47 protein-coding genes, 1 tRNA gene and 1 pseudogene are annotated in these 44111 nt (G+C 70.8%); 38 read left to right on the forward strand and 11 right to left on the reverse strand.

Annotated elements, in window-relative coordinates; all coding sequences use genetic code 11:
• From EPD83_RS11270 to EPD83_RS11285, 4 genes are all read left to right on the forward strand, one after another.
• A partial coding sequence (locus tag EPD83_RS11270) for an FAD-binding oxidoreductase (protein WP_165566597.1) occupies window positions 1-699 on the forward strand: 699 nt, incomplete at its 5' end.
• The gene (locus EPD83_RS11275) at window positions 696-2129 is read left to right on the forward strand and encodes an FGGY-family carbohydrate kinase (protein WP_235950535.1); all 1434 of its coding nucleotides are present in this window, start codon (window positions 696-698) and stop codon (window positions 2127-2129) included. The genes EPD83_RS11270 and EPD83_RS11275, both read left to right, overlap by 4 nt.
• A gap of 17 nt (window positions 2130-2146) precedes the next feature.
• Window positions 2147-2470, forward strand: a complete 324-nt coding sequence (locus EPD83_RS11280; RefSeq protein ID WP_165566598.1) for a hypothetical protein — start codon at window positions 2147-2149, stop codon at window positions 2468-2470.
• 9 nt (window positions 2471-2479) lie between these two features.
• Window positions 2480-3160 (forward strand): alpha/beta hydrolase, encoded by a 681-nt coding sequence (locus EPD83_RS11285; protein ID WP_128365674.1) that lies wholly within the window; start codon window positions 2480-2482, stop codon window positions 3158-3160.
• 30 nt (window positions 3161-3190) lie between these two features.
• Here EPD83_RS11285 and EPD83_RS11290 read toward each other — a convergent pair whose 3' ends face one another.
• On the reverse strand, window positions 3191-3580 hold the full coding sequence (locus tag EPD83_RS11290) for a hypothetical protein (RefSeq protein ID WP_128365675.1): 390 nt from the start codon (window positions 3578-3580) through the stop codon (window positions 3191-3193).
• Window positions 3577-4458: an FHA domain-containing protein gene (locus tag EPD83_RS11295; RefSeq protein WP_165566599.1), complete on the reverse strand. Its 882-nt coding sequence runs from the start codon at window positions 4456-4458 to the stop codon at window positions 3577-3579. The genes EPD83_RS11290 and EPD83_RS11295 overlap by 4 nt, the downstream gene beginning before the upstream one ends.
• Window positions 4459-4856: 398 nt before the next feature.
• Between EPD83_RS11295 and EPD83_RS11300 the strand changes: the two genes are divergently transcribed.
• The 6 genes from EPD83_RS11300 to EPD83_RS11325 all read left to right on the forward strand — a co-directional run bounded on the left by EPD83_RS11300 (window position 4857) and on the right by EPD83_RS11325 (window position 11540).
• Window positions 4857-6014: a tyrosine-type recombinase/integrase gene (locus EPD83_RS11300; RefSeq protein WP_128365677.1), complete on the forward strand. Its 1158-nt coding sequence runs from the start codon at window positions 4857-4859 to the stop codon at window positions 6012-6014.
• An 82-nt stretch (window positions 6015-6096) separates the two neighbouring features.
• Entirely contained in the window at window positions 6097-6312 is a 216-nt protein-coding gene (locus tag EPD83_RS11305; protein ID WP_235950537.1) for an excisionase family DNA-binding protein, read from the forward strand.
• A gap of 351 nt (window positions 6313-6663) precedes the next feature.
• Window positions 6664-7146 carry a GNAT family N-acetyltransferase gene (locus tag EPD83_RS11310; protein ID WP_128365678.1) on the forward strand — a complete coding sequence of 161 codons (483 nt, stop codon included), beginning with the start codon at window positions 6664-6666 and terminating at the stop codon, window positions 7144-7146.
• Window positions 7147-8848: 1702 nt separating this feature from the next.
• Window positions 8849-9805 (forward strand): thymidylate synthase, encoded by a 957-nt coding sequence (locus EPD83_RS11315; protein ID WP_128365679.1) that lies wholly within the window; start codon window positions 8849-8851, stop codon window positions 9803-9805.
• Between the two features lie 89 nt (window positions 9806-9894).
• Window positions 9895-10608 carry a hypothetical protein gene (locus tag EPD83_RS11320; protein WP_205859504.1) on the forward strand — a complete coding sequence of 238 codons (714 nt, stop codon included), beginning with the start codon at window positions 9895-9897 and terminating at the stop codon, window positions 10606-10608.
• Window positions 10605-11540 carry an alpha-glutamyl/putrescinyl thymine pyrophosphorylase clade 3 protein gene (locus tag EPD83_RS11325; protein WP_128365680.1) on the forward strand — a complete coding sequence of 312 codons (936 nt, stop codon included), beginning with the start codon at window positions 10605-10607 and terminating at the stop codon, window positions 11538-11540. The genes EPD83_RS11320 and EPD83_RS11325 overlap by 4 nt, the downstream gene beginning before the upstream one ends.
• On the opposite strand, the gene EPD83_RS11330 is transcribed toward EPD83_RS11325, so the two are convergent.
• Together EPD83_RS11330 and EPD83_RS11335 are read right to left on the reverse strand one after the other, a co-directional pair.
• On the reverse strand, window positions 11521-12489 hold the full coding sequence (locus EPD83_RS11330; RefSeq protein ID WP_164896151.1) for an ImmA/IrrE family metallo-endopeptidase: 969 nt from the start codon (window positions 12487-12489) through the stop codon (window positions 11521-11523). The two genes, EPD83_RS11325 and EPD83_RS11330, sit on opposite strands and share 20 nt — an antisense overlap.
• Before the next feature lie 112 nt (window positions 12490-12601).
• On the reverse strand, window positions 12602-12943 hold the full coding sequence (locus EPD83_RS11335; RefSeq protein WP_128365682.1) for a hypothetical protein: 342 nt from the start codon (window positions 12941-12943) through the stop codon (window positions 12602-12604).
• Between the two features lie 896 nt (window positions 12944-13839).
• Between EPD83_RS11335 and EPD83_RS11340 the strand changes: the two genes are divergently transcribed.
• Window positions 13840-14430: a hypothetical protein gene (locus EPD83_RS11340; RefSeq protein ID WP_128365684.1), complete on the forward strand. Its 591-nt coding sequence runs from the start codon at window positions 13840-13842 to the stop codon at window positions 14428-14430.
• Here the strand turns inward: EPD83_RS11340 and EPD83_RS11345 are convergent.
• Together EPD83_RS11345 and EPD83_RS11350 are read right to left on the reverse strand one after the other, a co-directional pair.
• The gene (locus EPD83_RS11345; protein ID WP_128365685.1) at window positions 14425-14772 is read right to left on the reverse strand and encodes a hypothetical protein; all 348 of its coding nucleotides are present in this window, start codon (window positions 14770-14772) and stop codon (window positions 14425-14427) included. The genes EPD83_RS11340 and EPD83_RS11345 overlap by 6 nt on opposite strands.
• Before the next feature lie 180 nt (window positions 14773-14952).
• A tRNA-Arg gene (locus EPD83_RS11350) sits at window positions 14953-15027 on the reverse strand.
• Window positions 15028-15093: 66 nt separating this feature from the next.
• Here EPD83_RS11350 and EPD83_RS11355 point away from each other — a divergent pair.
• The 11 genes from EPD83_RS11355 to prmC all read left to right on the forward strand — a co-directional run bounded on the left by EPD83_RS11355 (window position 15094) and on the right by prmC (window position 27524).
• Window positions 15094-15522: a response regulator gene (locus EPD83_RS11355; protein WP_128365686.1), complete on the forward strand. Its 429-nt coding sequence runs from the start codon at window positions 15094-15096 to the stop codon at window positions 15520-15522.
• A 10-nt stretch (window positions 15523-15532) separates the two neighbouring features.
• Window positions 15533-17176, forward strand: coding sequence for an arginine--tRNA ligase (locus EPD83_RS11360; protein ID WP_165566600.1), 1644 nt, complete (start codon window positions 15533-15535; stop codon window positions 17174-17176).
• 11 nt (window positions 17177-17187) lie between these two features.
• The gene (gene lysA / locus EPD83_RS11365) at window positions 17188-18627 is read left to right on the forward strand and encodes a diaminopimelate decarboxylase (RefSeq protein ID WP_165566601.1); all 1440 of its coding nucleotides are present in this window, start codon (window positions 17188-17190) and stop codon (window positions 18625-18627) included.
• Between the two features lie 29 nt (window positions 18628-18656).
• Window positions 18657-19970 carry a homoserine dehydrogenase gene (locus tag EPD83_RS11370; protein WP_165566602.1) on the forward strand — a complete coding sequence of 438 codons (1314 nt, stop codon included), beginning with the start codon at window positions 18657-18659 and terminating at the stop codon, window positions 19968-19970.
• Between the two features lie 3 nt (window positions 19971-19973).
• Entirely contained in the window at window positions 19974-21077 is a 1104-nt protein-coding gene (gene thrC / locus EPD83_RS11375) for a threonine synthase (protein WP_128367680.1), read from the forward strand.
• Window positions 21074-21994 carry a homoserine kinase gene (gene thrB / locus EPD83_RS11380; protein WP_128367679.1) on the forward strand — a complete coding sequence of 307 codons (921 nt, stop codon included), beginning with the start codon at window positions 21074-21076 and terminating at the stop codon, window positions 21992-21994. The genes thrC and thrB overlap by 4 nt, the downstream gene beginning before the upstream one ends.
• 235 nt (window positions 21995-22229) lie before the next feature.
• A complete protein-coding gene (rho, locus tag EPD83_RS11385) occupies window positions 22230-24173 on the forward strand; it encodes a transcription termination factor Rho (RefSeq protein ID WP_235950538.1) in 1944 nt (647 codons plus the stop codon).
• Window positions 24174-24464: 291 nt separating this feature from the next.
• Entirely contained in the window at window positions 24465-24920 is a 456-nt protein-coding gene (locus EPD83_RS11390; protein WP_128367406.1) for an ATP-binding protein, read from the forward strand.
• A 233-nt stretch (window positions 24921-25153) separates the two neighbouring features.
• Window positions 25154-25369: a 50S ribosomal protein L31 gene (gene rpmE, locus EPD83_RS11395; RefSeq protein WP_128367407.1), complete on the forward strand. Its 216-nt coding sequence runs from the start codon at window positions 25154-25156 to the stop codon at window positions 25367-25369.
• 191 nt (window positions 25370-25560) lie between these two features.
• On the forward strand, window positions 25561-26637 hold the full coding sequence (prfA, locus tag EPD83_RS11400) for a peptide chain release factor 1 (protein WP_128367408.1): 1077 nt from the start codon (window positions 25561-25563) through the stop codon (window positions 26635-26637).
• Window positions 26634-27524 carry a peptide chain release factor N(5)-glutamine methyltransferase gene (prmC, locus tag EPD83_RS11405; protein ID WP_164896556.1) on the forward strand — a complete coding sequence of 297 codons (891 nt, stop codon included), beginning with the start codon at window positions 26634-26636 and terminating at the stop codon, window positions 27522-27524. Before prfA ends, prmC begins: the two co-directional genes overlap by 4 nt.
• Window positions 27525-27626: 102 nt before the next feature.
• Here the strand turns inward: prmC and EPD83_RS20885 are convergent, their stop codons facing one another.
• The gene (locus tag EPD83_RS20885) at window positions 27627-27752 is read right to left on the reverse strand and encodes a hypothetical protein (protein WP_268951202.1); all 126 of its coding nucleotides are present in this window, start codon (window positions 27750-27752) and stop codon (window positions 27627-27629) included.
• A 161-nt stretch (window positions 27753-27913) separates the two neighbouring features.
• On the opposite strand from EPD83_RS20885, the gene EPD83_RS11410 reads away from it, so the two are divergent.
• From EPD83_RS11410 to EPD83_RS11470, 14 genes are all read left to right on the forward strand, one after another.
• The gene (locus EPD83_RS11410) at window positions 27914-28738 is read left to right on the forward strand and encodes an L-threonylcarbamoyladenylate synthase (protein WP_128368030.1); all 825 of its coding nucleotides are present in this window, start codon (window positions 27914-27916) and stop codon (window positions 28736-28738) included.
• The gene (locus tag EPD83_RS11415) at window positions 28731-30017 is read left to right on the forward strand and encodes a serine hydroxymethyltransferase (RefSeq protein WP_128368031.1); all 1287 of its coding nucleotides are present in this window, start codon (window positions 28731-28733) and stop codon (window positions 30015-30017) included. Before EPD83_RS11410 ends, EPD83_RS11415 begins: the two co-directional genes overlap by 8 nt.
• Before the next feature lie 19 nt (window positions 30018-30036).
• Window positions 30037-31428, forward strand: a complete 1392-nt coding sequence (locus tag EPD83_RS11420) for a sugar transferase (RefSeq protein ID WP_165566603.1) — start codon at window positions 30037-30039, stop codon at window positions 31426-31428.
• A gap of 100 nt (window positions 31429-31528) precedes the next feature.
• Window positions 31529-31990 carry a hypothetical protein gene (locus tag EPD83_RS11425; protein ID WP_128366429.1) on the forward strand — a complete coding sequence of 154 codons (462 nt, stop codon included), beginning with the start codon at window positions 31529-31531 and terminating at the stop codon, window positions 31988-31990.
• Window positions 31987-32109 carry a hypothetical protein gene (locus tag EPD83_RS20890; RefSeq protein WP_268951203.1) on the forward strand — a complete coding sequence of 41 codons (123 nt, stop codon included), beginning with the start codon at window positions 31987-31989 and terminating at the stop codon, window positions 32107-32109. Before EPD83_RS11425 ends, EPD83_RS20890 begins: the two co-directional genes overlap by 4 nt.
• The gene (gene atpB, locus EPD83_RS11430; RefSeq protein ID WP_128366428.1) at window positions 32106-32945 is read left to right on the forward strand and encodes a F0F1 ATP synthase subunit A; all 840 of its coding nucleotides are present in this window, start codon (window positions 32106-32108) and stop codon (window positions 32943-32945) included. The genes EPD83_RS20890 and atpB overlap by 4 nt, the downstream gene beginning before the upstream one ends.
• A gap of 80 nt (window positions 32946-33025) precedes the next feature.
• Window positions 33026-33235: an ATP synthase F0 subunit C gene (atpE, locus tag EPD83_RS11435; RefSeq protein ID WP_056140202.1), complete on the forward strand. Its 210-nt coding sequence runs from the start codon at window positions 33026-33028 to the stop codon at window positions 33233-33235.
• Between the two features lie 47 nt (window positions 33236-33282).
• On the forward strand, window positions 33283-33867 hold the full coding sequence (locus tag EPD83_RS11440) for a F0F1 ATP synthase subunit B (RefSeq protein WP_128366427.1): 585 nt from the start codon (window positions 33283-33285) through the stop codon (window positions 33865-33867).
• Complete coding sequence (locus EPD83_RS11445) at window positions 33867-34682, forward strand: F0F1 ATP synthase subunit delta (RefSeq protein ID WP_128366426.1); 816 nt, start codon at window positions 33867-33869, stop codon at window positions 34680-34682. Before EPD83_RS11440 ends, EPD83_RS11445 begins: the two co-directional genes overlap by 1 nt.
• An 85-nt stretch (window positions 34683-34767) precedes the next feature.
• Complete coding sequence (gene atpA, locus EPD83_RS11450) at window positions 34768-36408, forward strand: F0F1 ATP synthase subunit alpha (protein ID WP_128366425.1); 1641 nt, start codon at window positions 34768-34770, stop codon at window positions 36406-36408.
• Window positions 36409-36450: 42 nt separating this feature from the next.
• Window positions 36451-37350 carry a F0F1 ATP synthase subunit gamma gene (locus EPD83_RS11455; RefSeq protein ID WP_128366424.1) on the forward strand — a complete coding sequence of 300 codons (900 nt, stop codon included), beginning with the start codon at window positions 36451-36453 and terminating at the stop codon, window positions 37348-37350.
• 14 nt (window positions 37351-37364) lie between these two features.
• A complete protein-coding gene (gene atpD / locus EPD83_RS11460; protein WP_128366423.1) occupies window positions 37365-38822 on the forward strand; it encodes a F0F1 ATP synthase subunit beta in 1458 nt (485 codons plus the stop codon).
• Complete coding sequence (locus EPD83_RS11465) at window positions 38819-39085, forward strand: F0F1 ATP synthase subunit epsilon (protein WP_165566607.1); 267 nt, start codon at window positions 38819-38821, stop codon at window positions 39083-39085. The genes atpD and EPD83_RS11465 overlap by 4 nt, the downstream gene beginning before the upstream one ends.
• 23 nt (window positions 39086-39108) lie before the next feature.
• Entirely contained in the window at window positions 39109-39540 is a 432-nt protein-coding gene (locus tag EPD83_RS11470) for a DUF2550 family protein (RefSeq protein WP_128367047.1), read from the forward strand.
• A gap of 3 nt (window positions 39541-39543) precedes the next feature.
• Here the strand turns inward: EPD83_RS11470 and EPD83_RS11475 are convergent, their stop codons facing one another.
• Entirely contained in the window at window positions 39544-40164 is a 621-nt protein-coding gene (locus EPD83_RS11475) for a cob(I)yrinic acid a,c-diamide adenosyltransferase (protein WP_165566604.1), read from the reverse strand.
• 156 nt (window positions 40165-40320) lie between these two features.
• Between EPD83_RS11475 and EPD83_RS11480 the strand changes: the two genes are divergently transcribed.
• Together EPD83_RS11480 and EPD83_RS11485 are read left to right on the forward strand one after the other, a co-directional pair.
• Entirely contained in the window at window positions 40321-40677 is a 357-nt protein-coding gene (locus EPD83_RS11480; RefSeq protein ID WP_128367045.1) for an STAS domain-containing protein, read from the forward strand.
• A 174-nt stretch (window positions 40678-40851) separates the two neighbouring features.
• Window positions 40852-42873, forward strand: coding sequence for a protein meaA (locus tag EPD83_RS11485; RefSeq protein ID WP_407676027.1), 2022 nt, complete (start codon window positions 40852-40854; stop codon window positions 42871-42873).
• Between the two features lie 51 nt (window positions 42874-42924).
• Here the strand turns inward: EPD83_RS11485 and EPD83_RS11490 are convergent, their stop codons facing one another.
• The 3 genes and pseudogenes from EPD83_RS11490 to EPD83_RS20695 all read right to left on the reverse strand — a co-directional run.
• Entirely contained in the window at window positions 42925-43470 is a 546-nt protein-coding gene (locus tag EPD83_RS11490) for a type 1 glutamine amidotransferase domain-containing protein (RefSeq protein ID WP_128367043.1), read from the reverse strand.
• Between the two features lie 95 nt (window positions 43471-43565).
• Window positions 43566-43817 (reverse strand): hypothetical protein, encoded by a 252-nt coding sequence (locus EPD83_RS11495; protein ID WP_165566605.1) that lies wholly within the window; start codon window positions 43815-43817, stop codon window positions 43566-43568.
• A 206-nt stretch (window positions 43818-44023) separates the two neighbouring features.
• Window positions 44024-44111 (reverse strand): annotated as a pseudogene (locus tag EPD83_RS20695) (endonuclease NucS); the annotation flags it as partial.

Below are 44111 nucleotides of genomic sequence, written 5' to 3' on the forward strand. Positions count from 1 at the left end.
TGCCGGGCCTACTCGCAGGAGGACGCCGCCCAGCACTTCGCGCACTTCGCGGGCGGCCGGTGCGTCGTCGTCCTCGTCGCCGAGGGCCCGCGGCTGCTCGCCGAGGCGACGGCCACCGCGATCGAGGAGGTCTTCGCCGCGCGGCCGTGCACCCGGGTCGAGGACCACCACGTCCGGACGTGGTTCGAGCGGCTCAACTGGGGCCAGGAGCAGATCGACGCCGAGCGCGAGGCGATGCGCGAGAACGCCCACCTCGGGTACACCACCGAGGTGTCGGTGGGGTGGTCGAAGGTCGGCGAGCTGTTCGACGCGGTGATGCACCGGGTCCGCACCGAGTTCCCGCGGGCCGGCGACCTGACGATGCTCGGGGCGCACTCCTCGCACAGCTACCAGACCGGGACGAACCTGTACTTCGTCTACGACTACGACATCCGCTGCGAGCCGCGCGAGGAGATCACCGAGTACCACGTGCCGCTCAACGCGATCGTCGTCGAGGAGGCGCTGCGCGTCGGCGGGTCGATGGCCCACCACCACGGCATCGGCAAGTACCGCACGCCGTGGGTGCACGAGGAGCACGGCAGCGCGTGGTGGCTGCTCGAGGGGCTGAAGCGCGCCTTCGACCCCGAGGGCGTGATGAACGCGGGGACGATCTGGCCACTGGAGGGGTTCGACCCGCTCACCGGCCGGTCCGACCCGTGAGCCGGGGCGTCGTCCTCGCCGTCGACAACGGGTCGCAGTCGACGAAGGTCTCGGTGGTCAACGCCGAGGGGCGGGTGCTGGCGCAGGCCTCGCGGCCGCTGCACGCCTACGACGTGTCGGTGCCGGGGCGGGTGGTCCACCCCGGCGACGACCTCTGGGACTCGGTCGTCGCGGCGTGCGGGGCGGCGGTGGCGGCGTACGGGCGGCCGGAGGAGATCGTCGCCGTGGGGCTGTGCACGATCCGCTACTGCCGGGCGCTGCTGGACGAGCGCGGCGGGCTGGTCGAGCCGGTGATGAGCTGGATGGACCCGCGCGTCGCCGGTCCTTTCGACGCTGCCGCCGACCCGCGGGTGCGGTGGGTGACGACGTCGTCGGGCTACGTCACGCACCGGTTCACCGGGCGGTTCGTCGACACCCGCGCCAACTACGCCGGCGCGTGGCCGGTCGACCAGGAGACCGCCGACTGGTCCGAGGACCCCGCCGACTACGTCCGGACCGGGCTGCCCCGGGAGATGCTGTTCGACCTCGTCTCGCCGGGGGAGCGGCTAGGGGTGGTGACCGAGGCCGCGTCGGCCGCCACCGGGGTCCCCGCCGGGGTACCGGTCGTCGCGACCGCGAACGACAAGGCGGTCGAGGCGCTGGGGTGCGGGCTGCGCTCCCCGGACACGGTGCTGCTGTCGCTCGGGACGTACATCGCGTCGATGACCGTCGGCACCTCGCCGTTCCCGCGGGACGACAGCCACTGGGTGAACTTCGGGTCGGCGCCGGGGGAGTACCTGTACGAGAGCGGCGGCATCCGGCGCGGGATGTGGACGGTCAGCTGGTTCCGCGACCTCGTCGCCGGGGGCCTGCCGCCCGGGGTGCGGCCCGAGGCGGTGCTCGACGACGAGGCGGCGGCCGTCCCGGCCGGCTGCGGCGGGCTGGTCGCGCTGCTCGACTGGCTGGCGCCGCCGGACGCGCCGTGGCGGCGGGGGGCGCTCCTCGGCTTCGACGGCTCGCAGGGCCGGGGGGCGATCCACCGGGCGATCCTCGAGGGCATCGCGATGACGATGGCGCGCCACGTCGAGGCCATGGAGCGCGGCCTCGGCCGGTCGTTCTCGACGGTGCTCGTCTCCGGCGGCGGGGCGCGCTCGGACGTGATGACGCAGGTCGTCGCCGACGTCCTGCGCCGTCCCGCCCGGCGCACCGCGTTCACCGACGCCGCCGGGCTCGGCGCGGCCGTGTGCGCCGCGGTCGGCGTCGGGCTGCACCCGGGCTTCGACGCCGCCGTCGACGCGATGGTCCGCGAGGGCTCGGAGGTCGCCCCGGGCCCGGACGCGGCCGTGTACCGCGACCTCCGGCCCCGCTACGACGCGCTCCTGGCCCACACCGACCCGCTGCTCCGCGCGCTCCAGGGCCTGGACCCGTCGGCCGAGGCCCGCGTCCCGTGACGGCGCTGACCCCGCGGGTGAGGCGTCGACTCGAGGAGGACTTCGGGGGCGACGCGGCGCTGCTCGCCGAGGAGCTGGAGCGGCTCCCCGACGAGGTGGGCAGCCGCCAGGACCCCGAGCGCCTCCAGGCTGCTGTCGTCCTCGCCGCACGCGGGTCGGTGGACACCTTCGTCGCCGTGCTCGACCTCGCGCGGCGGGACGGCGCGACCTGCTCGTCAGCGGAGGCGTCGCGCACGCCGACCACCCCCAGGTGCTCGACCGCGAGCTCGGCCCATAGCCCACGGAGCCCAAGACGAGCCCGGGGTTCGACGGGACGGGAGACCGGGCCGGTCACGGGGTAGGGGAAAGGCATGGACGACGTGCGTACCCGGCTCATCCGGACCCACACGCCGCGCGACCCGGAGGCGGTCGCCGTCGCGCTGCACGGCGGCGGCAGCCGGGGCGACCGGGTCCCGGTCAGCCCGGCCCAGCTGTCGGTGCTGCGCATGGTGCCGGTGGCCGCGCGGCTGGCCCGCACCGGCGGACGACGGCTCGCGGTCCGCCGGCTGCTCAACTCCGCCCGTGGGTGGAGCGGTCGGCCGACGCCCGTCGACGACGCCCGCTGGGCCCTCGACCAGGTGACCGACGAGCTCGGTGACGTGCCCGTGGCGCTCGTCGGGCACAGCCTCGGCGGGCGCGCGGCCCTGCTGGCGGCGGACGACGAGCGGGTCCGCTCGGTCGTCGGTCTCGCCACCTGGCTCGCGCCCGACGACCCGGTCGGCGCGCTCCGCGGGCGTGACGTCCTCCTCGTCCACGGCGACGCCGACCGCGTGGCCCGGATCGGACCGGCGGAGGCCGTGGCTTCGCGGCTGTCGACGACGACCCGCGCCGGCCTCGTGCGGGTGCGCGGCGGCAGCCACTCGATGCTGCGCCATCACGACGACTTCGACGGCCTCGCCGCGCGCTGGGTGGCGTCCACCATGCTCGGCGACCCGCCCGGGCCGACCCTCGGCCGGATCCTCGAGGCCGGCGAGCGGTCCGTCGAGGTCTGACCCCGCACTCCGCCCTCATCCCGGGTGCGGCTACGTCAGCAGCGCGAGCGCGGGAACGCCCAGCGCCCCGAGCCACAGGGCCAGCGCCTTGAGCGGACCGAGCAGTGCGGCGCCCGAGGTGGCGACCGCGCCGGCTCCCTTGAGCAGCCGGGCGAGCCGCTCCAGCGCGCCGGCGACCCGGGCCTTGTCGGGTTCCGGGGCGGAGTGCAGCTCGGCGTCGATCTCGTCGACGTCCTGCCGGGCCCGGGCTGCCGTCTGTGGCTCGAGGGCGGCTTCGTCCAGCGCCGCTCGTAGCTCCGCGGCGGTCCGCACCGCGTCCGCCGTCGTCACGAGCGTGCCCTGCTGCCCGCCCGTGACGTGCTGGTCCCCGTCGACGTTGTTGACGACGCCGGCGTTCTGGCTGCCGATGGTGAAGGTCATGGCGTTCCTCTCTGAAGCGAGTACGGATGGGGGAGGTCGCGGCCCAGGCGTCGACGGCGGGAGGACGCCACGACGTGCAGGACGATCCCGAACGTCAGGAGCACCGACCCGAGCGCGCAGACGGCGAACCCAAGCAGCCCGGAGGGCACACCGAGGACCGGCGTGCCGTAGAAGTCGCCGAAGTCCGGCGGCCCCGCCGAAGGCGACCCCAGCCGGTCGCCGATCCGCGCCATCGTCCGCAGGATGGCGTAGGCGAACATCCCGAACCCGACGGCGCTGATGACGAGACCGGCCCACACCAGGGATCGCGCCCTGGTCCGGGTGGCGGCGATCTCGCGGAGGAGGCTCTCGCGCTCCTGCCGGACGTGGGCGACGTAGCTGATGTGCTGGTCCCGACCGACGTTGCTGATGACCCCGGCGCTCTGCTCCCGCAGGTCAAACCGGGCACCGCCACCGGGCGCGCGCCCCGGTGGACGGATTCTTGCTGCGGGCGCTGCAGCCGCTGCGGACGCGGCGACGGCCGGGAACGTCCGGGTATGCGCGGAGGACCCGACCTGGAACACCATCTGCACCTCTCCGAACTGCACGACGTCGCCGGCGGTGAGCGGAGTCGCGGCGTCTGCCGGGTCGCCGTTGACGGTCGTGCCCGTCGTCGAGCCGAGGTCCTCGACGACCACTCCGGACGTCATCCGCCGGATCCTCGCGTGCGTGCGGCTGACGTACGGGTCGTCGAGCCGCAGGTCGGCGGAGTCGCCCCGTCCCACGAGCAGCCCGGCACTTGACACGACGACCCGGCGCCCGCGCAGCCGCTCCGGCGTACGGAAGACCAGGCACGGGTCGTCCAGATCCGTCCCTCGGACAGATGTCGGGTGGTCCACGACGATCACGTCCCTCGACGACGACCGGGAGGGCACCGAGTGTGCCCTGTTCACCGCAGGAGGGTCGACATCGTCCCGCTGATACCGACGTCGCGTCCATGGCTCGATCGGGCCGTGGAGGGGACCGCCTCGTCAGGATCGTGACTTTCGAGATCTCTGCCGGTTGCCACGTTCTTCTCGACCGCGACGTCCTGTGCCGCGACGCTCCTGTGGACGTTGCGGACGGAGAGCACAGGATTCGAACTGTCTGCTGCGGCGTGTCGAGGGCGTGTCTGGCAGAGCCGGATTCGCGCGAGTATCCTTGCAGCACAGCGTGGTTGGTGGTGGACAGACGTGGACACAGATGGTCACGGATGCCCTCCGCTATTGCACGTATGTTGCACGGAAGGGAACGCAGCATGGTCACGAGACGTCCTGGGCGGCGCGGTTTCGGCGCCATCCGGAAGCTGCCGTCCAAGCGGTTCCAGGCCAGCTACCTCGGCCCGGACCTCGACCGGCACGTCGCCCTGAAGACCTTCGAGACGCGGATCGACGCCGAGGGCTGGCTTGCCGGCGAGCGCCGGCTCGTCGACTCCGGCGAGTGGCTCAGCCCGCTCGCACGGGAGGCTCGGAAGCGGTCGGCGCCGACGCTCGAGGACTACGCCCCGGAGGCGCTCCTCAGCCGGCGGGTGCGGGGTGAGCCGCTCCGGCCGCTCACGCTGAAGCTCTACAACGGACTGCTCGAGCGGCTCATCTACCCGACGTTCGGGGACGTGCAACTGCGGGCGGTCAAGCCGGTCGACGTCGTGCGCTGGCACTCCAACATCGACCCACAGCTGCGCACCAGCCGTGCGCAGGCCTATGCCCTGCTCCGGTCGTTGTTCGCGCAGGCGATCCAGGAGGGTGTCCTCGTCGGGGACAACCCGTGCCGGATCCGCGGCGCCAGTGCCACGCGGCGCGAGCGGGCCATCGAACCGCTCTCCGTCGGCCAGCTCGAGCTCCTCGTCCTCCAGACCCCCGAACGGCTGCGTGCCGCCGTGCTCATCGCCGCGTGGTGCGGGCTGCGCTTCGGTGAGGTGTTCGAACTGCGCCGGGGTGACCTCGACCTCGACGCGGCCATCGTCCACGTCCGCCGCGCCGTCGTCCGCGTCGACGGCGCCGAGGTCGTCGGCCGTCCGAAGTCCGACGCCGGCATCCGCAAGGTCGCCATCCCACCCCACGTGCTCCCGGCGCTGCAGGAGCACTTGGACCAGCATGTCGGCCGCGCGAACCACGCCTTGCTCTTCGCGACCCGCTCCGGTCTGCACTGGACCCACGGCAACTTCTACAAGGCCGCCTGGGTGCCGGCGCGGGAGGCCATCGGGATGCCGAACCTCCGATTCCACGACCTCCGCCACACCTCAGCGGTCCTCGCGGCTCAGACGGGCGCGACCCTCGCCGAGCTCATGGCCCGTCTCGGCCACAGCACTTCCGTCGCGGCGCTGCGCTACCAGCACGCAGCGCAGGGGAGGGACGCGGTCATCGCGGAGGCCCTGTCCGGCATGGCCGCTCGTCACGCCTCTCAGGGTTCGTCGTAGGACTCCCCGTGTGCCTTCAGCGAGCCGAGTGCCGCCACGTGTCCACCCAGGGGGTCTCGCGCCCCTTTAGGAGCTGAAAAAGGTGCACATCACGACGACAACCGCACCACGCAAGTACGAGTCGCTCGCTCACGCCGCCGACCGCACCGGCGTGAGCGTCAAAACGCTTCGCCGACGGATCGCCTGCGGTCAGCTCGCTGCCTACCGCACGGGCCGGCTCATCCGTCTGAACCCGGCGGACGTGGACCGACTCCTCAAGCGCATGCCCACCGCAGGGGTACCGATGTCGATGAAGTGACGCGCGGACTGGTCTCACTCTCGACCAGCCCCCGCGGTGCGGTCGGGCTGGCAGGAGCTCCCTGAGGTAACCATCGAGGTGGCGCTCGTCTAAGCTCTAGCCCGTCACCCACAACCTACGGAGTCATGCACCGCCAAAATCGGTTGCTGAGAGCCCCTCTGCTGACCTCCGACGACGCCTAGGAAGGCTAGTGGCCTCCAGCGATTGCTCCGTCGTCGATGTGACCCCGTGTGCCCGCCCTTCTCGGTGGCCGAGTAGCAGGATTGCGATCGCGGGGGCTGTAGGACCCCAAATGCGAGTGTCCTGAGGAAGTTCCGGGCCACTGTCGGGGTCGCACAGTAGTGTGACGGCATGTTCACTCAGAGGGTCGCTACGCCGCCGGAGGTGCGCGACATGGTTGGATCCGAGGCCACTGAAGTGATGCGCCTCCTAAGCGAAAGCATCGGGTCTCTCTACCCGGAGGGCGAGGCTTGGCTGCGTAAGAGGCTCCGAGATGTCTCTGACGGGAAGGCTCTCTGTAAGGTCGTCAGAACTCACGACGCGCTCTCCGGGGTTGCAATCGTGACACCCAAGAGAAGCAGCGCCGTCAAACTAAGCACACTCTTTGTGGCTGAAGACTCTCGAGGCCAGGGTCTCGGATCCGCCCTTCTAGATGACGTGCTTATTGACCTCGAAGTGGCTGGAGTGAACGAGGTCTACGTTACGGTGGCGCATCACCTGAGCGACACGTTGGGCAGGGTTCTCTTGCCGCGCGGCTTCGTGCGAGTCGCAACGGAACTGAATCGGTACGGGACAGGCCGGCATGAGGCCGTGTTTACGCGCCTGGCTCCATGACTGCGCCCAACAAACTGTTATTCTCCATACGCACACGGCACGCTGAGCGGATTTATAGCGCCGAGAAAGTGCATGAGTTTCGCCGCGTCGTCGTGAAGGTTGCCATTCCAAGTGTCTTGTATATCTACGAGACTGCACCTGTTTCCAAGGTGACTGGTTTGGCAAAAGTCACCGACGTCCTCTTTGGCTCCCCCTCCGAGCTTCTTCGTTTCGAGCACGATCCTGAAGAGCGGCAATACCTCTCAAAATATTTGGCGGGGGCTTCTCGCGCGAGCGCCCTGCACCTCACAGATGCCGCAAGATTCGATGAGCCCCTTGCCTTAAGTCATTTGGGACTGGCCCGTCCTCCACAGTCGTACGTAAGGCTTTCGTAATCCTGTGGGCTATTTTTCTATTCTCAGTGAGACGCCTGGGGCGGGTCCTCAAGTCCGCCGTGCGCATGTGAATTTGTGGTCCCTGCCAAGTCTGGTCCCGGGTCGTCGGCTCTTTTATTTCGACGTCGGAGTAGAGATTCTTGCGGGATCGGAGGCTGTCACAAGCCTCCAGATGATGCTTCCCTTTCGTGTTGAGGAAGGGCCTTGGCCGGATGGCAGCAAGGTCGCTCAGGACCTCTACGAGTCGTTAACGACCTCAGATACGGCGGAGCTCATCTTTGGGGGCCCCGTAGGACATCAGACTAGGGCTGGCCATCATTACCTCCAGATCGGGGACTATCCAAATGAATTGAGGCTCACTCGCGTCGACGTGTCAAGTGTCAAGCGAGTTGACGCGTACACATCGCGGGCCGACTCGTCTCTCTACAAGTTTAACCTCGTGTCCCCCATCAGTCCTGGAGAGCAAGGGTACTTTCGAATGCGCTGGCGGGTCTTCGGCGCCTATCCGCTTTGGCGATGGAAGAGAATTAGTGGGGGAGCACGGATGGACCTCCGAATCTCTGACGTGCGCGAAAGTCGCTATGCCAGTGTTGATCGCTCACTTCGAGACAGAATCCTCGAGATCGAGGAGGTAAACGTCTTCTTGATGGCCTCTCCCAAACTGCAACTCGTCGCGCACAGTCCGGAGTTTCGGTACCTCCGTATCCTCGAACCTGGAGCATGGACAACGTATCTCAAGGGGGCTCACCGCTTCGGAGGTGGGCGTGGACTGTTGGTCTATTACTGGAGGTATCCATCCAAGCAACCCACCAATGGTGGTGCGGTTAGGCGCGTCAATATGAACAATCCCTATCGAGTGTTCCTCGATTTCAATCGTGCTGCATCGGCCACTTGGTGGGTGCAGATTGTTCGCGTGATGGGTGGCGTGGCCCTTGCGCTCATTGCACTGAAGGGTCTAGACGCCTCGCGCCCGTGGGAGTGGGATTTCTCGAGCTTGTCATGGAAGAGTATCTTGGCCATCTTGGGGGTGCCCTCCGTGCTCGCGGGTGTGTCTCTGGTGGAGAAGATGAGGACCGCAGTGGCCGATAGGTTTCTGCGACCCCGTGGGTTGTTCAGGCGTCTTGAGCGCAAGATCTTGAAGAGTGGGTAGGGCGTCGAGGATGGTGCGCCAGCGCAGCTCGCAGTCGCATATGGGAAGGACACGACCCCCGATTTAAGCGCGCGTCCGAGCGAGTCGCCCAGTGCCGACGTAACATGCAGCAACGGCCAGGCGGGAAGGGGCACCCAGGGCCGCACTCACATCCTTCGAGAGCGCCTCGGGAGTGGACATGGGCGCTGTGATCGAAGAAGTCACCTTGGATGACCTGCTCCGGTCCGTCGTCGAGTTCGTGCTCGATCAAGGTGAAAGGACCCTCCCGACGAAGGGTCCTGCCCTAGACACTTGGGCTGCGTCCCTCCGGCTCACGAACCCCCGCGCTCGATTGAGTCGTACCGAAGGAAGGGGTAGGCTCTTTAGCGCGCTGGGTGAACTTTGCTGGTATCTCTCCGGATCCAACGACACGGATCACATCGCCCATTACATCCGCGCCTATCGAAAGTGCGACGAAGCAGGGAAGGTCCATGGCGGATACGGGCCGCGACTATTCGACGCGGATGGGTCCGGCCAAGTGGACTACGTCATCAAGGCCCTCAGGGCGAACCCTTGGACGCGGAAGGCCGTGATCCAGCTCTTCGACCGTTCTGACGTTGCCGCTCCTCATGAGGATGTGCCATGCACCTGCACTCTCCAGTTTCTTATCCGGGAGGGGCGCCTGCATCTAATTACCTACATGCGCTCCAACGACGCGTGGCTCGGGCTGCCGCACGACATCTTCTGTTTCACCATGCTTCAAGAGTTGGTGGCCGTCTCAACCGGCTACCCCTTGGGTGAGTATCAGCACTTCGTGGGGAGCCTTCACCTGTACGAAGCCAACTTCAGCGAAGCGGAGCACTTCATGGGTGAGGGATGGCAATCCACCTTCCATGAGATGGCCCCGATGCCGGAGCAAGATCCGTGGAGCTCCATCGAGACCCTCCTGGACCTTGAAAGGGATATCCGCGAAGGGGCTACTCTCACGGCGGCGGACGTGGAGCAACTGGATGACTACTGGGCGGACCTCGCAAGGATCTTGGCAATCCACGCCAGGGCGGCAGTGAAGGACCTAGCGTCCATAGAGGAACTGCGCTCGCAGCTGCGTACTCGGACTTTTGACCTTTTCGTCGACGACCGGCTTGAACGACTTTAGGAGCGAGACTTTTGTACTCGACCATGACAACTCTCATTGACCGACTTGAGAGCGGGGAGATATCGCAAGTGTTGGACTGGGGATGTCCAGTGCCCTTCTTCGGCGACTACTCGTCGGCCTCCGTCGCCACGGTTGGCATCAATCCGAGCAATCGTGAGTTCGTCAATGTGTCTGGTGCAGAGCTGTCTGACAGTCAACGGCGACTTCCAACTTTGAGCTCTCTTGGAAGAAGTTCCTGGGCGGAAGTCAGCGGCGAGCAGCTTGTAGAGATTGTCAATGCCTGCAGGCTCTACTTCAGGGCCAACCCGTACGATCGCTGGTTTCAGGTGCTCGAAAGACTATTGTCCGGAACGGCCACTTTCTATGGCACGAATCCAAGTGCCTGCCACCTCGATTTAATTCCCTATGCGACCGAGGGAAAGTGGGGAAACTTGCCTGCGAAGGACCAGCGCGCTTTGCTCAACGGGTCTCGGGACGCATTGGGTTTAATTCTTCGAGACTCCGGAATCCGCATGCTAATCCTTAACGGGGCATCCGTGGTTCGCGAGTTCGATCGCCTCCTCGACCAACCGTTAACGGCGAAGGAAATGGAGGGTTGGGCGCTCCCGCGTAGCTCGGGTTCCGACATTCCGGGTTACGCATACACCGGAACTATCACTGAACTCGGTGGCGTGGAGCTAGCCGAGTCGGTGCGGGTATTCGGCTACAACCACAACCTTCAGAGCAGCTTCGGCGTAACCGCCGAGGTCGTCCGGAACATCTCTGTATGGCTCTGCGCAAAAATTGATCGGGCTCAATTATGAAGCCGGCCGACAGAGAGGAAGGCGAACGCCTCTCAGCGGCGCTTAGGGAGCTAAGGCGGGCACTTCCGATGCCAGGGATATCACATCCAAAGCGGCTTGAGGTTCTCGTCGAGCAAATCATCGAAAGTCTCCGTCGGAACGAATACATTCAACGCCTGAGGGGTCGCGACCTCCCATCCTCATCGGCGGACCCGAACTCACCTACCTTCGATCCGCTGATGGCAGCTATCCGCCACGCGAAGGCAGGAGCCGTTGATGATGCCTGCTGGATGGTCTTTCTCTACGTGCATTTTGGAAAACACCGCACGGGTGGTTGGCGCTACGCGAGCAACGTCTTTGGAAAACTCGGTCAAGGCGGAGCGTGGGATTGGGCGGCGATCTCGCGAGACGTGCCCGCCTTCAGGAACTGGCTAGATCGGAACCAGGTCGAGCTGCGACGACGCGACATTCCCGGTGGCTTCGGCAACCACAGGAAGTACGAGAGCCTTGCTGGCTGGTCACCAGCTGGTACCGGCGAAGTCGTGGCCTCGTATGTTGCACTGATCCTCGGCCGTGGGGGTCATGCAGCATTGCTGGCCAGTCTCAAGAGCGCCAGAACGCCAGAGGAGGCCTTCGAGGCGCTCTATCAAGAACTGCGCCGGGTGCATCGGTTCGGCAGGACGGCGGCCTTCGATTACTCCATGCTCATCTCGAAGTTGGCAATCGCTGAGGTTCGACCCGGACACTCATACCTTGAGGGAGCTACGGGGCCCCTGAGTGGCGCGAGGGCTCTCTTCGGCACCGATGCCCACGGTCATCAAAGGTCGGCGAAAGAACTTCGACCTCACGTAGCACGACTCCAGGAGGCCCTCGGCGTGAGCTTCGACGTGGTTGAGGATGCACTCTGCAACTGGCAGAAGAGCCCTGGCTCCTTCAAGCCATTTCGAGGCTAGTCCCGTTCCACCGGAATCGTCGCTTAAGGTAGTTCATCTCGTGGAACCCTAGGCGCCCCGAGAACTGGAGCTGGCCGACGACAACGCCCGGCGAGACGCCAACTTCATGCGCTAGGCGGATAACATCTCTCGCTGCCAGCTTGCGCGTCGGGACCGCAGAACGCAGGTGCGGGGGGAACAGGGTCTCTCCCGCAAATCGGTCCGCCTCGAGCTCTACTCCGTTTATCGCTTCGATATCCTGATGACTGAAGTCATCAACGTAGATTTCCCCAGCACCGTGCAGGAGGACGTGCCCCACCTCATGGAAGAACGTGAACCAGAAATGATCATCTGCGAGGTAGCGACCACTAAGAGCGATCAACGGCGTTCCTCCGTCCAAGAAGCGTGCAACACCGCTGGCCGGACAACCTGACGGGGAACGCACCACCGCCACCAGCACGCCAGCGGCTCCACATAGTTCCGTCAACTTGGGGATGAACTCAGCTGGATCCTTGATTCTCGTCAACGCACGCAGCTGACTCAGCGATGATCGAAGGGCCCCCGGACTCCATCGCGCTGCAGAGAGAGTCCGAGACTGAATCTCTGCTTGCCTGAGCCAGGCAGCGACAGCAACTTCGCTTGTGCTGGCCTTGGTCGAGGTCCTGAACTTGGCTGAGGACAGCATCCGCCCATAGGAGCCGTTCCACGAAGCCACGTCTGGGACGTCGAAGTACTGCAAGCAGGCGTCAATCCGGGCGATCCAGTCGTCGGTCTTCGGAAGCCAACCAAAAGACCGCATGTCCTTCGTTGGCAGCGACCTCGCCCAGGCGTCAGCGGCCAACCGCGACTGATCCTCGTGGTACTGGGCCTCGCGCGTCATCCAGAACTGGGCGTTCCCCCCGAGCACGCCGGCCAGCACTCGTGCCGTCTCCAGATCAATGCCCTCGGCCCCGTCCAGCAGACGGGACACCCGTTCCTCAGCCCAGCCGAGGCCGTCCGCCAAGTCCTCCGACGTCAGTTCACGTTCGTCAAGAACGTCACGGATCGTGTCACCTGGAGGCGAGGCCCAGCGGGGTGCGAAGCTAGATGGCGCGAGCATGAGCCCCGGTCCTCTCTATGCCAACGATCTTCAAGCGTCGAACGCGATCCCAATCTATCTCCCCGTCCTGACGCACTGGACAGGTCTGGTGATTGGCCACGCCGATGAGGATGTAGTCCGACGCGAGGCGGATCTCCACTTGCGGATCGCCGGAAGTGGCCAGAGACGGTGAACCCGCCACCAGCGAAAGTGGTGAATCCGCAGCTCGGATGTCAGCAACTCGGCGGATCAGGCTCGCAACCACCAAGGGCGGGTAGTGCTTCGCCGCCTCCATCGGCTCTTCGCAAGCGGTTCGAAGCCGTCGAGTCTGGAAGGCGAGTTCCACGGCACTCCCTCCCGCTGCCGACACTGAGCCATCCGCGCCCACCTGGAACAACTACGACTACAGCCCCGGACTCATCACCGGCCTCACCGTTCTGGAGAGGGTACCTCTTCGTGAGGACTTCCTTACTGGCTCAAGTGCAGCTCCGCCGGGAGAGGTCACCACGGCCCTTAGCGGGCGCAGAGGCGCAGGCGCGGTGGGTCGTTCTACTCAACGCAGCCGTCGAGCCATCGCGTCCAGGAGGCTGTTGACGGCGAGGGTCAGCGTGGGCAGATCTCGGTCGTAGACGCGCCCCGTGTCGAGCCGTTCGGCGAGCTCACTGAGTATCCCTGCGTAGTCTTCAACCGTCCGAGGCCGGGGGTCGACCGGAACGGCGACGCGGTGATGCTCGACGACCTTTACGGTACGGACGGACTCGATGATTCGGTCACGAACTTCGACGGCGGACAGGCCCGATTCAGCGGCCCGGCGCTGCTCCCATGCGCGGTGCCGGCAGGTGGGGGAGCACCACTTTGGGACCCTGCCGCGCGCCGGTACGGGTACGTCTGTACCGCACCATCCGCAGGTCACAACCTGCCCAGGTGCGCGCGGAGATCGACGTTTCCGGTTGGCCGCTGGCTCGGGTGGCTCTGCGCTCATGAGCACCGCCTCGTGCGCACGATCGATGCGTGATTTGGTCGTCACAACGATATACCGAGGTCCGGAATGCATGAGGTGTGCGGCTGACGGGGTTCTGGGAAATCGGGGGTGTCGTCAGCGGCCGGTGGATCGCCCTGTGGGACGGGGCGACGGCGTCAGGAGACTTCGAGCCGAGGCAGGGAAGAGACCGCAGGGCGGATAGCCGAAGCGGGAAGCTCGAAAGCCCGTGTACCCAGCGCGTGCCGTGGCAGGTTGGGCGCATGGGGAGCGTGGACATCGCCGTTGAGACTCTCGCCCTAGCGGGCGTGAAGTATGCCCCCGGGCTGAGCGCGGACGAGCTGAGGGCCGTCGAGCAACGCTTCGGCATCACCTTCGCTCGATCACAGCGCGAGTTCCTCTCGCGGGTGCTGCCGGTCGAGGGGCCGCAGGTGACCGAGCGAGCCGCGTGGCCGGACTGGCGGCACGGAACGACCGAGGAGCTCATGGGCCGTCTGACCTGGCCAACCGACGGCGTCGTCTTCGACGTCCTCCACGACGCCTTTTGGCCGGCGTCATGGGGCTCGCGTCCAGTGGGCAAGGGTGACGCGGAGGCTGTCGCGAGATCACGGCTTGGCGATGTCCCGGCCCTCGTTCCCCTCTTCGGTCACCGATACTTTCCGGCCAGGCCGACCAACGAAGACCCGCCGGTGTTTTCCGTGTGGCAGACAGATGTCATCTACTACGGCGACGACATCGCGGATTGGTCGGCGCGCGAGTTCGGGGGAGATCCGCATCCACGGACGATCAGCCCCGACCGCCGGACCCCCTTCTGGTCGGACCTTGTCGACGGGGCCGAGTCAGAGGACCTATGACGCGCTGAACTCCGCGACGACCTCGATGAGGCCGACGATGTTGTCGTTCAGCGCTTGGAGGTCCTCGGCTGGGATCCAGTACTCGAGGATCGTCGAGCCGCCGACCTGCTGGACGTCATAGGCGGCGAGGAAGGACGTCAGCACCTCGAAGCGCGTGACGTAGCCGGCGCCGCTCGCCTTGACGTTCCAGTCGCGCGCGATCCTCGTCGCGTACTCCTCGCTGAGGACCGGGTAGAAGATCGGCTGGTCCGGTAGCCGCGGTGGCCACGCGCGCCAGCCCGACGCCTCGACCAGGGCCAACTCGGCGGGCCCGGTCGGTCGCCACAGCGTCACCGTCTCCATCAGGCCAGCGTGACAGGAACCTGCAGAGCGGCGCCTGCGGATAACGGGACAGGGGCCGCTGAGACGTGCAACAGGCGTGCAACAGCGGGCCTGGCGCCGAGAGGCTCAATTGACCTGTTGCACGGTTGTTGCACGCTCGACCCCTGGAAACACATCACCGCAGGTCAGAGACCTGCGGTATGGTGCCCCCGGCAGGATTCGAACCTGCGCTCCCGCCTCCGGAGGGCGGTGCTCTATCCCCTGAGCTACGGGGGCGGAACCAGTCGCGCCGTACGTTCGGACGACGGCGCGCACCGACGGTAGCAGCCTACGCTGGCGTCCATGCAATCCGGGCAGGAGGACCCCGGGGGCGCTCGCCTGGTCCTCGTCTGCGACGACACCGAGGCCATCCGACGGCTGCTCCGGATCAACCTCGAGCTCGAGGGGTTCGCCGTCGAGGAGGCCGCCGACGGCCGCGAGGCCATGTCCCGGCTCATCGACCCGCACCAGCCGCTGCCCGCCGTCGTCCTCCTCGACCAGCAGATGTCGCCCTACGACGGGTGGTGGGCCATCGCAGCGATCCGGTCCCACCCACGCCTGGACGGGGTGCCGGTGGTCCTGCTGACCGCCGCGACGAACGACACCCGGCCCGAGGACGCGACCGCCGCCGGGTTCGACGCCTTCCTCACCAAGCCGTTCGAGCCGGAGGACGTCGTCGGCACCGTCTCACGCCTCGCGGCGGCCGGTCGGCGGCGTCGGCGCCGCCGATAAACTCGCGCGGGTGACCCCCGCTGAGCTCTCTGCCGCCATCCGCGGCGCCCTGACGTCCGCCGTCGACTCCGGTGACCTCGCCGTCACCGTGCCCGACGAGGTCCGGGTGGAGCGTCCGCGCAATCGCGACCACGGCGACTGGTCCACCAACGTCGCGCTCCAGCTGGCCAAGGGGGCCGGCATGCCTTCGCGCGACCTCGCCACCACGCTCGCCCAGCGCCTCGGCAGCATCGACGGCGTCAAGACCGTCGACGTCGCCGGCCCCGGCTTCCTCAACATCACCCTCGACGCCGCGTCCGCCGGAGAGCTCGCCCGCACCGTCGTCGAGGCGGGGGAGGCCTACGGCCGCAACGACTCCGAGGCCGGTCACGTCGTCAACGTCGAGTTCGTCTCCGGCAACCCCACCGGTGACCTGCACATCGGCCACACCCGCTGGGCCGCGCTCGGCGACGCCATGGCCCGGCTGCTGCGGGCCTCCGGCGCGCAGGTCGCCACCGAGTACTACGTCAACGACGCCGGCGCCCAGATGGACAAGTTCGCCGCGTCGATCCTCGCCCGGCTCAAGGGCGAGGAGGTCCCCGAGGGCGGCTACCCCGGCGACTACGTCGTCGCCCTGGGCCAGGAGGTGCAGCAGCAGCGGCCCGACGTCCTCGACCTGCCCGAAGCCGAGGCCCTCGCCGTCTGCCGCGACATCGGCTACGCCACGCAGATGGCGAACATCCGCCGGACGCTCGACGCCTTCGGCGTGCACTTCGACGTGTGGTTCTCCGAGACGGAGCTGCACGACGGCGGCGCCGTGGGCCAGGCCGTCGACCGGCTGCGCGAGCAGGGCCACGTCGACGACCGGGACGGCGCGGTCTGGCTGCGCACCACCGACTTCGGCGACGACAAGGACCGCGTCCTCGTCCGGGCCGACGGCACCCCGACGTACTTCGCCGCCGACGCCGCGTACTACCTGAGCAAGAAGGACCGCGGCTTCGAGCAGAAGATCTACCTCCTCGGCGCGGACCACCACGGCTACGTCGCGCGCCTCCAGGCCATCGCCGCGTGCGCCGGCGACGACCCGAAGCACAACATCGAGGTCCTCATCGGCCAGCTCATCACCATCGCCGGCGAGCGGATGGGCAAGCGCCGCGGCAACGCCATCTACATGGACGAGCTCATCGAGTGGCTCGGCTCGGACGCCCTGCGCTACTCCCTGGCCCGCTACCCGGCCGACACCCCGCTGAGCCTGGACGGCGAGGAGCTGCGCAAGCAGAGCAACGACAACCCCGTCTTCTACGTGCAGTACGCGCACGCCCGCACCGCCAACGTCGCCCGCCTGGCCAAGGAGGACGGCGTCGACCGCGCCGACGGCTTCGACGCCGGACTGCTCGCCGACCCCACCGAGGCGACGCTGCTGGCCACCCTCGGCGACTTCCCGCGCGTCGTCGCCCAGGCGGCGCACCTGCGCGAGCCGCACCGGGTCGCCCGCTACCTCGAGGAGCTCGCCACCCACTTCCACAAGTGGTACGACACCTGCCGCGTCCGGCCGCACGCCGACGAGGAGGTCACCGAGCTGCACCGCACCCGCCTGTGGCTCAACGACGCCACCCGCCAGGTGCTCGCCAACGGCCTCGGCCTGCTCGGCGTCAGCGCCCCCGACCGGATGTGAGGGGCTGAGCGATGCGCGTCCACGAGGCCGGGGCCCTCCACGCCGAGGGCTACGGCGGCCCCCCGCTCTACCTGCCGTACCCGAGAGACGTCATGCAGCTGCTGCCGATGCTGTGGTCCTCGTCGGTGTCCCGCGACGACGAGGGCCGCCTCACCGTCGGCGGCGTCGACGTCGTCACCCTCGCGCAGCGCCACGGCACCGCCGCCTACGTCCTCGACGAGGACGACTTCCGCGCCCGCGCCCGCGCCTTCCGCGACGGCTTCGGCTCCGCCTTCGAGCGGCTCGGCGGCGCCGACGTCTACTACGCCGGCAAGGCGTTCCTCTGCACCGCCGTCGCGCGCTGGGTCATGGAGGAGGGCCTCGCGCTCGACGTGTGCACCGGCGGCGAGCTCGCCGTCGCCCGCCGCGTCGGCTTCCCGCCCGAGCGCCTCGCCTTCCACGGCAACAACAAGAGCGAGGACGAGCTGCGCACGGCGCTGGAGCACGGCGTCGGCAAGATCGTCCTGGACTCCTTCCACGAGATCGACCGCGTCGTCGCGCTCGCCACCGAGCTCGGCGTCCGCGCCGCCGTGATGATCCGGGTGACCGTCGGCGTCGAGGCGCACACCCACGAGTTCATCGCCACCGGCCACGAGGACCAGAAGTTCGGGTTCAGCCTCGCCGGCGGCGCCGCGTTCGAGGCCGCGAGGCGCCTGCTGGAGCATCCCGACGCCGTCGAGCTGCGTGGCCTGCACAGCCACATCGGCAGCCAGATCTTCGACACCGGCGGCTTCGAGGCGTCCGTGCGCCGGCTCGTCGGCCTCCAGGCCCGGATCCAGGACGAGCTCGGGGTGGCGCTGCCCGAGCTCGGGCTCGGCGGGGGCTACGGCATCGCCTACACCTCGCAGCACACCCCGTTGCCCGCCGACGTCCTCGCCGACGCCATGGCCGACATCGTCGAGCGCGAGGTCAAGGTCCTCCACGACGGTGACACCGCGCGGGCGCCGCGGGTATCGGTCGAGCCCGGCCGCGCCATCGCCGGCCCCAGCACCTTCACCCTGTACGAGGTCGGCACCGTCAAGCGCGTCGAGCTCGGCGACGGCCACGCCCGCACCTACGTCTCGGTGGACGGCGGGATGAGCGACAACGCCCGCCCGGCCCTCTACGAGGCCGACTACTCCTGCACCCTGGCCGGCCGGCACTCCACCGCCGAGCCGGTGCTCGCGCGGGTCGTCGGGCGGCACTGCGAGAGCGGCGACGTCGTCGTCCTCGACGAGTACCTGCCGGCCGACCTCGCACCCGGCGACCTCATCGCCGTCCCCGGCACCGGCGCCTACTGCCGCAGCCTGTCGAGCCAGTACAACCACACCCCGCGGCCGCCCGTCGTCGCCGTCCGTGGAGGCGAGTCCCGGGTCATCGTCCGTCGTGAGACCATCGATGACCTGCTCGCCCTCGACGTGGCGGACGCCTGAGCCCTAAGACTCGAGGAGACCCTCCCACCATGGCGCACGATCCCGGTGCTCCGTTGCGCGTCGCGCTGCTCGGCTGCGGCGTCGTCGGCTCGTCCGTCGCCCGCATGCTGGTCGAGCAGGCCGACGACCTCGCCGCCCGCTGCGGCGTCCCGCTCGAGCTCGTCGGCATCGCCGTCCGCCGCCCCGGCCGCCCCCGCCCGGACGTGCCGGTGGACCCCTCGCTCTTCACCGCCGACGCCGAGGAGCTCGTGACCCGCGCCGACGTCGTCATCGAGGTCATCGGCGGCATCGACCCCGCCCGCGGTCTCATCCTGCGCGCGATGGAGCACGGCGCGTCCGTCGTCTCGGCGAACAAGGCGCTCGTCGCCGAGGACGGCCCGACCCTGTTCGAGGCGGCGGCGAAGCACGGCGTCGACGTGTACTACGAGGCCGCCGTCGCCGGGGCCATCCCCATCCTGCGGCCGGTGCAGGAGTCGCTGGCCGGCGACCGCGTCCACCGGGTCATGGGCATCGTCAACGGCACGACGAACTTTGTCCTGGACAAGATGGACGGCACCGGCGCCGGGTTCGCCGAGACCGTCGCCGAGGCCCAGGCGCTCGGGTACGCCGAGGCCGACCCCACCGCCGACGTCGAGGGCTTCGACGCCGCCGCCAAGGCCGCCATCCTCGCGAGCATGGCCTTCCACACCCGCGTCTCCGCCGCCGACGTGTACCGCGAGGGCATCACCGAGGTCACCGCCGCCGACATCCGCGCCGCCCAGGACAACGACTGCGTCGTCAAGCTCCTCGCCATCTGCGAGCGCGTGACGAGCGACGGCTCGGACGCCGTCAGCGTGCGGGTCCACCCGGCGATGGTGCCGCTCGGGCACCCGCTGGCCAGTGTCCGCGAGGCCTTCAACGCCGTCTTCGTCGAGTCCGCCGCCGCCGGCGAGCTGATGTTCTACGGCCGCGGCGCCGGCGGCGACCCCACCGCCTCGGCCGTGCTCGGCGACGTCGTCGCCGTGGCCCGGCACCGGGTGGCCGGTGGGCGCGGGCCGGGGGAGTCGGCGTACGCGGACCTGCCGATCGTCGACCTCGGGCAGGCCGTGACGAGGTACCACATCAGCCTCGACGTCGCCGACCGGCCGGGCGTGCTGGCCCAGGTCGCCACCGCCTTCGCCGAGCACGGGGTGTCCATCGAGACCGTCCGCCAGCAGGCCGGGCCCGACGGCGACGGCCGGGCCAAGCTCATCGTCGTCACCCACCGGGCCACCGACTCCGCGCTGGCCGCGACGGTCGAGGCGCTCGCGGCGCTGGACGCCGTCGAGGGCGTCGCGTCGGTCATGCGCGTGGAAGGGGCCTGAGCGATGGCCCACCAGTGGCGCGGCGTGCTGCGCGAGTACGCCCACCGGCTGCCGGCGCTCGCCGGCGCCCCCGTCGTCACCCTGCTCGAGGGCGGCACCCCGCTCATCCCGTGCGAGGGGCTGTCCGAGCGGGTCGGCGCCGAGGTGTACGTCAAGTACGAGGGCCTCAACCCGACGGCGTCGTTCAAGGACCGCGGTATGACGGCGGCCATCTCCGTGGCCAAGGGTCAGGGGGCCAAGGCGGTCATCTGCGCCTCGACCGGCAACACCTCGGCCAGCGCCGCCGCGTACGCCGTCAAGGCCGGGATGACCTGCGCCGTGCTCGTGCCCGACGGCAAGATCGCGCTCGGCAAGCTGAGCCAGGCCATCGCCCACGGCGCGACGCTCATCCAGGTCGAGGGCAACTTCGACGACTGCCTCACCGTCGCCCGCAAGCTCGCGGAGTCCTACCCGGTCGAGCTCGTGAACTCGGTCAACCCGGCGCGCATCGAGGGCCAGAAGACGGCCGCGTTCGAGGTCGTCGACGCGCTCGGCGACGCCCCGGACATCCACGTCCTGCCCGTCGGCAACGCCGGCAACATCACCGCGTACTGGAAGGGCTACCGCGAGTACGCCTCCGCGGCAACGGCTCCCGACGGCAGCGAGGTCGACGCCGTCGCCACCCGCACCCCGGCGATGTGGGGCTTCCAGGCCGCCGGCGCCGCGCCCATCGTCCTCGGCCACCCGGTCGACGAGCCCGAGACGATCGCCACCGCCATCCGCATCGGCAACCCCGCCTCGTGGCGGCAGGCCGTCGAGGCGCGCGAGGAGTCCGGCGGCGTCATCGACGCCGTCACCGACGAGGAGATCCTCGAGGCCCAGCGGCTGCTGTCCTCGACCGAGGGCGTGTTCGTCGAGCCCGGGTCGGCCGCGAGCATCGCCGGGCTGATGAAGCAGCACCGCGCCGGGCTCGTGCCGGCCGGTGCGACGGTCGTCTGCACCGTCACCGGCCACGGCCTCAAGGACCCGCAGTGGGCGCTGCGCACCGCCGACGGCGCCGACATCGAGCCGGTCCGGGTGCCCGTCGACGCCTACTCGGTGGCGAGCGCCCTCGGGCTCGAGGGATGACCGCAGGCCCGCGCGCCGGGGGCTCCGTCGTCGTGCGGGTGCCCGCGAGCAGCGCCAACCTCGGCCCCGGCTTCGACTCCGTCGGCTGCGCCCTCGGCGTCTGGGACGAGTGCACGGCCACGGTCACGTCCGGGGGCGGCCTCGAGGTCGTCGTCGAGGGGGAGGGGGCCGACGTCGTCCCGCGCGACGAGTCCCACCTCGTGCACCGGGCGATGCGTGCGGCCTGGACCGACCTGGGCGTCCACGCGCCGGCCGGGCTGCGCCTGGAGTGCCGCAACGCCGTCCCGCACGGGCGGGGGATGGGGTCGTCCGCGACGGCCATCGTCACCGGGATCGTCGCGGCCTTCGCCCTGGTCGGGGACGGCGAGGTCGACCTGGACCGGGCGAACTCGCTGGCCGCGCGGCTGGAGGGGCACCCGGACAACGCGTCCGCCAGCGTGTACGGGGGGATGACGCTGTCCTGGGCCGACGGGGAGGCGACGACGACGGTGCGCCTGCCGGTGCACCCCGACGTCGTGCCGGTCGTCTTCGCCCCGGACGCCCAGCTGTCGACCGCGCGCGCCCGCTCCGTGCTGCCCCAGCAGGTGCGCCTGGCCGACGCCGCGGCCAACTCGGCCCGGGCCGCCCTGCTGGCGCACGCCGTCGGGTCGGCGCCGCGGCACCTGCTGGCGGCGACCCGGGACTGGCTGCACCAGGAGGCCCGGCGCGCGTCCTACCCGGAGTCGATGGCGCTCGTCGACGCGCTGCGGGCGGACGGGCACGCCGCCGTCATCTCCGGCGCGGGGCCGTCGGTGCTCGTCCTCGCCGTCGCGGACCGGGTGCCGGACGTCGTCGCGCACGGGCCGCGCGGGTGGCGGGTGCTGACCCCGGGCATCCCCGACCGCGGCGCCGAGGTCCGCGTCCTCGACGCCCCCTGACCGCCGGGATCCGCGTCCTGCTGGGCCCGCGGACCGGCCGGTGGTACTCTTTGCATGCGACCGCAGCGCATGCCGGGTCGACCTCTCGATTCGTGCGCACCTGCAGCGGAACGCTCCCACGTCACACCGGGCTGAAGAGACGCGGCCGTCCCTGGCTGCGCGCCCATGACGTGTTTCTTCCAGCAGGCCGGCCGTCCTCGCGGCGGCGGTCCACGAGCGAGGGGAAGGATCCTTCGTGACAGACACCACCATCGAGACGTCGGCACCGGCCGGCCAGCGCCGCTCCGGGGCACTCTCCGCCATGCGGCTGGCCGAGCTCCAGGGGCTCGCGTCGAGCATGGGCATCAGCGGCACCGCGAAGATGCGCAAGGGGGACCTCGTCGCCGCCATCCGCGCCCGCCAGAACGGCGAGAGCGGACCCGCCGCCGGGGGATCGGGCCGGAGCTCCTCCGCCCCGCAGACCGCACCGAGCAACGGATCCGACACCCGGGACGCGCGCCGCGACGAGGTCGCGGCCGCCGTCGACCGGGCCGAGGCCCGCGCCGCCCGGGCGGAGCGCGCCGAGCGCTCCGAGAACGGCGACCGTCCGGAGCAGGACCGCTCCGAGCAGGCCCGCGAGGGCGGCAGCCGCCGCGAGCGTGGCGACCGGGGCCCCCGTGAGGACCGCGGCGAGCGGACCGAGCGCGGCGACCGGTCCGAGCGGAACGACCGGGGCGAGCGCGGGGACCGTGGGGACCAGCAGGGCCAGGGGGCCCAGAACCGCGACCGTGGCGACTCCCGGGACCAGGGCGGCCAGAACCGCGCCGACCAGGGCAACCAGAACCGCGGCGGCACCAACGCCAACAACAACAACAACAACGACGACGAGGACGGCGGGGGCCGCGGCCGGCGCCGTCGCAACCGGGGTCGCAACCGCGACAAGCGTCGTGGCGGCCAGCAGGACGGCGGGGGCGGCGGCACCAGCAGCCAGCCCGACGACGAGCCGCGCATCAGCGACGACGACGTGCTCGTCCCCGTCGCCGGCATCCTCGACATCCTCGACAACTACGCCTTCGTGCGGACGACCGGCTACCTGCCCGGCAGCAGCGACATCTACGTGCCGATGCAGATGGTCAAGCGACACGGCCTGCGCAAGGGCGACGCGGTCACCGGCTCGATCAAGGCCACCCGCGACGGCGAGGAGCCGCAGCAGCAGACCGTCGGCTCGCGCAACAACCGGCAGAAGTACACGCCGCTGGCGCGCCTGGAGACCGTCAACGCGATGACCCCGGACGACGCGCGCCGTCGTCCCGAGTTCGGCAAGCTCACCCCGCTCTACCCGCAGGACCGCCTGCGGCTGGAGACCGAGCAGAGCATCATCACGACCCGGATCATCGACCTCGTCGCCCCGATCGGGAAGGGCCAGCGCGGCCTCATCGTCGCCCCGGCCAAGGCCGGCAAGACGATGGTCATGCAGTCCGTCGCGAACGCCATCACGACGAACAACCCGGAGTGCCACCTCATGGTCGTCCTCGTCGACGAGCGTCCGGAGGAGGTCACCGACATGCAGCGGGCCGTCAAGGGCGAGGTCATCTCCTCGACCTTCGACCGCCCGGCCGACGACCACACGACGGTCGCGGAGCTCGCCATCGAGCGGGCCAAGCGCCTCGTCGAGATGGGCCACGACGTCGTCGTCCTCCTCGACTCCATCACCAAGCTCGGTCGCGCCTACAACCTCGCCGCCCCGGCGAGCGGGCGCATCCTCTCCGGTGGTGTCGACTCGGCCGCGCTGTACCCGCCGAAGAAGTTCTTCGGCGCCGCGCGCAACATCGAGAACGGCGGCTCGCTGACCATCCTCGCCACCGCGCTCGTCGAGACCGGCTCGCGGATGGACGAGGTGATCTTCGAGGAGTTCAAGGGCACCGGCAACATGGAGCTCAAGCTCGATCGGGGCCTGGCCAACCGCCGCATCTTCCCCGCGGTCGACGTCAACAACTCCGGCACGCGCCGCGAGGAGATCCTCCTCGCCCCGGACGAGCTGAAGATCATGTGGAAGCTGCGCCGGGTGCTCGCCGCCCTCGACAGCCAGCAGGGCATCGAGCTGCTGCTCGACCGCATCAAGAAGACGAAGAACAACTACGAGTTCCTCATGCAGGTGCAGCAGACGAGCTCCATCAAGCTCGACGACGACGCCGACTGACCGCGCGTCCGCCTGCGACACCGCGCACGCCGCCCCCGCACCACCGCGGGGGCGGCGTCCGCGTCCGCGGCGTTCTCGGGGCCGACGGTCGCGCCTGACGCGCTCCGGCCTCGGGCGAAGGACGGGACGGGCCTCCACCGACCGCCGGGCGGCGGCGGCGTCCGGGTGACCCGGCGTCGGCCGAACGGGTCGGACCCGGGCCGTTGCGGGGACGACGGCGCCCGCGGCGTCCATACGGTGCAGACAGAACGCCGCCGACCCCGGTGCCGTCGTCCCGAGAGGACCTGTCCGATGATCGCCGAGACCGCCCCCAGCACCGTCGTCTCCGACCTGTCCCACGTCGTCCTGCGCGTCGCCGAGTCGGCGCGCTCCGTGGCGCGGACCCGGCGGGTGCTGCTCTCGGTCGAGGTGGAGTCGGGGGCGCTGCTCGTCCCCGGCATCGAGCGGGTCGTCGAGGACGCGGTGCTCGACGTCGTCGGGCAGGCGGTCTCGACGTGCGACGCCGGGGCGCTCGTCGTCCTCGACCTGCACCGCACGGACGGCGGCGTCGCGCTCGACGTCGTCGACACCGGCAACGGCGTGCCCTGCGGGCGCTTCGACAGCCCGACCGCGCGCGCCGTCGTCGAGGCCGAGGGCGGCCACGTCGGTCACTCGTCGGTCGAGGGAGTCGGCACGTCGGTGCGGCTGTGGTGGCCGCTGGCGGCGGCGGGCGCCGCGTCGAGCGGGCCGCACCTCGCCGCTGTCTGAGCCCGCGGTCGGGCGCTCGTCAGGGGTCCTGCACCAGGGGTGTCGGGGGAATGCCGGGCGGGGTCGTCCCGTTAGGTCACATGTGTGCTGCTCTGGCACACTTGACCGCTGGACCGGTTCACGGCAGTGACGCGTTTCCTGAGCGACCTCCCCACGAGGGTCGCAGGCGGGGCGCCAAGGGCTTGCAGCACGGTGCTGGGCCCGCCGACCCGGAGACATCCGAAGGAGAGATCGTGAAGAAGGACGTCCACCCCGACTACGTCGAGACCCAGGTGACGTGCACGTGTGGCAACACGTTCACCACCCGCAGCACGGCCACGAGCGGCAGCATCAACGCCGACGTGTGCTCGAACTGCCACCCGTTCTACACGGGCAAGCAGAAGATCCTCGACACCGGTGGCCGCGTGGCCCGCTTCGAGGCCCGCTACGGCAAGAAGGCCGCCAAGTAGCACTCCCGACGCGCCGGTCCGACCCTCGTGGTCGGGCCGGCGCGTCCGTGTCCGGTCCGGCCGCTGGCCGGACGACACCCCGGTTCGTCACCGAGACCCCGCTTACGTTCCCCGGTGTCGCGGACATTTCGGGGTGACCCCGAAATGTCCGCCGGCCGGGAGCCGCCAGGGACGGAGAGAGGGAGGTCCGCGTGCTGGAGTCCGCCCAGGCGCTCGTCGACGAGCACGCCGCGCTCGAGCGCGAGATGGCCGACCCCGCCGTCGCCTCCGACCCCGACCGGCTGCGCGAGGTCAACAAGCGCTACGCCGCGCTCGGCCCCGTCGTCGCCGCCCACCGGGCCTGGACCGCCGCCACCGACGACCTCGGCGCGGCCCGCGAGCTCGCCGCCGACGACGCCGCGTTCGCCGAGGAGGTCCCTGCGCTCGAGGCCGCCGCCGACGCCGCGGGCGACCGGCTGCGCCGCCTGCTCGTGCCCCGCGACCCCGACGACGACCGCGACGTCATCCTCGAGGTCAAGGCCGGCGAGGGCGGCGAGGAGTCGGCCCTCTTCGCCGGCGACCTGCTGCGGATGTACCTGCGGCACGCCGAGCGCCGCGGCTGGCGCACCGAGGTGCTCGACGCCACCGAGTCCGACCTCGGCGGCTACAAGGACGTCCGCGTCGCCGTGAAGGCCCGCGGCACCGCCCAGCCCGGCGAGGCGCCGTGGGCCCGGCTGAAGTTCGAGGGCGGGGTGCACCGGGTCCAGCGCGTCCCGGTCACCGAGAGCCAGGGCCGCATCCACACCTCCGCCGCCGGCGTCTGGGTCATGCCCGAGGCCGAGGAGGTCGAGGTCTCCATCGACCCGCACGACCTGCGCATCGACGTCTACCGCTCCAGCGGACCCGGCGGGCAGAGCGTCAACACGACCGACTCCGCTGTCCGCATCACCCACCTGCCCACCGGCGTCGTCGTCTCCTGCCAGAACGAGAAGAGCCAGCTGCAGAACCGCGAAGCCGCGATGCGGGTGCTGCGGGCCCGGCTGCACCAGCTGGCCATGGACGAGCGCCGGGCCGCTGACGCCGACGCCCGCGCCGGCCAGGTCCGCACCGTCGACCGCTCCGAGCGCATCCGCACCTACAACTTCCCCGAGAACCGGGTCAGCGACCACCGCACCGGCTACAAGGCGTACAACCTCGACGCGGTGCTCGACGGCGACCTCGACCCGGTGGTCCAGTCGGCCGTCGACGCCGACGAGGCCGCGCGCCTCGCCGCCCTGGCCGACCGGTGACCGGCGAGGCCCGCCCGACGATCGCCGCCGCGGTCGCGTCCGCCCACCGCGCGCTCGAGGCGGAGGGCATCGCCTCCGCCGAGGTCGACGCGGTCGAGCTCGCGGCCTTCGTTCTCGGCAGCGACGGCGCCGACGTCCGGCGGCGGATGGTGCTGCGCGACCCGGCCGACGCGGGCTTCCTCGACACCTACGCCGGCCTCGTCGAGGAGCGGGCGGGCCGGGTCCCGCTGCAGCACCTCACCGGCCGGGCGTACTTCCGGCACCTCACGCTGGAGGTCGGTCCCGGGGTCTTCGTCCCCCGCCCGGAGACCGAGGTGACGGCGGGCCTGGGCATCGACGCCGCCCGGGCCGCCGGCGACACGCCCGTCGTCGTCGACCTGTGCACGGGCTCGGGGGCGATCGCGCTCGCCGTCGCCGACGAGGTGCCGGGCGCCCGCGTCCACGCCGTCGAGCTGAGCCCGGACGCCCACGCCTGGGCGGCCCAGAACGTCGATCGCCACGCCGGCGCCCACGAGACCCCGGTCGACCTGAGGCTGGGCGACGCGACGACGGCGTTCAAGGACCTCGAGGGGGCGGTCGACGTCGTCGTCAGCAACCCGCCGTACATCCCCGACGGGGCCGTACCCCTCGACCCGGAGGTCCGCGACCACGACCCCGAGATGGCGCTCTACGGGCGGTCGGCGGACGGTCTCGCGATCCCGCTGGCGGTCGCGCGGCGGGCGGCGGTGCTGCTGCGTCCGGGCGGGGTGCTCGTCATGGAGCACGCCGACGTCCAGGGCGAGGCGCTCACGCGGGCGCTGGGGGCGGCGGGGGAGTGGCGGGACGTCGCCGACCACCGCGACCTCGCGGGCCGCCCGCGGGTGACGACGGCCGTCCGCGCCGGCTGAGGGCGGACGCACCCGTCGACCGGGAGGTCCGGCCGGACGGCCGGACGGGGGGCCGCAACGGGACCCGGCCTCTTCTCGACCGGACCCGTCGGGCGGGGTCGCTCAGACGCGACCGAGGATGAAGATCAGCAGCGCGATGATGAGCAGCACGCCGACGATCGTCCAGATGAGACCGGAACCACGCATGGGGGATTCACCTCCAGCTCCGTCCGTGGCGGGTGCGGTCACCCGCCGGCTGAGACCAGACCCTAGGGGTCCCGGTGCGGCGCACGGCAGTCTGGGCCCTCCCTTCTTCGCCGACGAGGTCGGGAGGGCGACGGCGGGGTCGCTGCGGTGGCGCGGGTGGGCCGTCCCCGACCGCGGGCCGCGCGCCTTCTACGCTGGGGCCCATGAGCCCGGTCTTCGACTGCACGACGCCCGAGGGCCGTGCCGACGCCATCCCCAAGGCCGCCGACGGGGTGCGCCGCGGCCGCCTCGTCGTTCTCCCCACCGACACCGTCTACGGCATCGGCGCCGACGCGTTCTCGCCCGACGCCGTCCGCGACCTGCTGGCCGCCAAGGGCCGTGGCTCGGACATGCCCCCGCCGGTGCTCGTGCCGACCGCCCGCACGGTCGAGGGGCTCGCGACGAGCGTCCCCAAGTACGCCCGGGCGCTCATGCAGGAGTTCTGGCCCGGGCCGCTGACCATCGTCCTGCAGGCCCAGCCCTCGCTCATGTGGGACCTCGGCGACACCGGCGGCACCGTCGCGCTGCGGATGCCGGACGACGAGGTCGCGCTCGCGCTGCTCCACGAGGTCGGGCCGATGGCGGTGAGCAGCGCCAACCGGCACGGCTACCCGAGCAGCCGGACCGCGGTGGACGCCGCGAGCCAGCTGGGTGCCAGCGTCGAGGTCTACCTCGACGGCGGCCCGAGCGTCGGCGGGCTCGCCTCGACCATCGTCGACTGCACCCGCGAGGAGCCGGTGGTCCTGCGGCTCGGCGCGCTGTCCGAGGAGCAGGTCATGGCCGTCGTGGAGCGCGTGCGCGGCGAGGCCGTGGAGCCCCCGGCCGAGGACGCCCTAGAGTTGGCGGGCACCGAGCCCGGAGCAGACGGGGACGAGGCCGTGGCGGGCGAGGAGCCGCCGGCGTCCGCGGAGCCCGACGCCGACGGGCCGGTGGAGCAGTCCGAGCAGTCCGACGAGCACGAGGCGCGGGAGAAGACCAGCGATGAGTGAGACGTTCTACGGGTCCGACTTCGAGGCCCTCGCGGCCTTCGACCCCGACATCGCCGGGGTCCTCACCGGCGAGCTCGGCCGGCTGCGGGGCGGGCTGCAGCTCATCGCCAGCGAGAACTTCTCCAGCCCCGAGGTCCTCACCGCGCTCGGCTCGACGTTGTCGAACAAGTACGCCGAGGGCTACCCGGGCCGGCGCTACTACGGCGGCTGCGCCGAGGTCGACGTCGCGGAGGAGCTCGCGATCGAGCGGTGCAAGGCGCTCTTCGGCGCCGACCACGCCAACGTCCAGCCGCACTCCGGCGCCAGCGCCAACCAGGCCGTCTACGGCGCGTTCCTCAAGCCCGGCGAGACGATCCTCGCGATGAGCCTGCCGCACGGCGGGCACCTCACCCACGGGACGAAGGTCAGCTTCTCGGGCAAGTGGTTCGACGCCGTGCACTACGGCGTCGACAAGGAGACCGAGGACGTCGACTACGACGAGGTCGAGCGGCTGGCCCGCGAGCACCGGCCCAAGGTCATCCTCGCCGGCGGCTCCGCCATCCCGCGGACCATCGACTTCGCCCGCTTCCGGGCCATCGCCGACGAGGTCGGGGCGATCTTCTGGGTCGACGCCGCGCACTTCATCGGCCTCGTCGCCGGGAAGGCCATCCCGAGCCCGGTGCCGTACGCCGACGTCGTGTCGTTCACGACGCACAAGGTGCTGCGCGGCCCCCGCTCCGGCGCCATCGTCTGCACCGAGGAGCACCGCGCCGCCATCGACAAGGCCGTCTTCCCGATGATGCAGGGCGGCCCGCAGATGCACACGATCGCCGCCAAGGCCGTGAACTTCAAGGAGTGCGCCACCCCGGAGTACGCCGAGTACGCGCGCCAGGTCGTCGCCAACGCCGCGGTCCTCGCCGAGACCCTCGGCGAGCACGGCATCCGCCCGACGACCGGCGGCACCGACACCCACCTCTCGCTGCACGACCTCCAGGGCGTGCTCGTCACCGGCGCCGACGCCGAGGCCCGCTGCGACGCCGCCGGGATCACGCTCAACAAGAACGCCATCCCCTTCGACCCGCAGAAGCCGAACATCGCCTCGGGCATCCGCGTGGGCACCCCGTGCGTGACGACCCAGGGCATGGGCGAGGACGAGATGCGGCGGGTCGCCGCCCTCATCGCCCGTGCGGTCGTCGACGGCGACGCCGACCCCGAGCACGCCGTCTCCCGCGAGGTGCGCGGCGCGGTCACCGAGCTCGTCGACGCCTTCCCGGCCTACCCCCGCCCGGCCCGAGGCTGACGCGCGAGCCGTCCCCGCCGTGACCGACGAGGCCCCCGAGAGCGAGCCGGAGCCGCGACTCCTCACCCGGCTGAACCGCCGGGGCTTCCGCCTCGTCATGCTGCTCGACGCGGTGGGCGTGCTCGCGCTCATGCTCGTCGTCATGGTCTCGCGCTTCGGCGCGCTGCCGTGGCCGACGTACACCGTGGGCCAGTACGCGTTCTCGTTCGCGGTCTCGACGCTCGTCTTCCTCGTGACGTTCTACTTCGGCGGGCTGTACGAGCGCGAGCCGCGGCTCGGGGGGAGCGGGGTCTTCGCCAAGGCCGCCCGGCTGGCGCTCGCGGCGGGCAGCTTCGTCGCCCTGCTCAACCTCGTCATCAGCGGCGTCGCCCGCCAGCGCTGGGAGATCACCGGCCGGGCGCTGCCGTTCCCCATCGGCAGCCTCGTGCTCGTCATCCTCCTCGCCGGTCTCGTCGTCGTGCTGAACCGCGGGATCGTCCACGTGCTGCGCACCCGCCGCGAGGGCCTGCCGCGGGTCGTGCTCGCCGGCGACGCCGCCGACCTGCAGCTGGCCCGCGACCACGTCGCCGTCAACGGCTCGGAGCTGCGGGTCGTCGCCGAGGTCGACGACCCGCACGAGATCGTCGACGTCGTCGACCGCACCGGCGCCACGGACGTGCTGCTGCTCTCCGGCGGCTGGCTCGACCTCTGGTACCCGCGCACCATCGGGCGCCTGGACCGCCGCGACGTCACCGTCCTCCTGCGCGTCGGCGGCCGCGAGACGCTCTTCGGCCTCGCGCGGCTGCGCGAGGTCGCGGGGCTGCCGTTCGTCCTCCTCATGCCGCAGACCATGGCCTCCTCCCAGCGGCACTTCAAGCGGCTGCTCGACCTCTTCCTCGTCCTCGTCACCGCGCCGGTCTGGATCGTCGTGCTCGCCGGCGTCGCGCTGCACCAGCTCGTCGTCGCGGGCCGGCCGCTGCTCTACACCCAGACCCGGGTCGGCGTCGGCGGCAAGACCTTCGAGATGCGCAAGTTCCGCACGATGCGCACCGACGCCGAGGCCCGCGGGGGAGCCCAGCTCGCCACCCGCGGCGACCCGCGGGTCATCCCCGCCTGCCGCTGGCTGCGCTCCACGCGCGCCGACGAGCTGCCGCAGATCCTCCACATCCTCGCCGGGCAGATGTCGGTCGTCGGACCCCGCCCCGAGCGCCCGGAGCTCACCGCCGGCTTCGAGCAGGAGATCGCCGGCTACACCCGCCGGCACGAGGTGCCGCCCGGCCTCACCGGCCTGGCCCAGATCCACGGGCGGTACCACACCGACGCCGAGTACAAGCTCGGCTACGACCTGCAGTACCTCGTCAACTGGTCGCCCGTGCTCGACCTCGAGATCATCGTGCGCACCGTCTGGGTGGTCCTCGCCCGCCGCGTCTGATCCCGCCGTCCCGCGGTTTTGCCGCGCGGCGAGCGCTTGTGATAACTTTCACAAGCCGTCCGGGACCCCCCGCCACGACCACCGAAGAGGCCGATCGTCGATGACCGACCGCAGCACCGCCACCGCAGGGCCGGGTGCCCCGTTCGCGGTCATGCTGCGTGGGGCGCTGGTCCCGGCGAGCATCGCCGGAGCGGTCACCGTGCTCGTCCTCGCGCTGGTCCGCGGTCCGGGGTCGGTCGTCGGCAGCCTGCTCGGCCTCGCCGTCTCGGTGGCCTTCTACGCCTCGGGCATGTTCCTGCTCAGCCGGCTCGTCCGTAGCGCCAGCCCGCACGCCTTCCTCGCCGTCGCCATGGCGGTGTACCTCGGCCAGGTGCTCGCGCTGCTCGTGTTCTTCGTCGTCTTCCGGCGGGCCTCGTGGGTCGACGGGACGGCGCTCGCGGTCGACGCCCTCGTCGTCACCCTCGCCTGGCAGGCCTTCGCCTACCGTGCGCTGCGCACCGCGCGGCTGCCGATCTACGACGAGCCGGCCGAGGCCGCGGGCCGCCGGGAGCAGGACCGATGAGGTCCGCACCGGGCGGGTCCGCCACCGTCGCGGCCATGTGCAAGGGTCGGGTAGCGTACGACCAGTCCGCAGGGGTGCCCGTCGCCGGCGCCCGTGACATCCCCGAGGAGAAGGTGTGAGCCCGAGCGTGGTCTCCGCTAGCTGGCTGTCCGGAGCCGTCGTCGCCGCCGAAGGAGGCGGGGAGGGCTTCGTCACCCCCGGTGTCCGCAACTTCTGGTGGCCGGTCATCCCCTTCGACGGCACCGGCCCCTGGGCCGTCACCCGTCCGGCCCTCGTCCTGCTCGTCTCGGTCGGCCTGCTGGCCTGGTTCTACGTCGGCGCGACGCGCAAGCTGTCGGTCGTCCCCAGCAAGAACCAGTTCCTTGTCGAGGGGTCCTACAACTTCGTCCGGAACACCATCGGCCGGGACATCATCGGCAGCAAGGACTTCCTCCAGTTCGTCCCGCTGCTGCTCACCCTCTTCACGCTGATCCTCGTGAACAACGTGTTCGGCATCGTGCCGTTCATCCAGTTCCCGACGATGAGCCGCGTCGGCATCCCGATCGTCCTCACCCTCATCGTGTACGTCACGTACCACACGGTGGCGATCCGCCGGAAGCACGGCGTCGTGGGCTACCTCAAGTCGCTCATCCCGCCGGGGCTGCCCGGCTGGCTCCGGCCGATCCTCTTCGTGCTCGAGTTCCTCACCTACTTCGTCATCCGGCCGCTGACGCTCGCGCTGCGACTCTTCGGCAACATGCTCGCCGGGCACCTCATGCTGCTCGTCTTCATCGTCGGCGGCGAGTACCTGCTGCTGCACGGGGACAACCTCTTCCTCCAGTTCTCCGGCGTCCTCTCGTTCGTCTTCTCGATCGCGATGACCTTCTTCGAGCTCCTCATCGAGTTCCTCCAGGCCTTCATCTTCACCCTCCTCGCGGCGCTGTACATCGGCGACGCGGTGAGCGAGCACCACTGACCCCCGGACCTCTCCGGTAGCACGTCCAGGAACACCACCGACGCCGGGACCGGCCCGGCGCCACCGAAAGGAACAGTGACATGACTGGCGACATCGCCTACCTCGGCTACGGCCTTGCCGCGATCGGCCCCGGCATCGGTGTCGGTCTCATCTTCGCCGCCTACATCAACGGCGTCGCCCGCCAGCCCGAGGCCCGCGGCATGCTCCAGACCATCGCCTTCACCGGCATGGCCATCACCGAGGCGCTGGCCATCCTCGGCCTCGTCTTCGCCTTCGTCTTCCAGGGCTGACGAGCACCCGCTCCGACCGCCCGTAGGACCGACAGATTGGACGCGTCGTGATCACCGCATCCCTGGTGGCCGCCGAAGAGACGGGATACCCGTCCGGCTTCCCCCTGCTCCCGCACCCCGGCGAGATGGTCATCGGACTCATCGCCTTCGCCATCCTGTACTGGCTGTACAAGACGAAGGTCGTGCCGCGCCTCGAGGAGCTGTACGCCGAGCGTGCGGCCGCCATCGAGGGCGGGATGCAGCAGGCCGAGCAGGCGCAGGCCGAGGCCCGCGAGGCGCTGGAGAAGTACACGGCGCAGCTCGCCGAGGCGCGGGCCGAGGCCGGCGAGATCCGGGAGTCCGCGCGCGAGCAGGGCGCCCAGATCGTCGCCGAGATGCGGGCCCAGGCGCAGGCCGAGGCCACCCGCATCACCGAGGCCGCCAAGCGTCAGGTCGAGGCCGAGCGCCAGCAGGCCGTCGTCCAGCTGCGCCAGGAGGTCGGGACGCTCTCGACCGCCCTCGCGAGCAAGATCGTCGGCGAGTCCCTCGAGGACGAGGTGCGCCAGAAGGGCATCGTCGACCGGTTCCTCAGCGAGCTCGAGTCCGGCGAGGTCAAGCCCGAGAAGGTCGCGCCGGCCGGGCAGGACGCCTGATGCGCGGCTCCTCCCGCGGTGCCGCCCGCGCGTCCCAGGAGGCGTTCGACGCCGCCCTGGGGTCCAGTGCGGACGGGACGACGCTCGCCGAGGAGCTGTTCGCGGTGACGGGCGTCGTCGAGAACAACGCCTCGCTGCGGCGGGCGCTCGGCGACCCCTCGCGTGAGGGCGAGCAGAAGGCGGCGCTGGCCCGCTCGCTGTTCGGCGGCAAGGTCTCGGACGCCACGTCCGGCCTCGTCGCGTCGGTCGCCTCGCAGCGGTGGGCGGCCGAGCGGGACATGGGCGACACGCTCGAGGCCCTGGCCGTCCAGGCGCTGCTCGCGAACGCCGAGGGCACCGGCCGGATCGACCGGGTCGAGGACGAGCTCTTCCGCTTCGAGCGCATCGTCGCCGCGGACCCCGCGCTGCGCGACACGCTCTCGAGCCGGAACACCGACGCCGACGGCAAGGCCGGCCTCGTGCGCACCCTGCTCGAGGACAAGGCGGCCCCGGAGACGGTGCGCCTGGCCGAGCAGGCCGTGCGGGTGCCGCGCGGCCGGCGGCTCGACCGGGTCATGGAGACCTACCTCGAGCTCGCCTCGCGCCGGCGCGACGAGCTGTCCGCGCTCGTCACCGTCGCGGCGCCGCTCACCGAGCAGCAGTCGGCGCGGCTGCGCAGCGCCCTCGAGCAGCACTACGGCAAGGCCGTCACGCTCCAGGTCGTCCAGGACCCCACGGTCATGGGCGGCATCCGGGTCCAGGTCGGCGACGAGGTCGTCGACGGCACGGTGCTCCGGCGCCTCGAGGAGGCTCGCCGGCACGTCGCCGGGAGCTGACACCCGCCCGACCACAACTGCAGACCGCACGACCCACCAGAACTTCGGCCCATGAGGGGCCGGCGATGCGAGGAGAAGATCAGACATGACGGAGCTCTCGATCCGTCCGGAGGAGATCCGGGACGCGCTGGACAGCTACGTGCGCTCCTACGAGCCGGGCGCCGCCGCGCGCGAGGAGGTCGGCCGCGTCACGGACGCCGGTGACGGCATCGCGCACGTCGAGGGCCTGCCCTCGGCGATGACCAACGAGCTGCTGCAGTTCGAGGACGGCACGCTGGGCCTCGCGCTCAACCTCGACGTCCACGAGATCGGCGTCGTCGTCCTCGGTGAGTACAGCGGCATCGAGGAGGGCCAGGAGGTCAAGCGCACCGGCGAGGTCCTCTCGGTCCCCGTCGGCGACGCCTTCCTCGGCCGCGTCGTCGACCCGCTCGGCAACCCCATCGACGGCATGGGCGAGATCGACACCAGCGAGCGCCGCGCCCTCGAGCTGCAGGCCCCGACGGTCGTCCAGCGCAAGTCGGTCCACGAGCCGCTGCAGACCGGCCTCAAGGCCGTCGACGCGATGACCCCCATCGGCCGCGGCCAGCGCCAGCTGATCATCGGCGACCGGCAGACCGGCAAGACGACGGTCGCGGTCGACACGATCATCAACCAGAAGGAGTTCTGGGAGACCGGCGACCCGACCAAGCAGGTCCGCTGCATCTACGTCGCCATCGGCCAGAAGGGCTCGACCATCGCGTCGGTCCGCGGCACCCTCGAGGAGGCCGGCGCGATGGAGTACACGACCATCGTCGCGGCCCCGGCGTCCGACTCCGCGGGCTTCAAGTACCTCGCGCCCTACACCGGCTCGGCCATCGGCCAGCACTGGATGTACGACGGCAAGCACGTCCTCATCGTCTTCGACGACCTGTCCAAGCAGGCCGAGGCCTACCGCGCCGTGTCGCTGCTCCTGCGCCGCCCGCCGGGCCGCGAGGCCTACCCGGGCGACGTCTTCTACCTGCACAGCCGGCTGCTCGAGCGCTGCGCCAAGCTCTCCGACGACCTCGGCGCGGGCTCGATGACCGGCCTGCCCATCATCGAGACCAAGGCCGGTGACGTCTCGGCGTTCATCCCGACCAACGTCATCTCCATCACCGACGGGCAGATCTACCTCCAGGCGGACCTGTTCAACGCCAACGTCCGTCCGGCCATCGACGTCGGCATCTCGGTCTCCCGCGTCGGCGGCGCCGCGCAGATCAAGGGCATGAAGGACGTCGCCGGACGCCTCAAGCTCGACCTCGCGCAGTTCCGTGCCCTCGAGGCCTTCGCGATGTTCGCCTCCGACCTCGACCCGGCCTCGCGGGCCCAGCTCGCGAAGGGCGCCCGCCTCGTCGAGCTGCTCAAGCAGCCGCAGGCCGCGCCGTTCCCGGTCGAGGAGCAGGTCGTGTCCATCTGGCTCGGCACCACCGGCCAGCTCGACGACGTCGAGGTCGAGGACGTCCGCAAGTTCGAGGCCGAGTTCCTCGACCACCTGCGGCGGACCAAGTCCGACCTGCTCTCGGGCATCCGGGAGACCGGCAAGTTCCCCGACGAGACCCGCGAGGCGCTGGAGTCCGAGGTGAAGACCTTCAAGGACAAGCACTTCGACGGCTCGGGCTCCTCCTCGGTGCCGGTCGGCTCCGACGAGGAGGACGGCGGCGACGCGATGGACTCCGACCAGGAGCAGATCGTCAAGCAGAAGCGCTGAGCGCGCGGTCCACCGAGCACACACCACGAAAGGCGGAATGACATGGGAGCGCAGATCCGGGAGTACCGGCAGCGCATCCGGTCCGTCAGCGCGACGAAGAAGATCACCCGGGCCATGGAGCTCATGGCGGCCTCGCGGGTCGTCAAGGCCCAGCAGGCGGTCCGGGAGTCCACGCCGTACGCCCGGGCGCTGACCCGGGCGGTCTCGGCGGTCGCGACGTTCTCGAACGAGGACCACCCGCTGACGACGGAGAAGGAGGACGTGCGCCGCGCCGCGGTCGTCATCATGACCTCCGACCGTGGCCTGGCGGGCGCGTACTCCTCCTCGGTCCTCAAGGAGAGCGAGCGCCTCGTCGCCCGGCTCCGCGAGGAGGGCAAGGAGGTCGTCCCCTACCTCCTCGGCCGCAAGGCGATCGGCTTCTACACCTTCCGCCAGCGCGAGTTCGCGGAGTCCTGGAGCGGCTTCTCCGAGAAGCCGACCTTCGAGACGGCCCGCGAGATCGGGGAGCGGCTCGTCGCCGACTTCACGACCGCGACCGACGAGGGTGGCGTGGACGAGGTCCACGTCGTCTTCACCCGGTTCGTCTCGATGGTCACCCAGGAGCCCGAGGTCATCCGCCTGCTGCCGCTCGAGATCGTCGAGGGCACCGAGGCGCCGGACCCGGACGACCTGCTGCCGCTCTACGAGTTCGAGCCGAGCGCGAACCAGGTGCTGGACGCGCTGCTGCCGAAGTACGTCAACGCGCGGCTGTTCAACTGCATGCTCATGGCCGCGGCCTCCGAGCTCGCCGCCCGCCAGCGGGCGATGAAGTCGGCGACCGACAACGCCGAGGAGCTCATCAAGAAGTACACCCGGCTGGCGAACCAGGCCCGCCAGGCCGAGATCACCCAAGAGATCAGCGAGATCGTCGGCGGCGCCAGCGCGCTGGCCGAGAGCAAGTGAGCGAGAGAGAGACCATGACTGCAACTGTCAGCGAGCGCAGCGAGACCAGCGAGTCCGGTGGCGTCGGCCGGATCTCGCGCATCATCGGACCCGTCGTCGACGTCGAGTTCCCCGTCGACGCGATGCCGGACCAGTACAACCTGCTCACCGCCGAGGTCGAGCTCGGCGGCAACACCAACGTCCTCAACCTCGAGGTCGCCCAGCACATCGGCGACAACATGGTCCGGGCCATCTCGCTCCAGCCGACCGACGGCCTGGTCCGCGGGACGGCGGTGCAGGACACCGGCGGCCCCATCTCGGTGCCCGTCGGCGACGTCACCCTCGGCAAGGTCTTCAACGCCACCGGCGTGTGCCTGAACCTCGAGGAGGGCGAGACCCTCGACGTCCAGGAGCGCTGGGGCATCCACCGCACCGCGCCGGCCTTCGACCAGCTGGAGTCCAAGACCCAGATGTTCGAGACGGGCATCAAGGTCATCGACCTGCTCACCCCGTACGTCCAGGGCGGCAAGATCGGCCTGTTCGGCGGGGCCGGGGTCGGCAAGACCGTCCTCATCCAGGAGATGATCGCCCGCGTCGCCCGCGACCACGGCGGTGTGTCGGTGTTCGCCGGCGTCGGCGAGCGCACCCGTGAGGGCAACGACCTCATGGTCGAGATGGAGGAGGCCGGCGTCCTCGGCCAGACCGCGCTGGTCTTCGGCCAGATGGACGAGCCGCCGGGCACCCGCCTGCGCGTCGCCCTGTCCGCGCTGACGATGGCGGAGTACTTCCGCGACGTGCAGAGCCAGGACGTGCTGCTCTTCATCGACAACATCTTCCGGTTCACCCAGGCCGGGTCCGAGGTCTCGACCCTGCTCGGCCGCATGCCGTCGGCGGTCGGCTACCAGCCGACGCTCGCGGACGAGATGGGCACGCTCCAGGAGCGGATCACCTCGACCCGGGGTCACTCGATCACCTCGATGCAGGCGATCTACGTCCCCGCCGACGACTACACCGACCCGGCGCCGGCGACGACGTTCGCCCACCTCGACGCGACGACCGAGCTCTCCCGCGAGATCGCCTCGCTCGGCATCTACCCGGCCGTGGACCCGCTCACCTCGACGAGCCGGATCCTCGACCGCCGGTACATCTCCGCCGAGCACTACGACACCGCGGTGCGCGTCAAGCAGATCCTCCAGCGCAACAAGGAGCTGCAGGACATCATCGCCATCCTCGGCATCGACGAGCTGTCCGAGGAGGACAAGATCCTCGTCAACCGGGCGCGTCGTCTTCAGCGGTTCCTGTCGCAGAACACCTACGTGGCCAAGCAGTTCACCGGCATCGAGGGCTCGACGGTCCCGCTGTCGGACACCATCGAGGCGTTCACGAAGATCTGCGACGGCGAGTACGACCACGTCGGCGAGCAGGCGTTCTTCATGTGCGGCGGGCTCGACGACGTCGAGCGGCAGTGGGCCGAGATCCAGAAGAACCTCTGATGGCCCTCCAGGTCGAGCTCGTCGCCGCGGACCGCAAGGTCTGGGAGGGTGAGGCGAGCCAGGTCAGCGCCCGCTCCACCGAGGGCGACCTCGGGGTGCTCCCCGGGCACCAGCCGACCCTCGTGGTCCTCGCCGAGGGCGAGGTGCGGATCAACTCCGGCGGCTGGAAGACCGCGTCGGTCGACGGCGGCTTCATGTCGGTCGACCACGACCGCGTGACGATCGTGGCCGAGTCGGTCGACGCCGCGGGCATGGGTTCCTGACGGCGGGCGGGGACGGGCACCGGATGGACGCACTGGTCGTCTCCGAGCTCGTCCTCGCCCTCGTCGTCGTGCTCGTCGTCGGCGCGCTCACCTTCGTGTGGGCGCGCCGTCGCTACATCGCGGGGGACGGCCGGCCCGTCATGCTGTGCGCGCGGCGCGACGACGCGCAGGCGCGCTGGCGGCTCGGGCTGGCCCGGCTCGGGGCCGAGCGCTTCGAGTGGTTCAGCATCGTCGGGCCGTCGCTGCGGCCCGAGGTGTCGTGGCTGCGCGGCGAGGTCCGGCTCGGGTCGCCGAAGCCGACCCCCGACGTCATCCCCGGCCTCGCCGAGCCGGTCGCCGTGTCCGGCAGCGCGGCGGGACGCACCTGCGAGTTCGCGTTCGTCCCGGCCGCCTACACCGCCGTCCGGGCCTGGCTGGAGTCCAGCCCGCCCGGCTACAACGTCAACGTCGCCTGACCGTCAGCGGTCCGGCGCCTCCTCGCGGCCGCCGCCGGGCTGCCACAGCACGTCGCCGCCGGCGTCGAGGTTCGCCGTGCGGGCGAGCACGAACAGCAGGTCCGAGAGCCGGTTGAGGTAGCGGGCGGTGCTTGGGTTGACCCCGCCCTCGCCACGCTGCGTACCCGGCTCCGTGCCGTACTCGGTGATGGCGGCCCAGGTGCTCCGCTCGGCCCGCCGGACGACGGTGAGCGCCTGATGGAGGAAGGCCGAGCCGGCGGTGCCGCCGGGCAGGATGAACGAGCGCAGTGTCGGCAGGGGCTCGAGGTAGCGGTCGCAGTCGGCCTCGAGCTCGGCCACCCACTCCTCCCGCACCCGCAGCGGCGGGTGCTCGTAGGACTCCTGGAGCGGGGTGCACAGGTCGGCGCCGACGTCGAAGAGGTCGTTCTGCACCCGCAGGAGGACCGCGCGCACGTCCTCCGGCAGCCCGCCGCAGGCGATGGCGACCCCGAGCGCGGCGTTCGCCTCGTTGGCGTCGGCGTACGCGGCGAGCCGGGGGTCGGTCTTCGCCGTGCGGCTGAAGTCGCCGAGGGCCGTCGTCCCCTCGTCGCCGGTGCGGGTGTAGATGCGGGTGAGGTTGACCATGGGCCCAGTGTCGCCGATCCGGGGCCACGAGCCCTCCGGAGGCCCCTCCCGGGGGGCGCGCACCGATTCGTGACCGAACCGTGACCGGGATCGGCGTACCCGACCGGCGCCCCCGGCCGTCTTCCTGTACGAAGGACTCGAACGAGGGGAGCCGACATGGGGGTCGAGACACAGCCGGTCGTCACGGTGCAGCAGCGGTCGGCGGACGAGGTGCTCGTCCGCGTCGCGGGACGCCTGGATCGCGGGACGGTGGGGGACCTGCGCACGACGCTCCGACCGCTCGTCGACCCGCCCGGCACCACCGTCCTCGTCGACCTCGAGGACGCGCAGGTCGGGGACGCCGCCGCCCTCGCGCTCCTCGTCGAGCTTCGCCGGCGCGCGGAGCGCCGGGGCAGCGCACTCCAGGTCGTCGCGGCCGACGCCCGCACCCTGAGGCTGCTGCGCCGGGCCCGCCTCGGCGCGGTCGTCGCCCCGGCACTGCTCGTCCCGACGGCCGCGCTCGCCACCGTCTGACCGCCGGCCGACGGTCCCGGCCCCGCGGGGGTGAGCAGGATCACCGCCCCCGACCGGGGCTGTGGGCACCGTCACCGCGCGAGCGCCTACCCGGCTCGCAGGCCCCCGGCTAGCGTTCCCGGCATGTCCGAGCACCCCGACGCCGTGCCGCCCGAGCGCGACCGCCCCTGGGTGATGCGCACGTACGCGGGGCACAGCAGTGCCGCGGCGAGCAACGCGCTCTACCGGCGCAACCTCGAGAAGGGGCAGACGGGCCTGTCGGTGGCGTTCGACCTGCCGACCCAGACCGGCTACGACCCCGACCACCCGCTGGCCCGCGGCGAGGTCGGCAAGGTCGGCGTCCCGGTCAGCCACGTCGGCGACCTGCGCGCGCTGTTCGAGGGCATCCCCCTCACCGCGACGAACACCTCGATGACGATCAACGCGACGGCGATGTGGCTGCTCGCGCTCTACGAGGTCGTGGCCGAGGAGCAGGCCGGTGCGGCGGGGGAGGACCCGGCCTCGGTCAAGGCCGCCCTCGCCGGCACGACGCAGAACGACATCATCAAGGAGTACCTCTCGCGCGGGACCTACGCCTTCCCGCCCGGGCCCTCACTGCGGCTGGTCACCGACCTCGTCGCGTACACCGTGTCCGAGATCCCGCGCTGGAACCCCATCAACATCTGCAGCTACCACCTGCAGGAGGCCGGGGCGACGCCGGTGCAGGAGGTGGCCTACGCGCTGTCGACGGCGGTCGCGGTGCTCGACGCCGTCCGCGACTCGGGCCAGGTGCCGCCCGAGCGGTTCGGGGACGTCGTCGCGCGGATCTCGTTCTTCGTCAACGCCGGCGTGCGCTTCGTCGAGGAGATGTGCAAGATGCGCGCCTTCGTCCGGCTGTGGGACGAGATCACCCGCGAGCGGTACGGCGTCGAGGACGCGCGGCAGCGGCGGTTCCGCTACGGCGTGCAGGTGAACTCGCTCGGCCTCACCGAGGCGCAGCCGGAGAACAACGTCCAGCGCATCGTCCTGGAGATGCTCGCCGTGACGCTGAGCAAGGACGCCCGCGCGCGGGCCGTCCAGCTGCCGGCCTGGAACGAGGCGCTCGGCCTGCCCCGCCCGTGGGACCAGCAGTGGTCGCTGCGCATCCAGCAGGTGCTGGCGCACGAGTCGGACCTGCTGGAGCACGAGGACCTGTTCGAGGGCTCGGTCGTCGTCGCCGCCAAGGTCGACGAGCTCGTGGCCGGCGCCCGCGAGGAGATGGCCCGGGTCGAGGAGCTCGGCGGGGCCGTCGCCGCCGTCGAGGGCGGGTACATGAAGTCCGAGCTCGTCGCCTCGCTGGCCCGCCGGCGGGCGCGGATCGAGTCCGGCGAGGAGGTCGTCGTCGGGGTCAACCGCTGGACGACGAGCGAGCCCAACCCGCTGACCGCCGACCTCGGCACCGCCGTGCAGACCGTCGACGCGGGCGTCGAGCAGGCCGCCGTCGAGGCCGTCCGGCGCTGGCGGGAGGAGCGCGACGCCGACCCGGAGCGACGCGCCCGCGCCGGCGCGGCGCTGGAGCGCCTGCGCACCGACGCCGGCACCGACGCCAACCTCGTCCCGGCCAGCCTCGAGTGCGCCCGGGCCGGGGTCACGACGGGGGAGTGGGCCGGCGCCCTCCGCGAGGTGTTCGGGGAGTTCCGGGCGCCCACCGGCGTCGGCGCCGCGGCGGGCGCCGGGTCCGGGACGAAGGCCCTGCACCGGGTCCGTGAGCGCGTCCGGTCCACCGGCCACGAGCTGGGCGAGACCCTACGGGTCCTCGTCGGCAAGCCCGGCCTGGACGGGCACTCCAACGGCGCCGAGCAGGTGGCGGTCCGTGCGCGCGACGCCGGCTTCGAGGTCGTCTACCAGGGGATCCGGCTGACCCCCGAGCAGATCGTCGGGGCGGCCGTCGCCGAGGACGTCCACCTCGTCGGGCTCTCGATCCTCTCCGGCTCGCACATGGAGCTGGTCCCGGACGTCCTGGCCCGGCTGCGCGAGGCGGGGGCCGGGGACGTCCCGGTCGTCGTCGGCGGGATCATCCCGCCCGCGGACGCCGCCCGGCTCGAGGAGATGGGGGTGGCGGCGGTCTTCACACCCAAGGACGTCGCGCTCACGGAGATCGTGGACCGCTTCGTCGACGTCATCCGGGTCTCGCGGGGGCTGCCGGCCCCGGACGCCGCCGTGCCGGCCGACGCCTGAACGGCGCCGACCGGCACGAGGGTGGTGCGGCGGCCTCGGCCGCCGGGGGCGTCAGCCGCCGAGGGCGTCGGTGAGCGCCTTGCTGAACGCCGGCAGGTCGTCGGGGTTGCGGCTCGTGATGAGGTTGTCGTCGACGACGAGCTCCTGGTCCTCCCACGTCGCGCCCGCGTTGCGCAGGTCAGTCTGCAGGCTCGGCCACGAGGTGAGGGTGCGCCCGCGCAGGACGTCGGCCTCCGCGAGGGTCCACGGGGCGTGGCAGATCGCGGCCACGGGCTTGCCGGACTCGACGAAGGTCCGCACGAAGGACACGGCGTCGGAGTCGGTCCGCAGGGCGTCCGGGTTGGCGACGCCGCCGGGCAGCACGAGGGCGTCGTAGTCGCCGACCTCGGCCTGCGCGACGGTGACGTCGACGTCGAAGGTGTCGCCCTTGTCGAGGTGGTTGAAGGCCTGGACGGAGCCGGACTCCGTCGAGAGCAGGACCGGGGTGTGGCCGGCCTGCTCGACCGCCTGCCACGGCTCGGTGAGCTCGACCTGCTCGATGCCCTCCGTGGCGACGAGGAAGGCGACCTTCCGGTTCGTGGTGGGGGTGGTGCTCATGGGGTGTCCTCTCCGGTCGGGGTACACCAGAGGACTACCCGAGAGCGGCGCAGGACAAACCAACCCGGGCGGGCGGGACGGGCCGCGCCGGCGGCTCAGGCCCGGGTGCCGATCCCCAGCGGGCTCCGGTGACGGGAGGCCACGGCGGGGCGGCGGCGGTGCTCGACGACGGCGATGCCGGCGAAGGTCAGGAGGGTCAGCGGCCAGACCAGGCAGAACAGGGCGGTCCAGACGGCGGCCGAGCGCACCCGCATCGAGCGGCGCGAGTCGAAGGCCAGGGCGGCGCCCACGAGGGCGACCGACCCGGCGACGGCCAGGTAGGCGGTGGCGACGTGCATCAGCGTCATCGGGGTCCCCCGTCGATCAGGCCGGCCGGACGTGCGTCGTGCCGGAGTGGCTCGCCCGTCATCCTCGGTCCGTCCTCGTCGACATCTGTTCGGTTCGCTGGCGTCCACCCTACGGAAGAACGTCTGGGAATCCCATGGACGTCGGGTGAACGGCGCGCCGTTCTGGCCGAACGGCCCATGCCCGCGGGGGTACGGGTGGCGCTCGCTCAGAAGAGCCGGTGGTCGCGGTCGTCCAGCCCGCGCAACGCGTCGTAGTCGAGGACGACGCAGCGGATGCCGCGGTCCTCGGCGAGC

It is taken from the genome of Phycicoccus flavus, assembly GCF_004025965.2.
In the GTDB taxonomy this organism is placed as follows: domain Bacteria; phylum Actinomycetota; class Actinomycetes; order Actinomycetales; family Dermatophilaceae; genus Phycicoccus; species Phycicoccus flavus.

Excerpts from the sequence above, each read along its gene's own strand:
- EPD83_RS11475 (WP_165566604.1), bottom strand. The coding sequence starts at position 40,164 with ATGGTCAACCTCACCCGCATCTACACCCGCACCGGCGACGAGGGGACG.
- EPD83_RS11425 (WP_128366429.1), top strand. The coding sequence starts at position 31,529 with ATGACCGACCGCAGCACCGCCACCGCAGGGCCGGGTGCCCCGTTCGCG.
- atpA (WP_128366425.1), top strand. The coding sequence starts at position 34,768 with ATGACGGAGCTCTCGATCCGTCCGGAGGAGATCCGGGACGCGCTGGAC.
- EPD83_RS11495 (WP_165566605.1), bottom strand. The coding sequence starts at position 43,817 with ATGACGCTGATGCACGTCGCCACCGCCTACCTGGCCGTCGCCGGGTCG.
- EPD83_RS11445 (WP_128366426.1), top strand. The coding sequence starts at position 33,867 with ATGCGCGGCTCCTCCCGCGGTGCCGCCCGCGCGTCCCAGGAGGCGTTC.
- EPD83_RS20890 (WP_268951203.1), top strand. The coding sequence starts at position 31,987 with ATGAGGTCCGCACCGGGCGGGTCCGCCACCGTCGCGGCCATGTGCAAG.
- EPD83_RS11300 (WP_128365677.1), top strand. The coding sequence starts at position 4,857 with ATGGTCACGAGACGTCCTGGGCGGCGCGGTTTCGGCGCCATCCGGAAG.
- EPD83_RS11470 (WP_128367047.1), top strand. The coding sequence starts at position 39,109 with ATGGACGCACTGGTCGTCTCCGAGCTCGTCCTCGCCCTCGTCGTCGTG.
- EPD83_RS11345 (WP_128365685.1), bottom strand. The coding sequence starts at position 14,772 with ATGGAGACGGTGACGCTGTGGCGACCGACCGGGCCCGCCGAGTTGGCC.
- EPD83_RS11325 (WP_128365680.1), top strand. The coding sequence starts at position 10,605 with ATGAAGCCGGCCGACAGAGAGGAAGGCGAACGCCTCTCAGCGGCGCTT.
- EPD83_RS11370 (WP_165566602.1), top strand. The coding sequence starts at position 18,657 with ATGGCGCACGATCCCGGTGCTCCGTTGCGCGTCGCGCTGCTCGGCTGC.
- atpE (WP_056140202.1), top strand. The coding sequence starts at position 33,026 with ATGACTGGCGACATCGCCTACCTCGGCTACGGCCTTGCCGCGATCGGC.
- EPD83_RS11310 (WP_128365678.1), top strand. The coding sequence starts at position 6,664 with ATGTTCACTCAGAGGGTCGCTACGCCGCCGGAGGTGCGCGACATGGTT.
- EPD83_RS11490 (WP_128367043.1), bottom strand. The coding sequence starts at position 43,470 with ATGAGCACCACCCCCACCACGAACCGGAAGGTCGCCTTCCTCGTCGCC.
- EPD83_RS11455 (WP_128366424.1), top strand. The coding sequence starts at position 36,451 with ATGGGAGCGCAGATCCGGGAGTACCGGCAGCGCATCCGGTCCGTCAGC.
- EPD83_RS11285 (WP_128365674.1), top strand. The coding sequence starts at position 2,480 with ATGGACGACGTGCGTACCCGGCTCATCCGGACCCACACGCCGCGCGAC.
- EPD83_RS11290 (WP_128365675.1), bottom strand. The coding sequence starts at position 3,580 with ATGACCTTCACCATCGGCAGCCAGAACGCCGGCGTCGTCAACAACGTC.
- atpD (WP_128366423.1), top strand. The coding sequence starts at position 37,365 with ATGACTGCAACTGTCAGCGAGCGCAGCGAGACCAGCGAGTCCGGTGGC.
- EPD83_RS11410 (WP_128368030.1), top strand. The coding sequence starts at position 27,914 with ATGAGCCCGGTCTTCGACTGCACGACGCCCGAGGGCCGTGCCGACGCC.
- EPD83_RS11355 (WP_128365686.1), top strand. The coding sequence starts at position 15,094 with ATGCAATCCGGGCAGGAGGACCCCGGGGGCGCTCGCCTGGTCCTCGTC.
- EPD83_RS11315 (WP_128365679.1), top strand. The coding sequence starts at position 8,849 with ATGGGCGCTGTGATCGAAGAAGTCACCTTGGATGACCTGCTCCGGTCC.
- EPD83_RS11390 (WP_128367406.1), top strand. The coding sequence starts at position 24,465 with ATGATCGCCGAGACCGCCCCCAGCACCGTCGTCTCCGACCTGTCCCAC.
- EPD83_RS11415 (WP_128368031.1), top strand. The coding sequence starts at position 28,731 with ATGAGTGAGACGTTCTACGGGTCCGACTTCGAGGCCCTCGCGGCCTTC.
- EPD83_RS11480 (WP_128367045.1), top strand. The coding sequence starts at position 40,321 with ATGGGGGTCGAGACACAGCCGGTCGTCACGGTGCAGCAGCGGTCGGCG.
- lysA (WP_165566601.1), top strand. The coding sequence starts at position 17,188 with ATGCGCGTCCACGAGGCCGGGGCCCTCCACGCCGAGGGCTACGGCGGC.
- EPD83_RS11485 (WP_407676027.1), top strand. The coding sequence starts at position 40,852 with ATGCGCACGTACGCGGGGCACAGCAGTGCCGCGGCGAGCAACGCGCTC.
- EPD83_RS11340 (WP_128365684.1), top strand. The coding sequence starts at position 13,840 with ATGGGGAGCGTGGACATCGCCGTTGAGACTCTCGCCCTAGCGGGCGTG.
- thrB (WP_128367679.1), top strand. The coding sequence starts at position 21,074 with ATGACCGCAGGCCCGCGCGCCGGGGGCTCCGTCGTCGTGCGGGTGCCC.
- thrC (WP_128367680.1), top strand. The coding sequence starts at position 19,974 with ATGGCCCACCAGTGGCGCGGCGTGCTGCGCGAGTACGCCCACCGGCTG.